The organism is Homoserinimonas sp. A447 (assembly GCF_054489325.1).
Window position 1 is genome coordinate 2,097,751 of record NZ_JBTMWW010000001.1, and the last position, 54,886, is coordinate 2,152,636.

The window sequence follows — 54,886 nt, forward strand, 5'->3', positions numbered from 1 at the left end:
CGGGTTCCTGATCACCAGCCTGCTGCTCAGCGAGCACGCGAAGAACGGCCGGATCGCTCTCGGCAACTTCTGGCGCCGCCGTGCGCGGCGGCTGCTTCCCGCTCTCGGCGTCCTGCTGCTGACCTGCTGTACAGCAGCGTGGATGATCGGCTCCGACCTGCTCGTCGGGCTCGGGCAACAAGTGCTGGGAGCGGCAACGTTCAGCGGCAACTGGCTCGCCATCGCTGCAGACCGCAGCTACTTCGACGCGACGACCCCGGAGCTCCTTCGCAACCTCTGGTCGCTCGCCGTCGAGGAGCAGTTCTACCTGCTCTGGCCCCTGGCCGTGCTGCTCCTGCTGCTCACCCGGCGCCGCTGGGTCCGGGTGACGATCGTGGCCGTGGCGGCCGTGGCATCCGCTGTGGGCATGACCATCCTCTTCGCGCCGGGGGCGGATGCGACGCGCGTCTACTACGGCACCGACACCCACAGCTTCGGCCTCACCCTTGGCGCGGTGCTCGCGCTGCTGGGAGCCGGCTGGTCGCGGCAGTCATCCGAGTGGCGTCGTGCGCCGAAGGTCGTGCTCCCGCTGGTCGGCCTGGCTGCGGTCGCGGCACTCATCGTCGCCTCCTTCCTGTTGGCAGCGGATGGTGCACTCGCCTATCAGGGCGGCCTGGCGGTCGTCGCACTGCTCAGCGCTCTGGCCATCCTGGGTTCCATCGTCCCCGGTTCGTATCTCGGCCGTGCCCTCGACATCCAGCCGCTTCGCTGGATCGGCGAGCGCTCCTACGGCCTGTACCTGTGGCATTGGCCGGTGTTCGTCCTCGTCGTCGGCGTGCTGCCGACGATGCCCAGAGTGGGCGGGGGCGGCTGGATACTCGGAGGCATCGCCGCCGTCATCACCGTGGTGGCTGCGGCCATCTCGTACCGGTTCGTGGAGCAGCCGATCCGGCGGAACGGCGTCCGGGCATCGTTCGCCGGCTTCGCCTCGCAATGGAACCGGTCGGGGATGCGCGCCGTCGGGGTGGCGATAGTCGGCATGCTGGTTCTCGCCGGCAGCGCGACCACCGTGGCCGGCATCGTGGCCGATCCGGGCAAGGGGGCGGCCCAGACCCAGATCGAGGCAGGGCAGCAGGCGGTCGAGCGGCAGACGCCGCCAACGGATGCCGCGGCCGAGGCTCCGGAGGAGAGCGCGCCCGCCGCCCTCCCCGGCGGAGACCAGATCACCGCGATCGGCGACTCCGTGATGCTCGCGTCGGCAACCGAACTGCAGAACGCGTTCCCGGGCATCCAGATCGACGCTACGGTGTCCCGGCAACTGTCCCAGGCACCGCAAATCGTTGAATCGATGCTCGCCGCTGGCACCCTTCGTCCAACCGTCGTCATCGGGCTGGGCACCAACGGCCCGATCGACGTGGCCGCACTCGCGCGTCTTCGGGAGTTGGCCGGCACCGATCACCAACTGGTGCTCGTGAACGTCTTCGCGCCACGGTGGTGGACCGAAGGGGTCAACGCGAACCTCTCCGACTTCGCGCAACAGTACCGGGCGGTCGAGTTGGCGAATTGGCGCGACTCCATCTCCGGCCAACTTCAACTGCTCGCGCGCGACCAGATCCACCCGGGGGATGCGGGAGGACGGGTCTACGTGGGTGCGGTACGCGATGCCCTTCAACGCCTCTCTGAGCTTCCCCCGCTGCTCGGCCCCCGCGACTTTGGGCTGGCACCGCTGCCCACGTGAGCAAGTGAGATAGTTGATGGATGCCGTCCCACGCCAAGCACCGCGTCATCACCATCGGCGAGACCATGGTGTTGGTGACGCCGGCGACCAACGAGTCGTTGGAGGCAGCGGATGCGTTCCGGCTCGACATCGGGGGCGCAGAGTCCAATGTCGCCACGCACCTGGCCGCACTCGGCCACGAAGCCTCCTGGGTGAGTCGCGTCGGTGATGACGCCCTCGGGCGCCGGCTCGTCGCGATGATTCGGGCGCGCGGAGTGGACACCAGCATGGTGGAGGTCAGCGGCGACGCCCCCACCGGCGTGTACTTCAAGAACCCGGGAGACGGCGTGCTCTATTACCGCCGTGGTTCCGCCGCATCCACTCTGGACCCCAGCATCCTCGAGCAGGTTCCCTTGCTGGACGCCAAGCTGGTGCACGTCTCCGGAATCACACCAGCGCTCTCCGCGAGCTGCAGCGCGCTCATCGACTCCGTGCTCGATCGTCTCGAGGAGACCAGCACACTGGTGAGCTTCGACGTCAACTACCGGCCGGCGCTGTGGAGCGTGGCCGAAGCTGCGCCGCGACTGCATCGGCTGGCCCAGCGGGCGGATGTGGTATTCGTGGGCCTGGACGAAGCGGAGACCCTCTGGGGTACGCAGACGCCCGATGAGGTGCGCGCCATTCTTCACGCCCCCAGCAGGCTCGTGATCAAGGACTCGGACGTTGGCGCGACCGAATACTCCGCCGAGGGCGAACTCTTTGTGCCCGCGCTGAAAGTCGACGTCATCGAAGCCGTCGGCGCCGGTGATGCCTTCGCCGCCGGGTACCTGGCCGCCGACCTCGACGGACGGGAAGCGTTCGACCGCCTGACCGCCGGCCACCAGCGGGCCGCATTGGTGCTGAGGTCGCTGAGTGACTACGTCGCCGACAACCACCTGGACGAGAGGGAAAACTGATGACCACGATCTCCAACGCACAACTGGCGGAACTGTTCGAGGGCCAGCGACTGATGGCGATCCTGCGCGGCTTCGGCGCCGAGAAGAGTGTTGCCCTGGCGCAACAGGCTTGGGAACTCGGAATCGATTGCGTCGAAGTACCGATCCAGTCCCACGAAGACGTCGATGCGCTACGCGCGGTCGTCGAAGCCGGGGAGGCGATCGGCAAGCCGGTCGGCGCCGGAACCGTCGTCAGCCTCGACCACGTGAGGCAGGCACGGATGGCAGGCGCCGCCTTCACGGTGAGTCCCGGCTACGACCTGACGGTCTCCCATGCGTCGTTCGAAGCCGGCATGCCGCCACTGCCTGGCGTCGCGACAGCCTCGGAAGTGCAGGCGGCCATGAAAGACGGGCTCACCTGGCTGAAGGCGTTTCCGGCAGCGCTACTCGGCCCCCGATGGTTCGGCATGATGGCCGGGCCGTTCCCGGGTGCGAAGTTCGTGGCCACCGGAGGGATGGATGCGTCCAACGCCGAGGATTTCCTCGCCGGCGGCGCGCACGTCGTGGCTGTCGGCTCAGCGCTCGGCGACCCCGAACAGCTTCCCCGCCTCGCCGCACTCGCTCGCCGCTAGCGCCTGCGTTAACGCAGTTCGGGCCCCGCTTCTCAGCGGAGCCCGAACCAGAGTCTTAGTGGACTACTTCTTGCCCTGCCCCTGGACGGGAGGGTTCGCGCCCTGCGCTTCCTGTGCAGCAGCATCCGCAGCCTCGACCGAAGCCTCGTCAACCGGCTCAGCCGTGTTCTCGATGGGAACCTCGGTGGCCTCCGGCTCCGTGGTCACGTCATCCGCGACCTCGGCAACAGTCTCCTCGACAGGAGCGGCCTTCGCCGGCTTCTCCGCCTTGGTGGTCGCCTTCGCCTTCGGCTTGGCGTTGACCGGCTCGAGAACGAGCTCCATCTGCACCATCGACGCGTTGTCGCCCTTGCGGAAGCCGAGCTTCGTGATGCGGGTGTAGCCGCCCTGGCGGTCAGCGACCAGCGGCGCGATCTCGGTGAAGAGTTCGTGCACGACAGTCTTGTCGCTGATCATACCGAGTACGCGGCGGCGCGAGTGCAGGTCTCCGCGCTTGGCGAAGGTGATCATTCGCTCGGCGACCGGGCGCAGGCGCTTGGCACGCATCTCGGTGGTCTTGATCGACTTGTGGGTGAACAGCGATGCGGCGAGGTTGCGCAGCATCAGGCGTTCGTGGGCCGGGCCTCCTCCGAGGCGGGCACCCTTTGTGGGCTTTGGCATTTTCTAAATCTCCAGAATCAAAGTGGTCTCAGCCAGTCGCGAGCGACGGACCTAGTTGCTCTCGTCGGCGTCGTCGTAGCTGTAGAAGTGCGCGCCATCGAACCCGGGAACGGTGTCCTTCAGCGACAGGCCCATCTCCACCAGCTTGTCCTTCACCTCATCCACCGACTTCTGACCGAAGTTGCGGATGTTCATGAGCTGCGTCTCCGAGAGGGCGACCAGTTCACTGACGTTGTTGATGCCCTCGCGCTTGAGGCAGTTGTAGCTGCGCACAGAGAGGTCGAGGTCTTCGATCGGCATGCTGAGCTCGGTGGAGAGAACAGCATCGACCGGAGCCGGGCCGATCTCGATACCTTCAGCTGCCGAGTTGAGCTCGCGCGCCAGGCCGAACAGCTCGACCAGGGTCTTGCCGGCGGATGCGATCGCGTCGCGAGGGGTGATCGCCGACTTGGTCTCGACATCCACCACCAGGCGGTCGAAGTCGGTGCGCTCACCGGCACGAGTCGCCTCGACGCGGTAGGTCACCTTCAGCACGGGCGAGTAGATCGAGTCGATCGGAACCTGGCCGGCCTCGCTGTACTCGTTGCGGTTCTGCGTCGCCGACACGTAGCCGCGGCCACGCTCGATGGTCAGCTCGAGCTCGAACTTCGCCTTGTCGTTCAGGGTGGCGATGAGCAGTTCCGGGTTGTGGATCTCAACACCCGCCGGAGCCGAGATGTCGGCTGCGGTGACCTGCCCTGCACCCTGCTTGCGCAGGTAGGCGGTGATCGGCTCGTCGTGCTCGCTTGAGACGACCAGGCCCTTGATGTTCAGGATGATCTCGGTGACGTCCTCTTTCACGCCTGCGATGGTGCTGAACTCGTGGAGCACGCCGTCGATGCGGATGCTGGTGACAGCGGCTCCGGGGATCGACGACAGGAGGGTGCGACGGAGGGAGTTTCCGAGGGTGTAACCGAATCCGGGTTCCAGCGGTTCGATGATGAACCGTGAACGGAACTCGGAGATGTTCTCTTCGGTCAGGGTGGGACGCTGTGCAATGAGCACGTGTATTCCTTTCGGCAAAGTGTCCGCTATTTGACACTTAGGCGTTTCAACGGGTGGCTGGCCCGCTGGTATTCATGTTGAGTTGTGGTCGAAATCTGTGGATTGAGTAGGGCCGCCAGGCCCGTATCGAAACCTCGGTACGACTTGCTCGAACCCGGTGTCTCGATACGCTCGCTGGCGCTCGCTACTCGACCCGCAGAGGGGTCTGCGCCTGACGGCGCCTTAGACCCTTCTGCGCTTCGGCGGGCGGCAACCGTTGTGCGCCTGCGGGGTGACGTCGTTGATCGAGCCGACCTCGAGGCCTGCTGCCTGAAGTGAACGGATCGCCGTCTCGCGACCTGAACCCGGTCCCTTGACGAAGACATCGACCTTCTTGACGCCGTGCTCCTGCGCCTGGCGTGCAGCGGACTCAGCCGACATCTGCGCGGCGTACGGGGTGGACTTGCGCGAGCCCTTGAAGCCGACGACGCCGGATGACGACCAGCTCAGGACCGCACCGGTCGGGTCGGTGATGGTGACGATCGTGTTGTTGAAGGTCGACTTGATGTGGGCCTGGCCCACGGCGACGTTCTTCTTTTCCTTGCGACGCGGCTTACGAGCGGCCGATTTTGGTGCTGCCAATGTTCTCTCCTAAGACTGTGTTTGGCGATGCGAGCCGAATGGCTGCTATCGGGCCTTCTTCTTGCCGGCGACGGTGCGCTTCGGACCCTTGCGGGTGCGAGCGTTGGTCTTGGTGCGCTGTCCGTGCACGGGCAGGCCGCGACGGTGACGGATGCCCTGGTAGCTTCCGATCTCGACCTTGCGGCGGATGTCGGCAGCGACCTCACGGCGAAGGTCACCCTCAACCTTGTAGTTGCCCTCGATGTAATCGCGAAGGGCAATCAGCTGTTCGTCGGTGAGATCCTTGACGCGGATCTCGCCGCTGATTCCGGTGTCCGCAAGCGCTTTGAGCGACTTCGTGCGGCCAACACCGTAGATGTAGGTAAGTGCGACTTCGACGCGCTTATCGCGCGGGATGTCTACTCCTGCTAGACGAGCCATGATGGCTTCTCCTCAAATGATGAGTGGAGGTCTGTCACAACACCGGTACACCGGCCTCCAACCGATGGTGTCCGTTCCGCTGGCGGAACTTCTGGTGTTGCTTTCTGTATTTTCTGTATTCAGTTGTCTTTCGCTGAACGAGCTTGTCGAGATCTCACTGACGAGCTACTCGTCGCCGAGGTCTCGACAAGCTCGACCAGCCGGCAGCTAACCCTGACGCTGCTTGTGGCGGGCGTTGGACTTGCAGATGACCATGACGACGCCGTTGCGACGAATCACCTTGCAGTGCTCGCAGATCGGCTTGACGCTGGGGTTGACCTTCATTGTGTTTCCTTGATTTTCGCTGTCTTCGTACCCGCAGTGTGCTGCGGGCCGTTACTTTCCAGCAGGCGCTTGTTACGGCACTACTTGTAGCGGTAGACGATCCGACCCCTGGTCAGGTCGTATGGGCTCAGTTCCACGATCACACGGTCTTCGGGCAGGATGCGGATGTAGTGCTGCCGCATCTTCCCCGAAATGTGAGCAAGAACTTTATGGCCGTTCGTCAACTCAACGCGAAACATCGCGTTGGGCAGAGCTTCAACTACTGCGCCCTCGATCTCGATGACACCGTCTTTTTTGGCCATAACCTTTTCATCGCTAAATGTATTGTTTGCTGGTCGTGCGTTGGATTGTGGTGTCGAGCCCGGTCACCCGGGAAGTGGCTCGCAGAAACGGCCATAAGACACCAAGGGACAATCCTAGGCTATTCTGCGGCGTTTCGCGAATTCGATCCGCACCCCTGTGGGTTGAGTAGGCCGCCCGCGGCCGTATCGAAACCTGCCTAGGGAATGGGAACCGGGATCACGCCGAGGGGCGCGAGCTCGGACGCGCCACCGTCGTGTGAGGTCAGCACCCAGATGCCGTCGGCGTGCACCGCAACCGAGTGCTCCCAGTGGGAGGCCGATGTTCCGTCGCTGGTCGCCACCGTCCAGTCGTCTTCCCGGGTGAACGTGTCGATGCCACCCAGGGTGACCATCGGCTCGATCGCGACGGCCAGTCCGGGCTTCACTGCCGGACCCCGCTCGCGCACGCGATAGTTGAACACCGGCGGTGCTTCGTGCATCGACCGGCCGATGCCGTGGCCGACGTAGTCCTCCAGGATGCCGAAGACCGTTCCGTCTGCACGGGACGGGTGCGACTCGATGTACTCCTCGATCGCGTCCCCGACTTCGTTCAGGTGACGCGCCTGTGCCAGGGCAGCGATCCCCCGCCACAGTGAACCCTCGGTCACTTCGGACAGAAGCTCCCGTTGCGCGACCAGTTCCGGGCGGTTGGCATCGGGAAGAACCACGGTGAATGCGGCGTCGCCGTTCCAGCCGTCCACCTGCGCACCGCAGTCGATGGACACGATGTCGCCGGGCTGGAGAACGCGGTCGCCAGGAATTCCGTGCACCACGTCCTCATTGACGGATGCACAGACCGTGTGCCGGTAACCGGGCACCAGCGCGAAGTTCGGCTCTCCCCCGCCATCACGAATGACCTTCTCGGCAATGGCATCCAGTTCACCCGTGGTGACACCGGGACGGATCGCTGCACGAACCGCGTCCAGCGCCTGAGCGGTGAGCAGGCCGGGGGCGACCATCAGCCGAAGCTGGGCCGGTGACTTGTAAATGCTCTTGCGCAGGCTCACAGGGATAGCTCGGCCTACTGGGCTTCCCGGGCGACCGGGTGAACTCCACGAGCGGCGAGGGCGACGGCGATGCGCTGGCTCACGTCGTCGATCTCCCCCAGGCCGTCGACCTCGATAAGCAGGTCGCGGTCGCGATAGACGGCGATCAGCGGCATGGTCTCGCGGGCGTAGACGTCCTGGCGGTGGCGGATCGCCTCTTCCGAGTCGTCGACCCGGCCCTGTTCGATCGCGCGGCGGCGCAGGCGGGCGACCACGGCATCCGTGTCTGCAACCAACTGGATCACCGCATCGAGGCTTTGTCCCTTGGCGGCCAGCAGTCGGTCGAGAAACCCCACCTGATCGAGGGTGCGCGGGTAGCCGTCGAGCAGGAACCCGTCACGGGCATCCTCTTCGTCCAGGCGGCTGCTGACCAGGGCGTTGGTCAGGCTGTCTGGAACGTAGTCGCCGGCGTCGACGATGGCCTTGACCTCGACACCGAGCGGCGTTTCGTTCTTGATGTTGTAGCGGAAGATGTCACCGGTGGCGATGGCCGGAATGCCGTAGTTCTCCGTGAGCCGTGCCGCCTGGGTTCCCTTACCTGCGCCGGGTGGCCCGACAATCAACAGCCGGCTCAACGAAGGAGTCCCTCGTAGTGGCGTTGCTGGAGCTGGGAGTCGATCTGTTTCACCGTCTCAAGTCCGACACCGACGATGATCAGGATGCTGGCTCCACCGAACGGGAAGTTCATGTTGGCGCCGACCATCGCAAGTGCGAACAGTGGGATCAGGGCGACGATACCGAGGTACAGCGAGCCTGGAAGGGTGATGCGGGTCAGCACATAGTCGAGGTACTCGGCGGTCGGACGACCCGCACGGATGCCCGGAATGAATCCGCCGTACTTCTTCATGTTGTCTGCCACTTCCTCCGGGTTGAAGGTGATGGCGACGTAGAAGTAGGTGAAGCCGACGTTGAGCAGGAAGTAGACGAGCATATACAGCGCGCTGTCGCCCGAGGTCAGGTTCTCGGTGACCCAGGTGACCCACGGCGCCGGAAGCTCACCGGTTGCCGGCTGGTTGAACTGGGCAACCAGTGCGGGCAGGTAGAGCAGCGACGAGGCGAAGATGACCGGGATGACGCCGGCCATGTTGACCTTGATCGGGATGTAGGTGTTGTTGCCACCGTAGGTACGTCGGCCGACCATCCGCTTCGCGTATTGCACCGGAATGCGGCGCTGCGACTGCTCGACGAAGACGACGGCGAACATGATCCCGATTCCCACGGCGAGCACCATGAGGAAGGTCTCGAAGTTGCGCGACTCCGCGATTCCCCAGAGGGCGGTCGGGAAGGTTGCGGCGATCGAGATGAAGATCAGCAGCGACATGCCGTTGCCGATGCCGCGCTCGGTGATGAGCTCGCCCATCCACATGATGAGGCCGGTTCCCGCGGTCATGGTGATGACCATGAGCAGGATGGCGTACCAGGCCTCGTTGGTGATGAGTGCGGAACACTCGGCTGCACCGGATGCCCCGAACAGCGTTCCGCTGCGGGCGACGGTGACCAGGGTGGTCGACTGGAGCACCGCGAGTGCGATGGTCAGGTAGCGCGTGTACTGGGTCAGGGTGGACTGGCCGGCCTGACCTTCCTTGTACAGGGCGTCGAAGTGTGGGATGACCACGCGCAGCAGTTGCACGATGATCGACGCGGTGATGTAGGGCATGATGCCCAGCGCGAAGACGGAGAGCTGCAGGAGCGCGCCGCCGCTGAAGAGGTTTACCAGCTCATAGAGGCCGGATGCGCCCTGTCCGCCAGCGAGGCACGACTGCACGTTGCCGTAGTCGATGAACGGCGTGGGGATGAAGGACCCCAGCCGGAACAACGCGATGATGCCGATCGTGAAGCCGATTTTGCGGCGAAGATCGGGCGTGCGAAAAATACGCGCGATTGCTCTGAACACGAGGCCTCCTGGTGTATTTCGGGTGAGCCAACCGGGTGGCCCTCTGCAGGGCCACCCGAACGACTACTTGACGGAGCCGCCCGCTGCGACGATCTTCGACTCAGCTGAGCCGGAGACCTTGTCTACTGCAACGTTCAGCTTAACCGCAATCTCACCCGAGCCAAGAACCTTGACCTTTTCGTTCTTGCGAACCGCACCCTTGGCGACCAGGTCGCTGACGGTGACGTCGCCACCGGAGGGGTAGAGCTCGCCGAGCTTCTCGAGATTGACGACCTGGTACTCGACGCGGAACGGGTTCTTGAACCCGCGCAGCTTCGGGGTACGCATGTGCAGCGGCATCTGGCCACCCTCGAACCCGATACGCACCTGGTAGCGGGCCTTGGTTCCCTTGGTTCCACGGCCGGCAGTCTTGCCCTTGGACGCTTCACCACGGCCAACACGCGTCTTAGCGGTCTTGGCACCAGGCGCCGGACGCAGGTGGTGCATCTTCAGCACCTGGGGGCGAGCTTCGACCTCGTCCTTGGGTGCCTTCTTAGCAGCAGCCTTGGGCGCAGCAGCCTTGGCGGGAGCCTTCGTCTCCGACTTGGACTCACTCGCCTTGGACTCGCTTGCCTTGGTCTCAGCCTTTGCGGCAGTCGACTTGGCAGCGGGTGCCTTGGTCTCCGACTTGGCAGCAGCAGCCTTCGCCGGTGCCTTCGTCTCGGACTTCGCGGCAGCAGCCTTCGCTGGAGCCTTCGTTTCAGACTTGGCGGCGGCAGCCTTTGCCGGAGCCTTCTTCGGGGCATCCGTCTTCGCTGCAGCGGCCTTGGCCGGAGCCTTGGACTTGGCGGCCGCAGCCTTCGCTGGAGCCTTCTTCGGGGCATCCGCCTTCTCGGCGGTCGCCTTCGTTGGCTTCTTTTCGTCAGCCATTAGTCAATCTCCTCGACCTTCACCAGGTGAGCGACCGTGTTGACGTACCCGCGGTTCTGCGAGTTGTCTTCCCTGACGACGGAATCGCCGATGCGCTTGAGTCCCAAGCTGCGCAGGGTGTCGCGCTGGTTTTGCTTTTCACTGATTTTGGACTTGATCTGGGTTACCTTCAGGCGAGCCATCAGATACCTGCCTTCGCTGTGGCGTCGGCCTTGGCCGTCGCGGCCTGGATGCGCAGGATCTGCTCCGGAACGACATCCTCGATCGGAAGACCACGGCGGGCAGCAACTGCGGACGGCTCTTCGAGCGCCTTCAATGCGGTGACCGTGGCGTGAACGATGTTGATCGTGTTGGAAGAACCAAGCGACTTGCTCAGCACGTCGTGGATTCCGGCGCACTCGAGTACGGCGCGAACCGGACCACCGGCGATAACACCGGTACCGGCAGCAGCCGGGCGAAGGAGGACGACGCCTGCAGCGGCCTCACCCTGCACCGGGTGCGGGATGGACTTGCCGACGCGGGGAACGCGGAAGAAGTTCTTCTTCGCCTCTTCGACGCCCTTCGAGATCGCGGTAGGCACTTCACGTGCCTTGCCGTAGCCAACGCCGACCATGCCGTTACCGTCACCGACGACCACGAGGGCGGTGAAGCTGAAGCGACGACCACCCTTCACGACCTTGGAGACGCGGTTGATGGTCACAACGCGTTCGAGGAACTGGCTCTTGTCAGAGTCGCGGCTCCCACGCTGCTGGTTCGGGTTGCGCTCGCGTCCACCACGACGGGCCTCACGAGGCTCGTTCTTGGCGGGCTCGGTCGCTGCGGCGGTTTCCACCGGCGCTACGACTTCAGCAACTTCAGCCACAGCCTTCTCCTTGTTAGTTGTTTCGTCGCTCACAGGTTCAATCCACCCTCTCGAGCTCCCTCGGCGATCGCCGCAACGCGTCCTGCGTAACGGCTACCACCACGGTCAAATACGACGTCGGCTACGCCGGCGGCCTTGGCGCGCTCGGCGACGAGCTCGCCCACCTTGCGTGCCTTTGCGGTCTTGTCGCCGTCGAGTCCGCGCAGGTCGGTCTCCATGGTCGACGCCGACGCGAGGGTGTGTCCCTTGCTGTCATCGACGACCTGCACGAAGACGTGACGAGCCGAGCGGGTGACGACCAGGCGCGGACGCGCCTCGGTGCCGACAACCTTCTTGCGAAGGCGTGCGTGCCTGCGAGCCTTGGCAGCAGACTTGCTCTTACCTCTAGTTCCGAGAGCCATGATTATTTACCACTCTTTCCGGCCTTGCGGCGGACTACCTCGCCTGCATAGCGAACGCCCTTGCCCTTGTAGGGCTCTGGCTTGCGCAGCTTGCGAATGTTTGCGGCGGCCTCTCCGACAGCCTGCTTGTCGATGCCGTGCATCGTCAGCTTGGTGTTGCCTTCAACGGCAAAGGAGATGCCTGCGGGGGGATCGACCGTGATCGAGTGGGAGAAGCCGAGGGCGAACTCGAGCGAGTTGCCCTTCGCCGCCACGCGATAACCGGTTCCGACGATCTCGAGGCCCTTGGAATAGCCCTCGGTGACACCGATGATCTGGTTGTGGATCAGGGTGCGGGTCAGACCGTGCAGCGAACGCGATTCGCGCTCATCGTCCGGGCGGGTGACCAGAACCTGGCTGTCCTCGACCTTCACCTCGATGGGGCTTGCGACGGTGAGCGACAGCTCACCCTTCGGGCCCTTGACGGTGACGGCTGAACCGTCAACCTTGATGTCGACACCAGCCGGGATGTCGATCGGAAGTCTTCCAATACGTGACATGACGGATTACCACACGTAGGCGAGGACTTCCCCACCCACGCCCTTCTTAGAGGCCTGGCGGTCCGTGAGGAGGCCAGACGAGGTCGAGAGGATAGCGACGCCGAGTCCACCGAGAACGCGGGGGATCTCCGTCGACTTTGCGTAGACGCGAAGGCCGGGCTTCGAAACGCGCTTGATGCCCGCAATGGAGCGCTCGCGGTTCGGGCCGTACTTCAGGTCGATGGTGAGCGTGGTGCCAACGCGGGCATCCTCAACCTTCCAGTCGCCGATGTAACCCTCAGACTTGAGGATCTGGGCGATGTGGGACTTGAGCTTGCTGTTCGGCATCGACACGGTCTCGTGGTACGCCGAATTCGCGTTGCGCAGTCTGGTCAGCAAGTCTGCGACCGGATCTGTCATTGTCATGTGGTTTGTTTCCTAATCTCGATTGGTTTCGACATCCGGTGCACGAATGCCGACCTGGTCGATCGGTGGAGCGTTGGTAATGCTAGGGAGTGTTCTCTGCGTTGCGGAACGGGAAGCCGAGCGCCTTGAGCAGCGCGCGTCCTTCCGCGTCGTTCTTCGCGGTGGTCACGATTGTGATGTCGAAGCCGCGCACGCGGTCGATCTTGTCCTGGTCGATCTCGTGGAACATCGACTGCTCGTTGAGGCCGAAGGTGTAGTTGCCGTGGCCATCGAACTGCTTGTCGCTCAAGCCCCGGAAGTCACGGATACGCGGAAGCGCGAGCGTGATCAGGCGGTCGAGGAACTCCCAGGCGCGGTCGCCGCGAAGCGTGACGTGTGCGCCGATCGGCTGGCCCTCACGCAGCTTGAACTGGGCGATCGACTTGCGAGCAGCAGTGACCTGCGGCTTCTGGCCGGTGATCGCGGTGAGGTCCTTGACGGCGCCATCGATGATCTTGCCGTCGCGGGCAGCCTCACCGACACCGGTGTTCACGACAACCTTGACGATGCCGGGCACCTGGTGCACGTTGGTGAACTCGAAGTCCTTCTTCAGTTGTGCCGCAATCTCGTTGCGGTACTTCAGCTTGAGGCGCGGCTGGATTTTGCCAGTCGTCACAGTTGCTGTGTCAGTCATTACAGGTCCTTACCTGACTTCTTGGCGTAGCGGACGCGGACGGTCTTGGAAACGCCGTCCTTCTCCACTACCTCGTTGCGGAAGCCGACGCGGGTCGGCTTCTTGGTCTCTGGGTCAACCAGGGCGACATTGGAGATGTGAACGGGAGCCTCGAACGTCTCGATGCCACCGGTCTTCGTGCCCCGCTGCGACTGGCCGACACGGCTGTGCTTGGTGACGTAGTTGATGCCCTCGACGATGACCTTGTTCTTGTCAACAAACACCTCGAGCACACGGCCCTGCTTGCCTCGGTCGCCACCGCGAGCCTGGCTGCGGCCGCTGATCAGCTGGACGACGTCGCCCTTCTTGATGTTCGCCATGACTAAATAACCTCCGGTGCCAGCGAGATGATCTTCATGAACTTCTTGTCACGGAGTTCACGACCGACCGGCCCGAAGATGCGGGTGCCACGGGGGTCACCGTCGCCCTTCAGGATGACCGCTGCATTCTCGTCAAACTTGATGTATGAGCCGTCGGGACGACGGGTCTCTTTCTTGGTCCGAACGATGACAGCCTTGACGATGTCACCCTTCTTCACGTTGCCGCCCGGGATGGCGTCCTTCACCGTGGCGACGATGACGTCACCCAAACCGGCATAGCGACGGCCGGAGCCGCCGAGAACGCGAATCGTGAGCAGCGTCTTGGCGCCGGTGTTGTCGGCGACCTTGACTCTGGATTCCTGCTGAAGCATCTCTTCTACCTTTCAGAGCAAGCCCGGGGGCTTACTTGGCCTTCTCGAGAATTTCGACGAGGCGCCAACGCTTTGATGCACTCAGCGGGCGGGTCTCACTGATGACAACCAGGTCGCCGATGCCGGCCGAGTTGGTCTCGTCGTGCACCTTGCGCTTCTCGGTGCGGCGGATGACCTTGCCGTACAGCGGGTGCTTCACGCGGTCCTCGACCTCGACGACGATGGTCTTGTCCATCTTGTCGCTGACGACGTAACCACGCTCGGTCTTGCGGTAGCCGCGGACGAGCTTGGCTTCGTCGGCGACTGGTGCTGCGGTCTTCGCAGTATCGGTCTTAGCCATTACTTGGCCTCCTCGGTCTTTGTCGCGGAATCGTTGCTCGCCGCGGTCTCGGCAGGCTCGACCTCCGACGCTGGAGCGTCGGACGCCTTGGCCTTGGTCTTCTTGGTGGCCTTCGGAGTGGCTTCAATCGGCGCGGGCGTCGCCCGGATGCCCAGCTCGCGCTCACGGATGACCGTGTAGATGCGGGCGATGTCGCGCTTGACAGCGCGCAGGCGTCCGTGGCTCTCCAGCTGGCCGGTGGCCGACTGGAAGCGCAGGTTGAAGAGTTCCTCTTTGGCCTTCTTCAGTTCGTCGACGAGTCGATCGTCTTCAAAAGTGTCGAGTTCGTCTGGTGCGAGCTCCTTGGATCCGATCGCCATTATGCGTCGCCCTCCTCGCGCTTGATGATGCGCGCCTTCAATGGAAGCTTGTGGATGGCACGGGTGAGTGCCTCGCGGGCGACCGTCTCGTCAACGCCGGCGAGCTCGAAGAGCACGCGACCCGGCTTGACGTTGGCGATCCACCACTCGGGCGAACCCTTACCGGAACCCATGCGGGTTTCGGCAGGCTTCTTGGTCAGCGGGCGGTCGGGGTAGATGTTGATCCACACCTTTCCACCACGCTTGATGTGACGTGTCATGGCGATACGAGCTGCCTCGATCTGCCGGTTCGTCACATAGGCGGGGGTGATGGCCTGGATGCCATACTCACCGAACGACACCTTCGTGCCACCGGTCGCGTGACCGGTACGGCTCGGGTGGTGCTGCTTGCGGTGCTTGACCTTACGTGGAATCAACATGACTAGCCCTCTGCTCCTACTGCTGCTACTGGAGCGGCTTCGGCCTTAGGCGCGGCACCTGCACCGGCACCCCGACGGGGACGGTCGTCGCCACCGCGACGCTCAGGGCGCGAAGACTTGGCGTTAGCCTGCTCGCGAGCAAGTTCCTTGTTGGTGATGTCGCCCTTGTAGATCCAGACCTTGACACCGATGCGTCCGAACGTCGTGCGGGCCTCGTAGAAGCCGTAGTCGATGTTGGCGCGCAGCGTGTGCAGCGGAACCCGACCCTCACGGTAGAACTCGGAACGGCTCATCTCCGCGCCGCCGAGGCGACCGGAGACCTGGATGCGAACGCCCTTGGCGCCGGCACGCTGGGCGCCCTGCAGACCCTTGCGCATTGCGCGGCGGAACGCCACACGAGCGGAAAGCTGCTCGGCGATCCCCTGCGCGACCAGCTGAGCCTCAGCCTCGGGGTTCTTCACCTCGAGGATGTTCAGCTGGATCTGCTTGGAGGTCAGCTTCTCGAGGTCGGTGCGGATGCGCTCAGCCTCGGCTCCACGACGACCGATCACGATGCCCGGACGGGCGGTGTGAATGTCGACACGGACGCGGTCGCGGGTGCGCTCGATCTCGATACGCGCCACGCCGGCGCGGTCAAGGGATGTCTTCAGCATCTCGCGGATACGGACATCCTCTGCCACGTAGTCGCTGTAACGCTGACCGACCTTGGTGCTGTCGGAGAACCAGCGCGACGCGTGGTCGGTGGTGATTCCCAGACGGAAACCGTAGGGATTTACTTTCTGGCCCATTACTTCTTTCCTGCCTTCGCAGTCGTCTTCTGGGGGGCGTCGGTCTCATCAGGCGTGGCCAGGACCACGGTGATGTGGCTGGTGCGCTTGAGGATCTGGAACGCACGGCCCTGAGCACGCGGCTGGAACCGCTTCAGGGTCGTACCCTCGTCGACGTATGCGGATGAGACGAACAGGTCCTGCTCATCCAGGAAGGTGTTAGCGGCATCCGCCTTGACTCGCGCATTGGCGATGGCTGATGCGACCAGCTTGTACACCGGCTCGCTCGCACCCTGCGGGGCGAACTTCAGGATGGCCAGGGCCTCCTGAGCCTGCTTGCCGCGGATCATGTTGACAACGCGACGAGCCTTCATGGGGGTCACGCGGATGTGTCGCACGCGTGCGATCGACTCCACCATTTCTCTACCTCCTTGCGCCACCGCGGTTAGCGGCGGCGACCCTTCTTGTCGTCCTTCACGTGTCCACGGAAGGTGCGGGTGGGAGCAAACTCTCCGAGCTTGTGCCCAACCATGGTTTCGGTGATGAACACCGGGATGTGCTTGCGACCGTCGTGCACCGCGATGGTGTGGCCCAGGAATGCCGGGACGATCATCGAGCGGCGCGACCAGGTCTTGATCACGTTTTTGTTGTTGGCTTCGTTCGCTTTGGCCACCTTGCGAAACAGGTGGTCATCAACGAAGGGGCCCTTCTTAAGACTGCGTGGCATCTTCTGACTCTCCTACTAGCGCTTCTTGCCGGCGTTGCGGCGGCGAACGATGAGCTGGTCGCTCTCTTTGTTCTGGTGACGGGTGCGGCCTTCTTTTTTGCCCCAGGGGGTGACCGGGTGACGTCCACCGGAGGTCTTGCCCTCACCACCACCGTGCGGGTGGTCGACCGGGTTCATGACGACACCACGCACTGTCGGGCGGACGCCCTTCCAGCGCATGCGGCCGGCCTTGCCCCAGTTGATGTTCGACTGCTCGGCATTGCCGACCTCGCCGATCGTCGCGCGGCAACGAGCATCCACGTTGCGGATCTCGCCGGACGGCATGCGCAGCTGCGCGTAGACGCCTTCCTTGGCGACCAGGCGAACGGATGACCCGGCAGAGCGCGCAATCTTCGCGCCCCCGCCCGGCTTCAGCTCGATCGCGTGGATGACGGTACCGACCGGGATGTTCTTCAGCGGAAGGTTGTTGCCCGGCTTGATGTCGGCCGATGCGCCCGACTCGACGACGTCGCCCTGCTTCAGCTTCTCCGGCGCGATGATGTACCGCTTGGTGCCGTCGACATAGTGGAGCAGTGCGATCCGAGCCGTGCGGTTCGGGTCGTACTCGATGTGAGCAACCTTGGCGTTGACGCCGTCCTTGTCGTTGCGACGGAAGTCGATGACGCGGTACTGGCGCTTGTGCCCACCACCGATGTGGCGGGTGGTGATGCGGCCGGCGTTGTTGCGGCCACCGGTTTTCGGCAGCGGGCGCAACAGCGACTTCTCCGGGGTCGAACGCGTGATCTCGGCAAAGTCTGCAACCGAAGAACCGCGACGACCTGGAGTCGTGGGCTTGTACTTACGAATAGCCATTAGTTTCCTCTGCTCCCTAGCCGACAGCCGTGAAGATGTCGATGGAACCGGACTTGAGCGTGACGATCGCACGCTTGGTGTCTTTGCGGCGGCCGATGCCGAACTTGGTGCGGCGGGTCTTGCCGACCTTGTTCAACGTGTTGATGGACGCGACCTTGACGTTGAAGATCTTCTCGATGGCGAGCTTGATCTCGGTCTTGTTCGCGCGGGGGTCCACCTCGAAGGTGTACTTGCCCTGGTCGATCAACCCGTAGCTCTTCTCAGAGACGACCGGCGACAGGATGACGTCGCGCGGGTCCTTGTAGCTGGTGGCGGCGGTCATGCGCTGACCTCTTCCTTCTTGTCGGCCTTGCGCGCGACAAACGCGTCGAAAGCACCCTTGGTGAAGACGATGTCATCGCTCACGAGCACGTCGTAGGCGTTGAGCTGGTCGTAGGGAAGCACGTGAACGGTCGGGATGTTCCGGACGCTCTTGTAGCTGAGTTCGTCGCTGCGCTCCAGGACGATCAGTACGTGCTTGCTCGTGGCGATGCCCTCGAGCAGCGACACGATGGCCTTGGTCGAGGGAACGTCTCCAACGGAGAGCGAGTCGACGACGTGGATGCGTCCGCCGCGTGCGCGGTCGGAGAGTGCACCGCGAAGTGCTGCGGCGATCATCTTCTTGGGGGTGCGCTGCGCGTAGTCACGCGGCGTCGGCCCGTGGACGATGCCACCACCGGTCATCTGGGGAGCGCGGATCGAGCCCTGACGAGCGCGACCGGTTCCCTTCTGCTTGAACGGCTTGCGACCAGCACCGGAGACTTCGCCCCGGCCCTTGGTGCTGTGCGTGCCCTGGCGAGCCGCCGCGCGCTGCGCGACAACTACCTGGTGAATGAGTGGGACGTTGGTCTGCACGTCGAAGGTCTCAGCGGGAAGCTCGACCGAGCCGACCTTCTTGCCCTTCGCGTCGAGGACGTCAATTGCGGTAGCCATGGAACTAGGCCCCCTTCACTGCGTTGCGGACGAAAACGATGCGGCCGCGAGCTCCGGGAACTGCGCCCTTGACGAGCAGCAGGCCCTTCTCGAGGTCGACCGAGTGAACCTGGAGGCCCTGCACGGTGACACGGTCGCCACCCATGCGGCCGGCCATCTTCATACCCCTGAAGACGCGGCTGGGGGTCGAGGATGCGCCGATGGAACCCGGCTTGCGGTGGTTGCGGTGGGCACCGTGGGATGCGCCGACTCCGTGGAAGTTGTGGCGCTTCATGACGCCGGCGAAGCCCTTGCCCTTACTGGTGCCGACGACGTCGACCTTCTTGCCTGCCTCGAACACGTCGACGGCGAGCTCCTGGCCGAGCGTGTACTCGCCGGCATCCGTGGTGCGAACCTCGGTGAGGTGGCGGCGCGGCGTGACGCCGGCCTTGTCGAAGTGTCCAGTAGCCGGCTTGTTCGCCTTGCGCGGGTCGATCTGGCCGTAGGCGATCTGGATCGCGCTGTAGCCGTCAACCTCGGGCGTGCGCACCTGGGTGACAACGTTCGGGGTGATCTGGATGACGGTAACCGGGATGAGCTTGTTGTTTGCATCCCAGACCTGGGTCATGCCGAGCTTGGTGCCCAGCAGACCTTTACTGGTCGTAGTTGTAGACATGGGATTCCTTACAGCTTGATCTCGATGTTGACGTCTGCCGGCAGGTCGAGACGCATCAGCGAGTCGACAGCCTTCGGCGTCGGGTCGATGATGTCGATCAGACGCTTATGGGTGCGCTTCTCGAAGTGCTCGCGGCTGTCCTTGTACTTGTGAGGAGAGCGGATCACGACGATCACGTTCTTCTCAGTCGGAAGGGGCACCGGACCAACCACGGTCGCGCCCGCACGGGTGACCGTGTCTACGATCTTGCGCGCCGAGCTGTCGATGACCTCGTGGTCATACGACTTAAGTCGGATGCGGATCTTTTGTCCCGCCATGTCTGACTCTCTCTCTTTAGTACCGAATGCATCCGTTGGAATGCACGCTGCGAAACACTTCTGCTGTCGCACCACTGTTTTGATGTCAATCGCCGGATGTTCATCCGACGCCGTACCCGCCACCGCGCGGGAGCCGGAGCCCTCGCTGGACGCACGCGTAACCGCGTGAATCTGAGGTGGTTGGTTAAGCTTTGTTCTGCTACCCGCGGCCTAGGCAATGCTTGTGAGCATCGAACCTATGCACTGCCTGGCAGTGATCCCGGCCGGGAGAATTTTCACCCGGTGGAAATGTTGAACTAGAAGAGTCTGTCACAGAGTTTGACGTGCTGCAACCCGGGCGTGTCGCGCTTCGGCGTGTCGCGCCCAGCGCACACACATCTCGCCCGCCGTCGGGCCTCTCAACGAGCGGATCCCCCTGAAAGTGCCCGTTCCGGAGAGATGCACCCGTTCCGCCGGGCACATCTCTCCGGAACGGACACTAATGCTGCGAACGGATGCTGACGCGACGCAATCCTGCAGACTCCAGTCGGTCGATGAACGGTTGAACGAGCTCGAGATCACGCCACACCCATCGCCGGAGTTGCACGTCGTGCTCGCCGAGTTCATTTTCACGCTGTTTCTCCGCCCAGAAAACTTCCGTTGCTGTTCGACCCTGCGTGTACTCGGGCTTCAGATACTTGTCTTTGCCATCGAACTCGCCGAGGAGACGGATGCCTTCCCACCAGAAATCTGCGAAATGCCGACCGCCAATACTGCGGGGAAACTCATGCTGGAGTTCGGGTGCAGGAAAACCGAGTTCGTGAATCAGTACCCGGCTGAAAGACTCCCCTGGAAGCTTCGCCAACGGAGACGCGAACTCGATGGCGCGAAAGGCACGACGCTGCCCCGAGACCAGATCTTGATGTGCCATCGCTGACAACAGATCATCCTTCGTGACCAATCCCTTGTGGAGAGCGTGATCAATCGCAGCCACCGCATCGCGAAATCGGGCCACCCTGGCCAAATCCGTCAGAGTGCGGACCAAGCTGGTCGTCAGTGCAGCATCGCCGATGACAATCTCACCCGAACTGAGTCCGCCGCGGTGCACAATGACACCGTCCTTGGATCGCCGACCCGATTGGGGCTCGACTGTGACATGAACTTCGTGGGGCCACCTGTTCACGATCGGCAGCTGCCAGAGCCGGGCAGCTGAATAGTGCGAGACCACAACCGGGCTGCGCCGTGTGCCGACCACCGCAGCGATTCTCAGGCTGTACCGCTCGTCACGAGTCGCGTCGCCTGTGAGGTCTGTGGGTACATACGCGCCCCTGCGGATCCTCGACAGCTCCTTATGCCGATACGCCACGCGGAGCGGTCGATCGTCCTCCCCTGCGCGAGCGAGATCGCCTACGAGGATGAGTCCATTGGGCTTCTGAAAGGCATTGTTCATGACACGAATGTGCCAAGCATCCATTCCGCCGGTTCATCGGTTGCCGTTTCGGCGGACTTTTCCGGGCGGGACGCACCTGTGAGGGAGGAAAGCGACTTCCCGAATGTGCCCGTTCCGGAGAGAAGTGCCCGGCGGAACGGGTGCATCTCTCCGGAACGGGCACAATCGTCGGCGGTGGCCCGGGCGGCGTGCGCGCGAGGGGGCGGGACGGGATGCGGCGGCGGGACGGGACGGCGGGGCGGGCGCGCCGTCGGCGGAGGGCGGTGGGGCGGGCTAGTTGTTGCCTACGCGCTTGTCGGCGTTGTCCCGGGCGTCATCCACCTGCTGTTCGAACTTGTCGCCGGTGACCTTGTTGACCGCATCCTTGGCGCCGTCGAGTAGCTTGTCGCTCACGTCTTCAGCCTGCTCGCTGTTCAGCGCATCTTTCACCCTGTCGTCGGCCAGGAACTCCTGCGCCTTCTTGGTCACGTCGTCGAATCCGGCCATGGTGAACTCCTTTGCTCGCGGACTGCGTTGCCGATCACGATACGTCGCCTACCGGTCGCCCACTGCAGATGTTCAGGTGAATAACAGGTTGCGCAGCTCCGACTCGACGGAAGCCGTGCGGGCCGGGTCGATCGTGGTACCCGCGTTGTAGAGGTCGACGATGCGTGGGTCGACGTAGCTCTTGCGGGCGATCGCCGGGGTGTTGCCGAGTACCTCTGCCGCATCCCGCATTGCCTCGGCGACAGCGCGCGTTCGCCCGGTCTTGGTGCGCTCCGGGCCGTGCCTGGCGAGGCCCACAGCGGCGGCCGCTGTGCCCGCGAGCGTGCGGAAGTCCTTCGACGTGAAATCGCCGCCGGTGCGCTCCCGCACGTAGTCGTTGATGTCGGCAGGGGTCAGCGGATGCCAGTTGCCACCGTCGTCACGGAACGCCAGCAGGCGGGCACGCCCGCCCCGACGTTTGAGCCCCCGAACCACTGACGCCAGGTCCGGGTCGCTGACGACGGACGACCACTCCTGCCCGCTCTTCGATGGGAACTCGAGCACCACGTCATCGCCGGAGACTGTCGCGTGTGAGCCTCGGAGCGTACACAGCCCGAAGCTTCCGTTGGCTTCGGCGTACTCCTCGGAGCCGACCCGCAGGTTGGCGGTGTCGAGCATCCGGAATGCCGCAGCCAGCGCGCGGGTCTTCGTCGGTTCCGGGCCCCGCAGGTCCATCGTCACCTGCCTCCGCGCGACCGGCAGGGACTCGGCAAGCGACAGGGAGCGGTCGAACTTCAGCCGGTCCTTCTGCTCCCGCCAAGTCGGGTGATAGAGGTACTGACGACGCCCAGCCGCGTCCACACCGGTGGCCTGGATGTGGCCGTTCGGGTACGGGCAGATCCAGACATCCGTCCAGGCCGGGGGGATCGCCAGGTGCGCGATCCGCTCGCGCAGCGCCTCATCCGTCACCGTGTTCCCGTTCTGGTCGCGATAGCTGAAGCCCCGCCCGGACCTGACCCGGCGCACTCCAGCAGTGGAGAGGTCGGTTCGGCGGAGCCTCGGCATCGGCGCGTTCAGGCTCGCGTGGGACTGGAGCGGAAGAAGCCCAGGTGGGTGACCAGCAGCGAGATGACGGCGGCAACGAAGAAGAACACTGTCGGCACCAGGGTGATGGCGAACAGGAACAACCCCCAGCCGCCCCCGACCAGTGAGAACACCAGCCAGCCCACCGCAGTGAGAACGCAGGCGACGATGGTGCTCACAACGCCGGTCAGGAACTTCATTCCGGATGCTCGGAGCCGGTTGCGCAGATTGCCGATCAGTACCAGCAGGGTCCAGAGCGCCAGCACCGGCCAGAGCACGCCGAACACGAGACGGGGAGACGTATCGAAGAAGGCGGTCGTGGCATCCGCACCGTCGACGAGGTCGAGGAGGGCGATTCCGACGATGGTGAGCACCAGGGCGACAAGGAGCGCCACAACGGTTTCGGCGATGGCTCGACCGGTCATCTTGCTCCTTTGTTGTTCTGCTGCACAGGATAGTCGGCGGGGCGCTCTGAGTGACGCCTTAACGACGAAGGGGCCGAGCCTTTCGGCCCGACCCCTTCGTGCAGAAGTTGTTACTTGAGAACCTTGACTACCTTGCCGGCGCCGACGGTGCGGCCACCTTCGCGGATTGCGAAGCCGAGGCCTTCTTCCATGGCGATGGGCTGGATCAGCTCAACGGTCATTTCGGTGGTGTCGCCGGGCATGACCATCTCGGTGCCCTCAGGCAACGTGATGACGCCGGTGACGTCCGTGGTGCGGAAGTAGAACTGCGGGCGGTAGTTCGCGTAGAACGGGTTGTGACGCCCACCCTCATCCTTGGACAGGATGTAGGCGGTGCCCTCAAAGTTGGTGTGAGGGGTAACCGAACCCGGCTTGACGACAACCTGGCCGCGCTCGACGTCTTCGCGCTTGGTGCCACGAAGGAGCAGACCACAGTTCTCGCCGGCCCACGCCTCGTCGAGCTGCTTGTGGAACATCTCAATACCCGTGACGATGGTCTTCTGCGTCGGGCGGATGCCGACGATCTCGACCTCGGAGTTGATCGGGAGGGTTCCACGCTCGGCGCGGCCGGTGACGACTGTTCCACGACCGGTGATCGTGAAGACGTCCTCGATCGGCATCAGGAACGGCTTGTCCTTGTCGCGAATCGGGTCAGGAACGTTGTTGTCAACGGCTTCCATGAGCTCCAGAACCGAGTTGACCCACTTCTCTTCGCCTTCAAGTGCCTTGAGGCCTGACACGCGAACAACGGGGGCGTTGTCGCCGTCGAACTCCTGGCTGGAGAGCAGTTCGCGAACCTCGAGCTCGACGAGCTCCAGGATCTCTTCGTCCTCAACCATGTCGGACTTGTTAAGTGCGACCAGCAGGTAGGGAACACCAACCTGGCGGGCCAGCAGCACGTGCTCGCGGGTCTGGGCCATCGGGCCGTCGGTTGCGGCAACCACGAGGATCGCGCCGTCCATCTGAGCAGCACCGGTGATCATGTTCTTGATGTAGTCGGCGTGACCAGGGGCGTCAACGTGAGCGTAGTGACGCTTCGGTGTCTCGTACTCGACGTGCGAGATGTTGATCGTGATGCCGCGCTGGCGCTCTTCCGGTGCCGAGTCGATCGTGGCGAAGTCGCGCTTGACGTTGGTCGCCGAGGGGTACTTGTCAGCAAGCACCTTCGAGATGGCGGCCGTCAGCGTGGTCTTTCCGTGGTCGACGTGACCGATGGTTCCGATGTTTACGTGCGGCTTCGACCGCTCGAACTTGGCCTTAGCCACAGTGGTCCTCCTCAGGACGATCGTTTAGTGCATCCGATGGTAACCGGATGCCCTTGGGTTGGAGTGTGTATTTATGTTACGGGATACAGCGGGGACGCTAGTACATGGGGATTACCCCGGTACTATTCGCCCTTGTTCTTCTGGATGATCTCGTCGGCGACAGCCTTCGGGACTTCGGAGTAGCTGTCGAACGACATCGAGTACACGGCACGGCCGGAGGTCTTCGACCTCAGGTCGCCCACGTAGCCGAACATCTCGGACAGCGGAACGTTGGCCCGGATGACCTTCACGCCGGTCGCGTCTTCCATGGACTGGATCTGACCACGACGGGAGTTCAGGTCGCCGATGACATCACCCATGTATTCCTCAGGGGTGCGGACCTCGACGGCCATGAGCGGCTCGAGCAGCACGGGGTTGGCCTTGCGGGCCGCTTCCTTGAACGCCATCGAACCGGCCAGCTTGAACGCCATCTCCGAGGAGTCGACGTCGTGGGCAGCGCCATCGAGAAGGATTCCCTTGACGCCGACCAGGGGGTAGCCGGCAAGGACGCCGACCGCCATGGCGGACTGGAAGCCCTGATCGACAGAACCGATGTACTCGCGCGGAACGCGGCCACCGGTGACCTTGTTCTCGAACTCGTAGATCTTGTCGCCTTCAACGTCCAGCGGCTCGAGCGAGATCTGCACCTTCGCGAACTGTCCGGATCCACCGGTCTGCTTCTTGTGGGTGTAGTCGTGCTTGTCCACGATGCGGCGAATCGTCTCGCGGTAGGCCACCTGGGGCTTGCCCACGTTGGCTTCGACGTTGAACTCGCGCTTCATCCGGTCGACCAGGATGTCGAGGTGAAGCTCACCCATTCCCTTGATAACCGTCTGGCCGGTGTCCTGGTTCTGCTCGGTGCGGAACGTCGGGTCTTCCTCGGCCAGCTTCTGGATGGCTGTTCCCAGCTTCTCCTGGTCGGCCTTGGTCTTCGGCTCGATGGCAACCTCGATGACCGGCTCGGGGAAGGTCATCGACTCGAGGACGACCTGGCTGTTGGGGTCGCACAGGGTGTCACCGGTCGTCGTGTCCTTGAGCCCGATGACGGCGTAGATGTGCCCAGCGGTGACGCTGTCAACAGGGTTCTCCTTGTTGGCGTACATCTGGAAGATCTTGCCGATGCGCTCCTTCTTGCCCTTGGTCGAGTTCACGACCTGGCCACCACTGTCGAGGTGTCCGGAGTAGACGCGGATGTAGGTGAGCCGGCCGAAGAACGGGTGGACGGCAACCTTGAACGCGAGAGCCGCGAACGGCTCCTTGGCGTCGGGGTGGCGCTCGATGACCTTGTCTTCGTCGCGCGGGTCGCGGGCGTCGATGGCACCGACGTCGAGCGGGTTCGGCAGGTAGTCGATGACAGCATCCAGCATCGGCTGGACGCCGCGGTTCTTGAACGCCGAACCGCACAGCACCGGGTAGATCTCGCTGTTGACGGTGAGCTTGCGGATGGCTGCCTTGATCTCGGCCACGGTGAGCTCTTCGCCACCGAAGTAGCGCTCCATCAGGGCGTCATCGGTTTCGGCGACAACCTCGAGCAGGGCGGTGCGGTACTCCGCAGCCTTCTCCTTGAGGTCTTCCGGGATCTCCTCGATGGCGTACTTGGCGCCCATCTCGACGTCACCCTTGGAGTCACCGCGCCAGGTGAGTGCACGCATCTCGACCAGGTCGACGACACCCTCGAAGCCGGACTCCTCGCCGATGGGCAGCTGAAGAACCAGCGGCTTCGCACCGAGGCGCTTGATGATGGTGTCGACGGTGAAGTAGAAGTCGGCACCCATCTTGTCCATCTTGTTGACGAAACAGATGCGGGGCACGTTGTACTTGTCGGCCTGGCGCCAGACGGTCTCGGACTGGGGCTCAACGCCCTCCTTGCCGTCGAACACCGCAACCGCGCCGTCGAGCACGCGGAGCGAACGCTCCACCTCGACGGTGAAGTCGACGTGGCCCGGGGTGTCGATGATGTTGATCTGGTTCTTGTTCCAGAAACAGGTCACGGCAGCGGACGTGATGGTGATGCCACGCTCCTGCTCCTGCTCCATCCAGTCCGTCGTCGAGGCGCCGTCGTGGGTCTCACCGATCTTGTGGTTGACGCCCGTGTAGAACAGGATGCGCTCAGTGGTCGTCGTCTTGCCGGCATCGATGTGAGCCATGATGCCGATGTTGCGGACCTTGTTCAGGTCGGTGAGCACTTCCTGTGCCACGTGGTTCCTCCGAAGTTTTTGGTGAGTGAATGATTGTGAACCCCGCTGATCGAGCTTGTCGAGATCCGGCCCTGCGACAAGCGGATGCTCGGGGAGCGTGCCTGCGTAGGACGGTCTCGACAAGCTCGACCAGCTAGAACGGGTTACCAGCGGTAGTGCGCGAAGGCCTTGTTGGCGTCAGCCATCTTGTGGGTGTCTTCGCGGCGCTTGACTGCGGCGCCCAGGCCGTTAGACGCGTCGAGGATCTCGTTGGTGAGACGCTCGGTCATCGTCTTCTCGCGGCGACCCTTGGCGTAGGTGGTGAGCCAGCGCAGCGCGAGGGTGTTCGCGCGGTGCGGCTTGACCTCGACCGGCACCTGGTAGGTCGATCCACCGACACGGCGGGAGCGGACCTCGAGGGTGGGGCGGACGTTGTCGAGTGCCTTCTTCAAGGTGACGACGGCATCCTGACCATTCTTGGCCGCAACGGCCTCGAGTGCGTCGTAGACGATGCGCTCAGCGAGCGCCTTCTTGCCGTCGAGCAGGATCTTGTTGACGAGCTGGCTGACGATGGGGGCGCCGTATACAGGGTCGCTGACCACGGGGCGCTTGGGTGCTGGTCCCTTGCGAGGCATTACTTCTTCTCCATCTTCGCGCCGTAACGGCTGCGAGCCTGCTTGCGGTTCTTGACAGCCTGGGTGTCGAGAGCGCCGCGGACGATCTTGTAGCGGACACCGGGGAGGTCTTTCACACGACCGCCGCGAACCAGCACCATCGAGTGCTCCTGCAGGTTGTGGCCTTCACCGGGGATGTAGGCGGTGACCTCGGTGCCGTTGGAGAGCTTGACACGGGCGACCTTGCGGAGAGCCGAGTTCGGCTTCTTCGGGGTGGTCGTGTAGACGCGGGTGCAAACACCGCGCTGCTGGGGGTTGGCCTTAAGGGCTGGCGCCTTGGTGTTGACCACCTTGGGAGTGCGACCCTTGCGGACCAACTGCTGAATAGTTGGCACTACTTGTAACTCCTTGAATTGACTGCACGGTGACAGTTACTGCTGCATTTGACTCTCGATCCGGATGTCCGGACCGAGTGCCTGTGGACCCACCAACAGCACAGAAGGACTCTGATTTTGGTGAGGTGGGTATGCCGTGGGGGCCCCCGCGAATCGTCAGATATCGCAGTTCGAATACTCAGCCCTTCGGCCAGGAGTTCAGACCCAATTCCGGTTGGTGCCGATTACAGGCGATCCTCCGTGTTTTGGGCACGGCGTGATCGCACAACAAAGCGCACACCGGAAAATACTATCCGCTGGGGTGGCGGCGGTCAAATGGCGTCTCGGCAAGCTCGACCCCGCTTAAGGGCTCGACCAGCCTGGAGGCTAGGAGAAACCGAGGGGCTGGTTGTCGAGTTCACGCTCGTATGCGGCACGGGCTTCGAGGTTGCGCTCCTTGACCTTGCGGCCGCGGGAGGCGATGGGGGCACCAAACCAGATGGTGACTTCACGGGCCAGGATGGCGGCGACGATGAGGGGCGCGCTCAGGGCCAGCTGGCTGAAGGCCTGGTTGGCTTCTGTGGGCGTCATGCCGAAGAGTCCTTCGAGCAGGAGAATAATCCCGATCGATAGGAAGTAGACGGCCACAGCGAGAAGGAAGCTCGAGAGTACCCAGGCCACCCAGCTGCCGCGATTCACCACTAGCGCGAACAGCGCGAACATCACGAAGAACACCGCGACCGGAACCCAGAAGGCACTGCTGCTGATAAACCCGAGAATGGACCCGCCGAAGGCGTTCTGCGGCCGGACGAGCAGCATGACCAGCGCGATCACCGCCGCCAACAGGACCGCGAACACTAATGTCCCCAGGAACGCGAAGAGCAGACCGAACCCGCGGTTACCCTTGGCCTTCGGGGCAACCGGCGCAGCCACGTAGATCGTCTGGGGTCGCGACGCCGCGACTACCGGCTGAGCCTCGACAGTGCGCGGCTCGTCGATGTGCTCGTCATATCCCGCGGCCTCCGTGGTCTCGAGCGGCGCCTCCTGCTCGGGGGCGGCCGTCTCGCGCACAACGGGGGTCGGCTGCGGAGTGGCCGGCTCGACCAGGGGAACCGGCTTCTCGTCGACCTCAGGCGTTGCACCAACGGCGGGCTCGGCGGCCGGGGCAGGCTCGACCAGGTCTGGCGCGGCATCCTGAACTTCCGGATGCTCGGTGGCGACACTATCGAAAACCGGGGTTTCCTCTTCACCGGATGCCGATGCCTCGCGTTCGGCAGTTGCTTCTTCAGCTGCGGGGCTCGCGGTACCGTTTGCCACCTCGTCGTTGTCTCTAGGTCGGGTTGGGTCGCTCACAGAAAACTCCTCACGGGCCGAAACGGCCATCGGTGCAGTGGGACCACTGTAGCAATGCCACCCGAACGAGGGACATTTCGTCAGCTATTCGGCTGCTGCGGGTGCTGCCGTTTCGGTCGCGGGTGCCGCGGGAATCTGGTCGGGCTCCAGCAAGACGAACACCTGACCTGTTGTGTTGAGAATGACTGGCGAGTCAGCGGACATGATGCCTTCGGTAAGGCTCAGGTCGTGGACCAGGAATATGCGTTCACCTGCCTGAACGTCGGCAACGAAATTCATGGCCTGCGCATACGTGCCCGTGACCGTCATGTTCACAGAGATCCCGAGAAAGTTGTCACTGGTGACGCTGCTCGCCGCGGCGGCGAGTTCCGGATCAGCCGGCGCCTCCGCCGCAGGAACGTAGGCGACGGGATCGGTGACGGTGATCGAGGTAATGACCACGCCATGCGCGATGGCCTTCGCGTTGAGCTGGCTGATGAGGTCGGGCAACTCTGCAGCGTTGGGCACTGCCACTTGGAGCGCAGCCAACTGCTCCTCGAGCTGGTCCATGTCGGCGAACTGCTCCTCGAGCGCGGTGAGGGTGGCCTCATGCACCGCGTTCTGCACTTCGACTGCCTCCCTGTCGGTGTTCGCCGCGCTCGCCTCGGTGAGCTTCGGCGAGATGCCGAGCAGCCAGGATCCGACCAGCAAAGCAGCAATGAGCGCTATTGCCCCCAAGCTCCACAATCTGCTTGTTGACATGGTCACTCCTCCTCTTCTGTGGCGGGTTCGCCATCAGCACTGGGGGCAGCGTCATCTTCGCCCTCTGCTGGGGTGGTCTCTTCCGGCACTTCTTCGAAGAACCGCCTCTCGAACGCATCCGCGTTGACGTTGAGCACGACGTTGGCCGTGTAGACGCCTTCCTGCAATGTGATCGAGGTGACCGTGGAGTCGGCGTACCCGCGCAGCCCGCGAAGAGCCACCATCCACTGGTCGATCTCGGCGAGGCCGGGGCTGGCAGCGCTGATCGACAGGCTGGCCACTCGCTCCGTCTGCAGTGGAACGGTGAGCTCTGGCAGCACCTCGAAGGCCGACACTGAGTCGACGGTGAAGGTGGTGATGGAGACGCCGGCGGGCACCGTGCCCTGGATAGCCGCCAGGTATTCGCGCCAGAGCACTTCGGCTGCAGACCCGACCAGGCGTGCATCCTCGGCAGCCGCGAGCTGGTTCGCTGCTGCCCGTGCGTCCGAATATTTCTGTTGCTCCTGCAGCAGTTCCTGGGTTCTCGTCTGCTCTGCGGCGAGGCGTTCCTGGCTCTGAACGGCAAGGGTCGTCGCGAAGACGAATCCCGCGGCACAGAGCACCATGACGAGCGCCACCATGGCGCCCAGCACCCGCCGTGACTTGCGAGCCTCCTTCGCGGCCTTGATCTCTGGCGGCAGAAAGTCGATGCGCGGCTCGCCGCCAACGATGATCCCTGCGCTGTTGCTCCGAGTGCTCATGCTTTGCTCCCCAAGGCGAGGCCGAGCGCAATGGTCATCGCACCGCGACTGACCGATTCGTTCTTCTCTGAGGAGCGCATCACCTTGACCCCGCCAAAGGCGTCATCCGAGGCCACCGGCACCCTGGTCAGTTCACCCAGGGCCGTCTCGAATCCGGGCAATTTCGAGCCGCCTCCGGTCAGGATGATTCGCCCGATGGTCTCGTCCTGGCGAGCGTTGACATAGTAATTGAGTGTGTTGCGCAGCCCGTTGAGAAGCTGGCCGGTGACCTCATGGATGACCTCGACAGCCGGCCGGTGCTCCGGCGCAACCCCCGTCGTGATGATGCCGAGCGCTCGTTTGGCTTTTTCGGCAATCGCATTCGTCATGTCCAGTCGTGACATCAGCGCCTTGGTGATCTCGTCGCCGCCGGCCGGAATGATGCGCACGAACTGGGGCACACCGTTGGCGGCGATGATGACGTTTGTCGTGGTCGCACCAACATCGATCAACGCCACGGTGCCTGTGGTGACCTGCCCTCGCATGTGGGCCCGAGTGAGGGCGAAGGGAATGAGGTCGACCTCGACCGGGTTCAACCCCGCCAGCTGGGCTGCTGTCACGTTAGCCAGTACTGCCTCTTTCACGGCGGCGACGAGCAGACCGTGCACAACCGGACCACCGTCGCTGGTTCCCTCGGCGATCGGGTAGAAGTCGAGAATCGCTTCAGCCACAGGCACCGGCAGCATGTCCTGCACCTGGAACGGCAGGGACTCCCGCAACTGCTTCATCGGAACCTTCGGCACAGTCAGGTCTCGGGCGAGCACCCGCTGGTTGCCCATGCCGAGCACGACATCCTTACTCTTGAACCCGCCATCGAGCCACAACCGCTTGAGTGCCGCGGCCACAGTATTCACTTCGATGACGTCGCCGCTTCGGGCCGCGCCCTCCGGGAGCGGAACTTCATGAAAGCGCGCCACTGTCGGACGGCTGCTTGCCGCATCCATCACCTCGACCGCGCGAATCGAATCGTTTCCGATATCGACGCCGACTATCCCCTTGGCCACGATTCTTCCCTCTTCCCCCGTGCTGTCAGCATCCGCTGATCACCCCAGACCAAACAATGCCAGATATTCGGAGGAAATTATGTCCCCCCAGAAAATTCCCACCCATGCGCCGGCGAGCATCCACGGCCCGAACGGGATGCTGGACTTGCGATCGGCGCGGCGAAGCACCAGCAGGATGATCGAGAATAACCCCCCAAGCACGAAGGCGGCGAACGCCCCGACCGCCAGCGAACCCCAGCCCAGCCAGGCGAGGAACAGGCCGAGCACACCAGCGAGCTTGACGTCGCCGAACCCCATCCCGTTCGGGTAGGCCAGCGCCATCAGCAGGTAGGCGAGGAACATTGCCGCGCAGCCGATTGCCGCACGCAGCATGCTGTCATAGTCCGCTACGAACAGGCTCGCCGCGGCGAGCAGCGTCGCGCCGACCACGTAGGCAGGCAGCACGATCTTGTTGGGCAGCTTGTGCACATCGAGGTCGATCAGCGTCAGCGCGACCGAGATCGCGGCCAGGTACAGGAATGCGACCAGGGAGATCATCGTCGCGGCATCAAGCCCGCTCGCCGAGGCCGAGATGGCTCCCCCGCTCATCACCCACCAGGCGACGGCGGCGAAGAACCCTGCAACGCCGAGCTCGACCAGGGGATACCGCGCCGAGATGGCTTGCGAGCAGTCGCGGCACTTGCCACCCAGCACAAGCCAGGAGACGACGGGAATGTTGTCCCGCCATCGAATCTCATGGCCGCACTTCGGGCAGGCGCTCGGTGGCCGGCTCAGCGACTCTCCCCGCGGTAGCCGCCAGACCACCACGTTGAGGAACGAGCCAATGAGCAGGCCCATCCATCCGGCTGCGCCCGCAAACACCCCGACGACCATTAGGGGTTCTCGCGGAAGGTGAGGCGATCGCCCAGCTTCATGCCGGTCTTGACCGCCTCCGTCAGTCCGCCGGTGAGGTCGATGCCGGGGATTCCCACCTGCTTGAAGATGAGCTTCGCCTGCTGCTTGAACTCGACCTCTCCGCCGTACATCTGGCCCTGGAACCCGTCTCGCTCGCTGGTGACCTTGCACGGCGTGTAGATCATCGCCGCAACGTTCGGCGAGAAGTCGGTCTCGTTGGTCAGCGTGATATTCCCGGTGAGCCCGGTCGGTGGCGTGCAGGTGGGCGCCAGGTCGGCAACATCGTCGGGCACGATCACGGCGACCTTCCGCTCAACCGAGGATGCGAAACCCAACTTGTCGAAACGGAACTCGTGCCCCAGGAAAACCAGGTCAGCGTTGAGCGGGATCGTGTCGAAGTTGTTGAGGGTGACGACCGGGGACGTCGCGCACTTGGTCATGAAGTTGATAACGGTGTTGTGGGTGTAGCTCGACAGGTTGGTCCACTGCGTCGTGGTCTTGTCGATGGTGCACGGGCCGGTCCAGTTCACGACGTTGTAGCCCTGCGCGCTCCAGTGGGCTGCGGCGCTGGGGACGTCAGACCATTCGGGAATCTGGGGTGGTGCCACGGTTGCCCCGGACTGTACGATCGCCCCGGGCTTCGTCAGGGTGTTGCCGATGGACGTCGCGACGCCACCGGCGCGCATGTCGCCACCCAGCACGCTGTTCCTCACGGTTGCGTTGCCGGTGACGTTGATGTCCCTGGCTATGTCGCTCGAGTTCTCGGCCAGCAGGTTGCCGTTGATGTGGACCTTGCCGGTGACCTTGCACTTCTGCAGGTCCGCGTTGCCGTTCCCCATGATGAGGTCGCCACCGATGACCGCGTTGTTGCTGCAGGTGACATCACCGTTCTTGATCGTCACCGAGGTCGCGACACTGTTGTCCTCCGAGGTCAGGTTGAATGACTTCAGGATGCCGGTCATGGTGTGCGCGTACACAGCGGATCCGACGATCGGCACGTTGGTGTAAACCGGTTCATAGGCGAACACGGATTGCACGACTTCTTCATCGCCGGCCGATACCCCTGCCGCACCTTTCGCCTGGGCGTAGCCGGTGGAGGTGACCCGCACCTGGGTCGCGGTGGTGGTCGGACAGCCGGCGTTCCACCCGGCAGCCGTCTTGTACTCGACCGTGGCCGTGTAGCGAGGGGTCGTGCCGGCCGGTGACGTGAACACCCCGGCAACGGCGGCACAGGCGCCCGGGGTACGGAGGCCAACCGTTCCCACGTCCATGCCTGCTTCTGCTGAGGCGAGGCCCTGCACGGATGCCCGAGCGGAGCTCGAGACTCCGAGTGATTGTGTCGCGCTCACGGTGACGGTGACGGCGACGAGGGCGAGCACCGCCATGACCCCGATGACAGCGATCAGAGTGCTTCCGTCTTCGTTCCCAGGGTGCCGTGGCCGCAATTTGTCTAGAAACATCTCTCTGTCACTCCCGTCGGGACTTTCTGGCGGCTGACCGCCGTGGTTTCCACCAGCACGGTACTACCCCGACCGACGGACATTTGAAGGGCCACCTCCACCTGCGTGGTTCCGGTGGCCACGAACACGGGTACCGGCGTACCACTGGCGTCTGCCGTGAGGGTGGCATCTGTACCGAGCAGAATCCAGTCGGAGAAGGCACCCGCCTTGCCGGCGATCCACGCCGGGACCATGGAATCGGTGGCGGGAGCCACCGCGCTGCTCGCGGCGTAGCGGGTGGTTCTGACCTCACCATCGCCGAAGTACCAGGCCTCACAGTGGGTGGTGGGTGGTGTGGCGAGGGCGTCGTCGAGCCGGTGCACCAGGAGGATGCTCGGATCCCCCTGAGCCACCCGCAGGTTGATGGAGTTGCGCACGCCGGTGGCCACCGAATCTGCGACGAGCACGCCGCTGTTGGTCGAGGCGGATGAATCGGTCACCGCGCCCTGCGCATTCAGCGAGCTGATCAGCAGACCGCCGACGATGCTGAGCACCAGCAGTGAGAGCATCGAGTAGACGAGGAGCTCGATGAGCGTCATGCCCCGGTCGCTCGAGTCGAGCAGGCGCTTCACGGGGATTCCACCATGACGTTGGTGACCGCCGAGGCGAGCGCAGCGCCGCTGGCCGCGTTGGTCACCTTCGCAGTGACCCGCACCACTCCGGGGAAGGCTGCCGGGCAGGCTTCGACGGTGATGCTCGGGCGGTAGGTGACACCGGCGGGACCGGCGACGTCTGCCCCGGTTCCGCCGAGCGCCTGCACCTGTGCGCAGGTGGGGAGCACCAGGGCGCGAACCCGGTCGATGTCCTGGCTGACGAGTTGGCTGGCCGTGGTGACACTGGTGGTCACCTGGGACGACTTCATCGCGGTAATGAGCAACGGAAGCGCCGAGATCGACAGCAGCCCGAGAAGGAAGATGGAGACGATGATTTCGATCAGGCCGAAACCGGCATCCGAGCGCGGGGTATCGCCGATCGTGTGGAATCGCTGGTTGTCCATACGACCGAGACCCCCTCTCAGATCGTCGTACTTCGGGTGAGTAGAGCAGTGTGGGGCGCCGCGCCGCGACGCCCCACAGCCCTACTTCACAGTGGCTACGGCGTCGCCGCTACGAATGCGCCAGCGGCGCTACATGTTCCCGCCTCGACCTTGCTGGTGTCGCTGCTAACGGCGAAGCTCTTCGAAGTGTCAGAAACGACGCTCAGGCAGAACACGCCGGTGCTATCCAACGTAGCGGGCAGGATTGTCATCGCCGCAGTAGTGCTCTGAACGAAACCGAAGTTGTCGAGTGCACCAGCAGCGTTTGCACCCGCGTAGTTGCCATTGTTATCCGTCGCATAAGAGATTAGTGCCACCTTGGCGTTGGCGAGATCGGACTTCGCCGCAGCATCCTTGGCCTGGTCCTGCTGGCCGAGGAAGACCGGGATGGCGATCGCAGCGAGGATTCCGATGATGAGGATGACGACGAGGAGCTCGATCAGGGTGAAACCCTGTTCATCGTTCTCGATGTCCTCACGCTTCTTCGCCATAGCGGCATGGATGGATGTGATCATGATTGTTTTCTTCCTGTCGTATAAGGAGATTCGGACAGGTGGCCCCCAATGAAACTGACCCCCTGCGGCAATTATGCCTCGCATGTTGCTCCATTTGCAGCCCCCAAGGGGGGTTCCCCGCGCGCAACACACCCCCAGTTGTGGGGGCGAGGGAATCGGCCCTACTGCACTTGCTCGAAGATGCTGAAGATCGGCAGGTAGAGCGCGACGATCATCCCGCCGATGATGAGGCCGATGAAGCCGATCATCAGGGGTTCGATGAGCGCGGTGAGCTGTTCAGCGGTCGACTCGACCTCCTGGTCGTAAAAATCGGCGATCTTGCCCAGCATGGTCTCCAACGCACCGGAGTCTTCGCCCACCGCGATCATCTGCGTCACCATCGAAGGGAAAACCGGCTCGAGCGCGAGCGGACCCGCAATCGACTTGCCAGACCGAACCGAGTCGGCAACCTTTTTCAGCGCCTGTTCAATGACGTAGTTGCCCGAGGTCTCACCCACGATGCTCAGCGACTGCAGAATCGGCACACCGGCACCCATCATGGTCGCGAAGTTGCGGGTGAAGCGCGCGATGGCAACCTTGGTGAACAGCGCTCCGAACACCGGGATCTTCAGTCGCAGCGGGTCCACGACCTTACGCACCTTCTCCTCGTTCTTGTTGGCGCGCCACCAGACGTTGAACGCGATGCTGCCGACCAGCAGCAACGGTCCCAGCCAGATCATGTTCTTCGACAGGACCACGAGCATCTGGGTGGGAAGCGGAAGCTCACCGCCCAGGTCGGCGAACATCTTCTCGAAGATGGGGACGATGAAGATCAGCATGCCGATCACCGCGACGACAGCCATGATCAGAACGGCGATGGGGTAGGTCAAGGCGGACTTGATCGTCGCCTTGAGCTTGACCTCGTTCTCGTAGTTCTCGGCAATCGAGACCAGCGTGCTCTCGAGGAACCCCCCGGTCTCCCCTGCGCGAACCAGGTTCACCATCAGCGGCGGGAAGATCTTCTGCTGCCGGCCCATGGCCGCAGACAGCGACAAACCCGCTTCGACCTCGGAGCGCACGGTGTCGAGGGTCTTTCCGAGAATCTTGTTCTCGGTCTGATCGGCGAGGATGGTCAAAGTGCGAATCAGCGACAGGCCTGACGAGGTCATTGTCGCCATCTGGCGGGACATGATGGCGAGGTCCTTGAGCGACACCTGCTTTTGCATCCCGGGTATCGAGAGCTCTTTTCGAAGTCCGGTGCCTGTGCCTGCCTCAGCCACTGAGATCGGGGCGACTCCCATCGTGCGCAACTTGTTCAGGACCGCACTCTCACTGGCAGCCTCAAGACGGCCCTTGACGACCTTGCCTGCCGAATCGCGCGCACGGTAGTCGAACTCTTTAACGGCAGCCATCAGAACTGCGCATCCGAGTAGCGGTCACCGTAGTTGACACCGTCAGACATGGCACCGCCGAGGGAAGGCGCGTCCGTGCGGGTCACCAGGCGCTTCAGCACCTCCAGGTCGTGCGCCTTCTCCACGGCAGCGTCATAGGTGATCTGCCCGGAGTTGACCAGGTCGGCCAAGTGCTGGTCCATGGTGTGCATTCCCAGGTCGCGGCCGGCCTGCATGGCTGAATGCACCTGGTAGGTCTTTCCTTCGCGGATCAGGTTCGCGACGGCGTGCGTGCCGACCAGCACCTCAGTGGCCACAACGCGGCCCTGACCGCTCGCGCGCTTCACCAGCGTCTGACACACGACACCCTGCAAGGTGGCGGCGAGTTGCGCGCGCACCTGGCCCTGCTGGTGCGGCGGGTACACGTCGATGATGCGGTCGATGGTCTGCGGGGCATCCTGGGTGTGCAGGGTCGCGAACACCAGGTGGCCGGTCTCAGCAGCCGTCAACGCAACCGAAATGGTTTCCAGGTCGCGCAGCTCGCCGACCAGGATCACGTCAGGGTCCTGACGTAGCACGTGCTTCAGCGCGGCGGCGAAACTGTGCGTGTCATGGCCGACCTCGCGCTGGTTGACGAGCGCCTTGTGGTTGCTGTGGAGGAACTCGATCGGATCTTCCACGGTCATGATGTGGTCGGCTCGGTTTCGATTGACGACGTCGATGAGCCCGGCAAGCGTGGTCGACTTGCCGGACCCGGTCGGACCGGTGACCAACACGAGGCCCCGGGCGAGCTTGGCGAAGTTGCCGATCACCTCAGGAACTCCGAGGTCCCGGAGACTCTTGATCTCGGTCGGGATCAGGCGGAATGCCGCCCCCATGTTGTTGCGCTGCCAGTAGAAGTTCACCCGGAAGCGCGCGTTGGCCGACAGCGTGTAGGCGAAGTCGAACTCGAGTGCTTCGTCGAAGCGCTCCTTCTGGGAGGGCGTCAGGATGCTGAGCAGGGCTGAAGTGACCTTCTCCGCACTCCAGGTGCTGGCGCCGACGATCGGCTTCAAAGCGCCATCCACGCGGATCATCGGTGGGGCATCGGCGGTGATGTGGAGGTCGGAGCCGCTCGTCATCAACACCTTCTGCAGGGCATCATCGAGGTCGGGATCGGGGTTCAGGGTCGCATCACGCCGGGACTCGAATGGCGTCGGGGTGTTACTGGGAGGCGCCGGCTGCGGCGGCGGAAACTCTGCTGGCTGGATACCTTCTGGTGATGACATCGACGGTGCCTCCGTTTTCGGCTGAACTACAGGTTCGGCGTACGAAACCGCGGGTGCTTCCTCGGGGGTAGGCGTGGCATTGTAGGTTGCGTGCTCGGGGGCTGGCGCATCGGCGACGGGTGGCTGCGGGTTCACCGGATCCGCCACCGGCTGGTAGGAATCGAACGACCGAGCAACCGGGCCAGAGGTGACCGGCGACCCGGTGGGCGGGGCCATGGTGGCCATTGAGGCAACCGGCTGCGCAACTGGAGGCTCGGGCGGTGGTGCCTGCTGAAGCGAAGCCGCGTCCACAGCCGGCGCTGGTGCAGGGGTGGCGCTTTGTGGTGCCACGTTTTCCGGCGCCGCCTGTGGGGGTGGCGCGTTCCATAGGGCCTGGCTGACAGCATCCGAAACCGGAGGCGGCGAAGGCACCTCGACCGTCTGCGGCTGCACAGCGGTCGGGAGGAATTCGGCAACAGGCGGCGGCGAGGGCGGAGCCGGAGGGGCCGGCGGCAGCGGCGCTTCCTTCTCGGCGAGCGGCACCGTCGGCTGGTTCGGCACGCTGGACGGGAGGTAGGCGGTTGGCTCGTAGCTCGGCTCGGTCGGGGTGGCCCCGCCATCGCCGTCGACGGACAGGTCGAACACGTTCTTACTCATCTGCTAAACCACAACCCTCAGGATCTCTTCGACAGCCGTATGGCCGAGCAAAGCCTTAGTCCAGCCGTCCTGACGCAACGTTGCCATGCCCTGCTGGACCGCCACTTTCGAAATTTCGATACTGGATGCGCGTGCAACCGCCAGGCGCTCGATGTCCTCCGTCACGGCCATGACCTCGTGGAGTGCGATACGGCCGCGGTATCCGGTGTTGGAGCAATGGGTGCACCCAACCGGCTGGAACAGGGTCGGGGCAGGCTGAGTCGGGTCGATGAAGAAGCCGAGCTGGGCGAGACCCTCGACGGTGCTCTGGTACGGGTCCTTGCAACGGTCGCAGAGGCGGCGCGCCAGGCGCTGGGCGACCACCGCGTCGAGCGCTGAACCGACCAGGAACGGCTCGATGTCCATCTCGATCAGGCGGGTGATCGCTGCTGGCGCGTTGTTGGTGTGAAGCGTGGAGAGCACGAGGTGCCCGGTCAGGGAAGCCTCGATCGCGATCTGCGCCGTCTCCTGGTCGCGGATCTCACCGATCAGCACGACATCCGGGTCAGAACGCAGGATGGAGCGGAGGGCGCTGGCGAAGGTGAGGCCGGCCTTCGGGTTGACCTGCACCTGGTTGATGCCGGCCATCCGGTACTCCACCGGGTCCTCAACGGTGATGACGTTGACCTCAGGCTTGGCCACGGCGTGAAGCGTCGTGTAGAGCGTCGTCGACTTGCCGGAACCGGTCGGCCCAGTCACCAGGATCATGCCGTTCGGCTTCGTGAACGACTTGCGGTAGATCGCCAGGTTGTTGTCGAGCATGTTCAGGTCGGTCAGGCTCAGCGTCGTATTCGAGTTGTCGAGAATACGCATGACCACCTTCTCGCCCCAGACGGTGGGGAGGGTGGCGACGCGGAGGTCGATCTGGCGACCGCCGTGGTTGACCGAGAGACGGCCATCCTGCGGCTTACGACGTTCGGCGATGTCGATGTCGCTCATGATCTTCAGTCGCGAGATCACGCCGTTCTGGATGGCCTTCGGCGCCCGCTGCATCTCGTGCAGCACACCGTCGATGCGGTACCGCACGCCCATGTCGTGCTGGCCCGGCTCGATGTGGATGTCCGACGCCTTGTCCTGGATGCCCTGGCTGATCAGCAGGTTCACGAACCGCACGATCGGGGCGTCGTCGACGCCCGGCTCGTTCTCGGCGAGCGTCACCTCCTGACCGGTGCTGGTGCTCTCCTCCTCGATCGCCGTAGTCAGCGAGCTCAGCTCGCCGTCAGCACGGTGGTAGCGGTCGATGGCGGCCAGCAGGTCCTTGCGCTCGGCGACAACCATGGTGACCTGCATCCGCACGGCAGCGCGAACGTCATCTACGGCGAAGACGTTGCCCGGGTCGACAACGGCAAGAGTCAGAGTGTTGCCAATGGATGCGATCGGCAGCACCTCATGGCGACGGCAGATGGCCGCAGGCACCAGCGAGACCGCAACCCGGTCGACCGGGTATTCGGTCAGCTCGACGAACGGGAGGCCCTGCTGGGCAGCCTTCGCAGACGCGAAGTCGATGGCAGAAATGGTGCCATTCTCGACGAGCTGCCGGACCGACGCCTCGTCGCCCTTCCAACCGTCGACAATGTTGTCCATCGCGGTGATCGGCATGGCGCCACGGATGATAAGAATCTCGGTTAGAGATGACAATGCAGCCCCCTGCTATTAAAGCCCCCAGTAAACCTCAGGCAACAGCGGCATCGGGTTTGACTATTCCCTGAGAGTGTCAAGTTACCCTAGCCGCGCCCGCATTGCCATACCCAGTATCGGGGGTCGTTGGCGTGCGACACACCGCAGCATGGCTGGTGATTTGCACGGCGGATGCGACGACGCGGTGTTTCCGGTGCTTCGCGCCCACATTATTGTGCGCGAACCACCGAAAAGGGCGCGTGGCGGGCTGGAGTCGGCCCGTGCGGCGAGAACTCACTTAACGCGACAAGGCCCCCGCCGGAGCGGGGGCCTTGCGCGGCAGATTTCGATACGGCCCTGGCGGGCCTACTCAATCCACAGAGTTCGCCCTGGCAGGTCTCGACAAGCTCGACCCGCCTAACCGGCCTAGTTGTAGGTGCCGGGCTGGAAGTCGTCCGAGCTGAAGCTGTCGAAGTCGACGAAGCTCAGGTCGGCCTCGCTGAATCCGCCCTCATCCGTGAAGATGCGGTTCGGGTAGCGCTCAGCCTTCGCCTCCTCGGTGGCCTCAACCGACACGTTGCGGTACTTGGCGAGGCCAGTACCAGCCGGGATCAGCTTTCCGATGATGACGTTCTCCTTCAGGCCCATCAGCGGGTCGGACTTGCCCTCCATGGCCGCCTGGGTCAGAACCCGGGTGGTCTCCTGGAAGGACGCAGCCGACAGCCACGACTCGGTCGCGAGGGACGCCTTGGTGATACCCATGACCTCCTGGCGGGCCGAAGCGGTCTTGCGACCCTCGGTCAGCGCACCGCGGTTGAGTTCGTTGTACCGCTGGCGGTCCACCAGCTCACCCGGCAGCAGGCCGGTGTCGCCGTGGTCGACGACGGTGACCTTGCGCAGCATCTGGCGAACGATGACCTCGATGTGCTTGTCGTGGATCGGCACGCCCTGCGAGCGGTAGACGCCCTGAACACCCTCGACCAGGTGCTGCTGCACGGCACGGACACCGCGGACACGAAGAACTTCCTTCGGGTCGATGGCGCCGACGTGCAGCTGCTGGCCGAGCTCGACGTGCTCGCCATCCTCGATGAGGAGGGTGGCGCGCTTGAGCACCGGGTACGCGATCGGCTCGTCGCCGTTGTCCGGCGTGAGGATCAGCTTGCGGCTGCGATCCGTGTCCTCGATGGTGATCTTTCCTGCGGCCTCGGCGATCGGGGACGCGCCCTTGGGGGTGCGAGCCTCGAACAGCTCGGTGACGCGGGGCAGACCCTGGGTGATGTCATCAGCGGATGCCACACCACCGGTGTGGAAGGTACGCATCGTCAGCTGCGTTCCAGGCTCACCGATCGACTGGGCAGCGATGATACCGACGGCCTCACCAATGTCGACGAGCTTGCCGGTGGCCAGTGAACGGCCGTAGCAGGTCGCGCACACGCCGACCGCGGACTCACAGGTGAGTACCGAACGGACCTTCGCGTGAGTGATGCCACCAGCGATCAACTGCTGGATGAGCACGTCACCGACATCGGAACCGGCAGGCGCGATGACCTTGCCCTTCGAGTCGACCGCGTCCTCTGCGAGGCTGCGGGCGTAGAGCGAGTTCTCGACATTGGCATCCGGGATCAGCACACCGTTGGCATCCGGGGACGCAACCAGGAGGTCGAGCCCACGCGAGGTGCCACAGTCGTCCTCGCGGATGATGACATCCTGCGAGACGTCGACCAGGCGACGCGTCAGGTATCCGGAGTCGGCCGTACGAAGCGCCGTGTCGGCCAGACCCTTGCGAGCACCGTGGGTTGCGATGAAGTACTCGGCAACCGAGAGGCCTTCGCGGTAGCTCGAGATGATCGGCCGGGGGATGATCTCACCCTTGGGGTCAGACACGAGCCCACGCATACCGGCGATCTGGCGAACCTGCATCCAGTTACCGCGGGCACCAGAGGTGACCATCCGGTTGATGTTGTTGTTCTCCGGCATGTTGTCTTCCATCGCCTTGGCGACTTCGGCCGTTGCCTTGTTCCAGATCTCGATGAGCTCCTGGCGACGCTCGGCGTCGGTGGTGAGGCCCTTCTCGTACTGGGACTGGACCTTGGACGCCTGCTTCTCGTAACCCTCGATGATCTGGCGCTTGTTAGGCGGTGTCAGGACATCGGAGAGGGCAACGGTGACACCGGAGCGGGTTGCCCAGTGGAAACCGGAATCCTTGACGCGGTCAAGCGTCGCGGCGACCTCGACCTTGGGGTAACGCTCGGCGAGGTCGTTGACGATCGCCGAGAGCTGGCCCTTGTCGGCCACCGCCTCGATGTACGGGTAGTCGGCCGGCAGCGTCTCGTTGAACAGCGCACGGCCCAGGGTCGTCTCGAGGAGGTAGGGAACACCCTCCACGAAGTTCTCCGGGGTGGCACCCTCGGCGAAGGTCAGCCCGCTCAGGCGGATGCGAACCTTTGCGTTCAGGTCGAGCGACTTCTGGTCGAACGCGAGGATCGCCTCGGCGACCGACGAGAACGCACGGCCTTCACCCTCCACACCCTCCTTGAGGGTGGTCAGGTGGTGCAGGCCGATGATCATGTCCTGCGTTGGCAGGGTGACCGGGCGGCCGTCGGACGGCTTCAGGATGTTGTTCGACGCGAGCATCAGGATGCGCGCCTCAGCCTGCGCCTCGACGGACAGCGGCAGGTGCACTGCCATCTGGTCACCGTCGAAGTCGGCGTTGAACGCGGCACACACCAGCGGGTGAAGCTGGATGGCCTTACCCTCGACGAGCTGAGGCTCGAAGGCCTGGATGCCCAGGCGGTGAAGGGTGGGTGCGCGGTTCAGCAGCACCGGACGCTCGCGGATGATCTCCTCCAGCACATCCCAGACCTGGGGACGGCTGCGCTCGACCATGCGCTTGGCGCTCTTGATGTTCTGGGCGTGGCTCAGGTCGATCAGGCGCTTGATCACGAACGGCTTGAACAGCTCCAGCGCCATCTGCTTGGGCAGACCACACTGGTGCAGCTTCAGCTGCGGACCGACGATGATGACCGAGCGGCCGGAGTAGTCGACGCGCTTTCCGAGCAGGTTCTGGCGGAACCGGCCCTGCTTGCCCTTGAGCATGTCGCTCAGGGACTTCAGCGCACGGTTACCCGTACCGGTGACCGGACGACCACGGCGACCGTTGTCGAATAGTGCGTCGACGGCCTCCTGCAGCATCCGCTTCTCGTTGTTGACGATGATCTCGGGGGCCCCGAGGTCAAGCAGGCGACGGAGGCGGTTGTTGCGGTTGATCACACGACGGTACAGGTCGTTGAGGTCGGAGGTCGCGAAACGGCCACCGTCCAACTGGACCATCGGGCGAAGCTCCGGCGGGATCACCGGAACGACCTCGAGAACCATGGCGGCCGGCGAGTTGCCGGTCTGCAGGAACGAGTTCACCACGCGCAGGCGCTTGATGGCACGGATCTTCTTCTGGCCCTTGCCGTTGGCGATCTGGTCGTGCAGGTCTTCGCTCTCAGCGGCCAGGTCGAAGTTCTGCAGGCGCTTCTGGATCGCCTCGGCGCCCATGAAGGCTTCGAAGTAGATGCCGAAACGGTCCTGCAGCTCGTGGAAGACGGAGTCTTCCGGCTTCAGGTCGCCCACCTTGAGGGTGCGGAAGTCTTCCCACACACGCTCGAGCTGGGAGATCTGCTCGTCGAAGGACTTGCGGGTCTGGCCCATCTCCTTCTCGGCGCCGTCCTTGGTGCGACGCTTCTGGTCGGCCTTGGCACCCTCTTCTTCCAGGGCGGCCAGGTCGGTCTCGAGCTTCTGCATGCGGTCGGCGACGCGGGAGTCGCGCTGCTTCTCCAGCTCGGCGATCTCCAGGCGGATCTCGTTCTCGAGGCCAGGCAGGTCAGCGTGACGGCCTTCCTCATCCACCGAGATGACCATGTAGGCAGCGAAGTAGATGACCTTTTCCAGGTCCTTCGGCGCCATGTCGAGCAGGTAACCGAGGCGGGACGGCACACCCTTGAAGTACCAGATGTGCGTGACCGGTGCGGCCAACTCGATGTGGCCCATGCGCTCGCGGCGGACAGAGGACTTGGTGACCTCTACGCCACAGCGCTCACAGACGATGCCCTTGAAGCGAACGCGCTTGTACTTTCCACAAGAGCATTCCCAGTCGCGGGACGGCCCGAAGATCTGTTCGCCGAACAGGCCATCCTTCTCGGGCTTCAGGGTGCGGTAGTTGATGGTTTCGGGCTTCTTGACCTCACCGTGGGACCAGCGACGGATGTCATCGGCGGTGGCCAGGCCAATACGAATCTCATCGAACGTAGTTACGTCGAGCAATTTTTCTCCTTGAGACAGAACGTGGAAAACGCGCAGTTAATGTGCGCAGGGGCCTGGGTCTAGATCTCGTCGATGGACGAGTTCTCGAACCGGGTGGAAATGTTGATGCCCAGTTCCTCAGCGGCGCGGAAGACTTCGTCATCCGTGTCCTTGAGGCTGACAGCCTGGCCGTCAGCGGACAGCACCTCGACGTTCAAGCAGAGGGACTGCATTTCCTTGATCAGAACCTTGAAGGACTCGGGGATGCCCGGCTCCTGGATGTTCTCTCCCTTGACGATCGCCTCATACACCTTGACGCGACCGAGGATGTCGTCGGACTTGATGGTCAGGAGTTCCTGCAGTGCGTATGCCGCACCGTAGGCCTCCAGCGCCCACACTTCCATCTCACCGAAGCGCTGCCCACCGAACTGTGCCTTACCACCCAGCGGCTGCTGCGTGATCATGGAGTACGGTCCCGTCGAGCGAGCGTGGATCTTGTCATCGACGAGGTGGTGGAGCTTCAGGATGTACATGTAGCCGACCGAGACGGGCTCGGGGAACGGCTCGCCAGAGCGACCGTCGTACAGGTTCGCCTTGCCGCTGGCGCCGATCATCCGGTCGCCGTCGCGGGTCTTGGTGGTCGAGTCGAGGAGTCCCTCGATCTCGGTCTCCAGCGCACCGTCGAACACCGGGGTCGCAACCTTGGTTCCAGGGGCAGCCTTGCGGGCTTCCTCCGGCAGTCCGGCGGCCCACTTGGGCTTGCCCTCGACCTCCCAGCCCTGCTTGGCGATCCACCCGAGGTGGGTCTCCAGCACCTGGCCGAAGTTCATGCGGCCGGGGATACCGAGCGGGTTCAGGATGATGTCGACCGGCGTTCCGTCGGCGAGGAACGGCATGTCCTCCACCGGCAGGATCTTCGAGATGACGCCCTTGTTTCCGTGGCGTCCGGCGAGCTTGTCGCCCTCGGTGATCTTGCGCTTCTGGGCGATGAACACGACCACGCGCTGGTTGACGCCCGAGCCGAGCTCGTCGTCGCCGTCCTGTGCGTCGAACACCTTGACGCCGATGACCGTTCCGGCCTCGCCGTGGGGAACCTTCAGCGAGGTGTCGCGAACTTCGCGGCTCTTCTCGTTGAAGATAGCGCGCAGCAGGCGCTCCTCAGCCGACAGCTCGGTCTCGCCCTTCGGCGTGACCTTGCCGACCAGGATGTCGCCGGGGCGAACCTCGGCACCGATGCGGATGATGCCACGCTCGTCGAGGTCAGCCATCAGGTCCGGGCTGACGTTCGGCAGGTCGCGGGTGATCTCTTCCTTACCCAGCTTGGTGTCGCGGGCGTCGACTTCGTACTCTTCGATGTGAATCGAGGAGAGGACGTCGTCCTTCACCAGGTTCTGGCTCAGGATGATGGCGTCCTCGAAGTTGTGACCCTCCCACGGCATGAATGCCACCAGGAGGTTCTTGCCCAGCGCCAACTCACCGTTCTCGGTGGCCGGGCCATCCGCTACGACCTCGCCGGCCTCAACGCGGTCGCCCGCGCTGACAATGACCCGGTGGTTGTAGCTGGTGCCCTGGTTGGAGCGGTCGAACTTGCGCAGGTAGTACTCCTGCGTTCCACCCTCATCGAGCTGGATGCTGACGTAGTCGGCAGAAACCTCGGCGACCACACCGGCCTTATCGGCGGTGATGACGTCGCCGGCGTCGATGGCCGCGAAGCCCTCCATGCCGGTTCCGACCAGCGGGCTCTCGCTGCGCAGCAGCGGGACAGCCTGGCGCTGCATGTTCGCACCCATCAGGGCGCGGTTCGCGTCATCGTGCTCGAGGAACGGGATGAGCGAGGTCGCGACCGACACCATCTGGCGCGGCGAGACATCCATGTAGCCGATGTCCTCGATCGGGAACAGGTCGACCTCTCCACCCTTCGAACGCGCGAGCACGCGGTTCTCGGCGAAGTGCGAGTCGTCGGTCAGCGGCGCGTTGGCCTGGGCGACGACGAACTCGTCTTCCTCACTGGCGGTGAGGTAGTCGATGGTCGTGGTGACCTTGCCCTTGACGACGCGGCGGTACGGGGTCTCGATGAACCCGAACGAGTTGATGCGAGCGAACGATGCGAGCGAACCGATCAGGCCGATGTTCGGGCCTTCCGGGGTCTCGATCGGGCACATGCGGCCGTAGTGCGAGGGGTGAACGTCGCGAACCTCGACGCCGGCACGCTCACGGGACAGACCACCCGGGCCCAGCGCCGACAGGCGGCGCTTGTGGGTGAGACCCGCGAGCGGGTTGTTCTGATCCATGAACTGCGACAGCTGCGACGTTCCGAAGAACTCCTTGATCGCGGCGACAACGGGGCGCACGTTGATCAGGGTCTGCGGGGTGATCGCCTCGATGTCCTGCGTGGTCATCCGCTCGCGAACGACGCGCTCCATGCGGGAGAGGCCGGTGCGAACCTGGTTCTGGATGAGCTCACCGACGGCACGGATGCGGCGGTTGCCGAAGTGGTCGATGTCGTCGATGTCGAGGCGGATGTCGACGGCCTTGCCGCCGCGGACGCCCTTGATCGTCTTCTGCTCGTCGTGCAGCGCAACCAGGTACTTGATCGTCGCGATGATGTCTTCCTGGCTGAGCACCGAGCTCGACAGGGGAGCTTCGATACCGAGCTTGCGGTTGATCTTGTAACGACCGACCTTGGCCAGGTCGTAGCGCTTCGGGTTGAAGTAGAAGTTGTCGAGAAGCGCACGTGCGGCTTCAGCGGCAACCTGCTCGCCCGGACGCAGCTTGCGGTAGATGTCCTTGAGGGCTTCTTCCTTGGTGAGGATGTTGTCCTTCTCCAGCGTGGCCTCAATGGACGCGAAGCCCTTGAACTCTTCGAGGATCTCCTCGCTGGTCATGCCGAGGGCCTTCATGAAGACCGTGACCGACTGCTTGCGCTTGCGGTCGATGCGGACGCCGACCTGGTCGCGCTTGTCGATCTCGAACTCGAGCCAGGCGCCGCGGCTCGGGATGATGCGGGCGGAGTAGATGTCCTTGTCGGAGGTCTTCTCCTGGGCGCGGTCGAAGTAGACACCGGGGGAACGAACAAGCTGCGACACGACGACACGCTCGGTGCCGTTGATGACGAAGGTGCCCTTCGGGGTCATCAGTGGGAAGTCGCCCATGAAGACGGTCTGGGTCTTGATCTCACCGGTGAGGTGGTTCATGAACTCGGCTTCGACGTAGAGCGGGGCAGAGAAGGTCTTGCCCTTCTCCTTGCACTCGTCGATCGAGTACTTCTTCTCTTCGAGGAACGGGTTGGTGAACGAGAGCTGCATCGTCTCGCCGAGGTCCTCGATCGGGGAGATCTCTTCGAAGATCTCCTCAAGGCCGGTCAACGACGGGAGGTCCTGGCGGCCGTCGGCTTTAGCCTGGGCGGCGCGCTCCTTCCAGATGTCGTTGCCAACCAGCCAGTCGAAACTCTCGGTCTGCAGGGCGAGCAGATCGGGAACAGTCAGGTTGTCGGTAATCTTCGCGAACGACAGGCGCGAGTGACCGCGGCCGTTCTTGAGAGTCCCTTTTTTGGATGAGCTGGTGGATGCGTTGCGCGCAGCAGCCAAGGAAATAACCTCCGGTGACCCCATGGGTCAATACATTCGTGCGATGCCAGTTTGCGGTGTGTGTTTTGCGAGACTCGCCAGAACCTGCATTGGGTGGATCACAGGGCAACACCCACTGACTGTTAACTACAGGAGCCAGTTGGGTACAGCATCCGGATGCACGGCCTACCGCAATATGAAGGCATAGAAATTCTGGGAGCGCAAAGATCAACTATAGGGCGAACATTCCGACTTGTCTACCCGGGTTGTTGACCTCTTTGCCGAATTCGGCTATAAGACCGGGATAGTCACGTTCACAGTTCGCAAACTCACAGAAACCGCACAGCGAATCTGACAATACTCGCCGCACAGGCTCGGCGTGACGCGCAGGGCGATGGGTTGTGGACAGGCGGGAGACCCGATCGTGAGAATGCCGGAAGCCAGGGGCGCTGCCAGTGAAGCGGTGTTCGACCTGCTGCTCGGCGGCACGGAGACGTCGACGTTGGCAGCCGGCGATGCGGTGACGGATGCCTTGGCCGGAACCCGGGACATCCTCCGCGATGATGACCTGCAGCTTGCCCTCTTCGTGCTCTACGAACTGCATTACCGGGGAGTCGACGGGGTCGATGAAGGCTGGGAGTGGCACCCCGGCCTGCTCGGCGTTCGCCGGTTCATCGAGCACGCGTTCGAGACGAGGCTGCGGGAGGTCGTGCCGGTGCCCGAGACCCCTGAGCCGACGAGGCGGGCGGTCGCCGACGCACTGTTCACGCTCACCGAGACGGATGCCGGACCGAGCCTCTCCCGCTACGTCGCCAGGTCGGCAACCGACGAGCAATTGCACGAGTTCCTGATCCAGCGGTCCATCTACCAGCTGAAAGAAGCCGATCCGCACAGCTGGGCGATCCCCCGGCTGGAGGGCGTCGCCAAGGCAGCCCTGGTCGAGATCCAGTCGGACGAATACGGCGGCGGCCGCCCGGAGCGGGTGCACCAGACCATCTACCGCGGCACGATGGAGGCGCTCGGGCTCGACCCGGAGTACGGCGCCTACGCCAACCGGGTGTCGGCGATCACGTTCGCGTCGACCAACCTCATGTCACTCTTCGGACTGCACCGCAGACTGCGCGGAGCCATCGTCGGGCACCTCGCCGCGTACGAGATGACCTCCTCGATACCGTGCAAACTGGTCAGCGCCGGGTTCCAGCGAAACGGCTACGACGAGCGGGCGACCCACTACTTCGACGAACACGTCGAAGCGGATGCCGTGCACGAACAGATCGCCGGGCGGGACCTCGCCGGCGGGCTGGTCGAGGCAGACCCTCGACTACTCGGGGACGTGATGTTCGGGGCATCCGCCTGCCTCACCGTCGACGGCTGGATGGCAGGGCACATGCTCGAATCCTGGGAGCGCGGCGAGACCTCGCTGCGCCGGAGTGCGACGGCGGCTGCGGCATGACCAGCAGTTCTGTTCCGGTCAGTATTGAGGCGTGTCCGAATGGGCCGCTGCTCTTGCGTGGCGATTTCGAGCTGGTTGACGCCGACGGCGAAGCGATCGAACCGGGAAGGCGAACCATTGCGCTCTGCCGGTGCGGGATGTCATCGATCAAGCCGTTCTGCGACGGCACCCACAAGGCGACCGGGTTCCGTACGGACGACTAGATACGGTGGCGATGCCGCCTCGACAGGCTCGGCCGGTTTCGATACGCGCTGGCGCGCTACTCAACCCACAGAGTCGCGGTGCTTGTTCTTGTAGGCGAGGGCGCCGAGAGCCTCCCAGATCAGGCCGTGCGCATTGTTGACCGTGACATCCGCATGGTCATAGGCCGGCGCAACCTCCATCACGTCCATGGCGACCACATTGGTGTCGAGCACGATCTGGCGCACCACCCGAAGCAGGTCGATCGGGGCGAAACCGCCCGGTGCCGGCGTGCCGGTGGCAGGGGCGAACGCGGGGTCGAGAACGTCGATGTCTATAGAGAGGTAGATGACATCCGTTCCGTCGAGAGCCTCGGCGACGACATCCGCCATCACGTCCTTGACGCCACGCTCCCAGATCTCCTGCATCGGGTGGTGGCGGAGGCCGTTGTCGCGCATCCACTTCTGATCCTCTTCGCCCGGCCAGTAACCGCGCAGCCCGACCTGGATGAAGTTGTGGCCGGGAATCGCACCCGACTCGATCAGCCGGCGCATCGGGCTGCCGTGGCTCGCCAGGTTGCCGCGCAGGTTCTCCGCCGTGTCGGCATGCGCGTCGAAGTGGATCATGCCGACATTGCCGAAACCGTGGTGCTCGGCGACGGCCGTAGCGGCAGGCCAGGTGACCGAGTGGTCGCCGCCGAGGATGATCGGGATGATGCCGCGGCTGGCCACCTCGGCGACCCGCTGGTGCATCGCCGCGCGCGACAGCTCCCACATGCCGTGGGTGACGATCGCGTCGCCGTAGTCGATCACCTCGAGATTCTCGAAGATCTCGATGCCGAGGTCGAGGTGGTAGGTACCCGGGTCGTAGGCGTTCGCGCGGAGGGCGCGGGGGCCGAAGCGAGCGCCCGGGCGGTTGGTGGTGCTGTCGTCCCACGGGCATCCGACGATCGCAACATCGGGCCGCCAGTCATCGAGCTGCTCGGGTTCGGTCAGGAGGGGGCGCATCCCGAACGTTGCCGGCCCCATATAAGAGGAGGCGTCGAGTTGGGCCTGCATGCCGGGTGCTACGTCCCGCTTCGGTGGGTTCGTCATCCGTTTAGTGTGGCAGGGTCGTAGGCATGAGCGAGAACCCGTCGATTGTGCTGAAGAACAGCGGGTACCGCGCCGTCATCGAACCGGATCGGTGGAGCCGAGGCAGCTACACGCTCATCGTCGACGGCACGCCGCAATCACACGTCAACGTCGACGACCCTTCGCAACTGTTCTTCGAATACGTGCAGCGCATCGGACACGTGATCGACCAGCTGCCGGATGGCCCGATCACCGCGGTGCACCTGGGTGCCGGCGCGCTCACCCTCCCCCGCTACGTCGAAGCGACCAGGCCCGGCTCGCGGCAGCAGGTCGTCGAACTGGAGAGTGACCTGGTCGACTTCGTTCGCGAGCACCTGCCCTGGTCGCGGACTGCACCCATCCGGGTCAGGCACGGAGACGCGCGTGCGGTGCTCGAGAAATTTCCGGCCGGGCTGCGGGGTGCCGTCGACCTGCTGGTCGTCGATGTGTTCGGCGGCGCGCGAATCCCCGCGCACGTGACCAGCCTCGAGTTCTACACGGCAGCCGCGGCCATGCTCGCGCCGGGCGGCGTGGTCTGCGTCAACATCGCCGACGGGCCGGGCCTGGAATTCGCCCGAAGTCAGGCGGCAACCCTGCTGGCGGCGACCGGGCATGCTGCGGCTCTCGCCGAGACGCAGATCCTCAAGGGTCGGCGCTTCGGCAACGTGGTGCTCGTCGGCTCTGCGACTGCGCTCCCCCTCGAATGGATGCCGCGTCTGCTGGCCGGCGGACCGCATCCGGCCAAGCTGGTGTCCGGTGCCGAGCTGGTCTCCTGGATCGCCGGCGCACCGGTGGCGACAGATGCCACGGCCATCCCGTCGCCGCCTCCGTCGAAGAGCATCTTCCAGGTGAACCGCCGCGACTGATCCCCCTAGTGCCCGTTCCGGAGAATAGTGCCCCGCGGAACGGACGCAATACTCCGGAACGGGCACTTTCGCGGGCGCATCCGGAATGATGGATGCATGCGCGGGAGGAGTGTGCGGGTCGGGGTAGTGGTGGCGGCGATGCTCGCGGTGGCCGGATGCGGCACGACGCCGAGTGCACCGACCGCGCCGTTGCCGGGCCCGACCTCGCCGCCCCCGACCAACACCGCGCAGGTGCAGCCGGACGGCACCCCCACGGTCATTGCCTCGGGGTTGGATGCACCGTGGTCGGTGGTGCGGCTGGCGAACGGGTCCGCGCTGATCAGTGAGCGCGACACTGCGCTCATCAAGGAGCTGACCCCGGATGGTGAGGTGCGCGACGTCGGCACGATCGCCGGTGTGCAACCGCGCGGAGAAGGCGGCCTGCTCGGCATCGACGTACTCGAAAGCGGCGAAGGCCTGTGGCTTTACGCCTACTTCACGTCCGACTCCGACAACCGCATTGTGCGGATGCCGGTGGAGGGCGAGGCCGGATCGCTCAGCCTGGGGGAGGCATCCGTCGTTCTCAGCGGAATCGCGAAGGCAGGGAACCACAACGGCGGGCGCATCAAGTTCGGACCGGACGGCATGCTCTACGCGACCTCCGGCGATGCGGGGGACGCGTCCAGCTCGCAGGACCCGGAGTCGCTGAACGGCAAGATCCTGCGAATGACACCGGAGGGGGCCGCGCCGGCAGACAACCCGACGCCGGGCTCGCTCGTCTACTCGCTCGGGCATCGCAACCCGCAGGGGATCGCCTGGGATGATACCGGCCGGCTGTGGGCGGCCGAGTTCGGGCAGAACACCTGGGACGAGCTCAATGTGATCCAGCCCAGCCATAACTACGGCTGGCCGGAGGTCGAGGGGGCTGCGGGCGTCACCGGGTTCGATGACCCGGTCTACCAGTGGTCGACCGCTGAGGCGAGCCCGAGCGGCCTCGCCTACGTCGACAACACCTTCTTCCTCGCGGCCCTGCGCGGGCAGGCGCTCTGGGCGATCTACCCGGTCGACACGAGGGTGGATGCCGTGGCCTGGTTCACTGCGGAGTACGGCAGGCTGCGCGACGCCATCCCCGGCCCGGACGGCACCCTCTGGGTGCTGACCAACAACACCGATGGCCGAGGGAACCCGGTACCGGATGACGACAAGCTGCTCGAGATACGGCTGGTGGAGCAGGTCACGGGTTAACCTGAGACAGTAACGGATCGGGGCAGTACGTGAGCATCATCGTGGGCTATGACCCAATCACCCTTCGGGAGAAGGTCGACCTGCGGGCTGCAGGCGAGCGCCTCGACGAGATCGGTGTGCAACGCAACACCGAGGCCCTCAACGAGAAGGTGACCCTGCTTCGCCTGGTCGGCCGGCTGGACGAGGCCTGGGACATGGCGAATGATGCGCTGCGTCAGGCCCGGTTCTCGGGGGATCGGCAGGAACTCTGCCTGGCGCGCATCCGCCGCGCCCAGGTGCAGCACTATTTGGGCAAGCTCGATCCGGCGCTGATCGAGCTGACGTCCTGCGTCGATGAGGCGCGCGGCCATGACTGGGCGGGGGCCGAGGCTGCAGCCCTCCACGCCCGGGGTCTCGTCTATTTCGACCAGGAGGAGCTGAAGTCGGCGCTGCTCGACTTTCGTACCGCCGTGACCATCCGCGTGCGCATCGGCGCCGCGGCGGACCAGGTCGACGCCTCGATGGTCGCCATCGCGATCGCGGAGTCGTTCCTGGTCGCGTGACCACTCCTCCCCCGCCTGGTCCTGTGAGAGTTCGTGTCGTCCTGCGCCGTCTCAGGCTGAGCGTCGGCGCCGCCGGTTAGGGTCGTTTCGTGGCTGAGTTGATGCGAGTGAGGCGGTGGGCGGATGCCCTGATCGCGCTCCACCTGGACCCCACCGAGTGGTCATTCGGTTTCGACAACGCGAAAACCCGTGCGGGCCTCTGCAACTACACCCGCAAGCGCATCACGGTGTCCCGCTACCTGGCGGACCGCTTCGAGGATGACGAGATCCACCAGGTCCTGCTGCATGAGGTAGCGCACGCCCTGGCCGGTGCCAGGGCCGGGCACGGTCCGCAGTGGAAGGCGATCGCCCGGGAGATCGGCTACGTCGGCAAGCGAACCCATGACGGGCAAGTGGCCACCGAGTTTGCGCCCTGGGTCGGCACCTGCCCGGCCGGTCACGTGCACTACCGCTATCGCAGGCCAGCGCGGGCGTTGTCGTGCGGGAAGTGCTCCCGGCGTTTCGACACGGCCAACGCCATCCGCTGGGAGAACCGGCGGGCTGCGTAAGCGTTGAGATGCTTCCTGGCGCTAGTAGCCTTCGACCGCCCTGGCCAGTTCGTCGACAACGTTCTTCCAGTGGCCGAGCATCATGTGACGCTCCCCCCGATCGGCCAGCTGCTCGTGATGGAAGGCAATCGTGGTTCCAGTGGCCGCCTCCTTCACCGTGACCTGCAGCAGTGTGTCGTGCGGCCAGTCATCCGGATGCCAGGTCAACCGCAGCTTGCGTCCCGGGGTGACGGTGCGAACCTCGCCACGCACGCCGTCATCCGTCTGATAATGGAAGCCCTTCTCAAGGTCGAGCTTCGTGTTGCCCAACCACAGCGCAAGACCGTCGCTGACCAGGTAGTCCCAGACGACCGCAAGTGGCACTGCCACCGTCTTTCGCACCCCGACCTCCCAGCCGGCGTCTTTGGTCAAACCAACCCGGTCACCCTTCGCATCCATGAGACCAACTGTATTCGCTGCGCTCAGCACCCAAGTGCAACCATTCGAGGTAAAGCTCGGCCGTATGGGGCTGTTGGGGCGGCATCCGTAACCAGCTACCTTGGTTACATGGATTCTGCTGACCGCTCCCACCGATCGACCGGCCAGTGGCTGAACTCGGACAGCGGCACCCGCTGGTGGTTCGACTCGGGTTCCGTCAGCCTCGACTTCGGCTACGCCTCATTCATCAACCCGGCCGACCTGGCAGAGTGGCTCGGCCAGCGGTTCTCCCGGGTCGACGATTCGGCGACCGACCGAGAGCTGAAAGACGCCGAGGCGCTTGGGGACGCCATCGCGCGGGTGGCGATCGCGCGCACCCGAGAAATGTCGGCGACGCCGGAAGACGTGGACGTGATCAACCTCTACGCCGCCACGCCGGACATTCCGCCCGCCCTCACCGGCGGACGCCGACAGGCGGGCGCCGGGAAGG

At 64.0% G+C, this 54,886-nt stretch carries 63 protein-coding genes (2 of these 63 running past the window's edge); 10 read left to right on the forward strand and 53 right to left on the reverse strand.

The window, feature by feature from the left end:
* The 3 genes in view from ACX3O0_RS10245 to ACX3O0_RS10255 are tightly spaced (at most 20 nt apart) and all read left to right on the forward strand, a layout consistent with a single transcriptional unit that may run on beyond the window.
* Positions 1–1,717 carry the 3' portion of an acyltransferase family protein gene (locus ACX3O0_RS10245; protein WP_459107646.1) on the forward strand. It extends 203 nt beyond the left edge of the window, so 1,717 of the gene's 1,920 nt are visible here — the last part of the coding sequence; the start codon falls outside the window, past its left edge; the stop codon is at positions 1,715–1,717.
* Between the two features lie 20 nt (positions 1,718–1,737).
* Positions 1,738–2,652, forward strand: coding sequence for a sugar kinase (locus tag ACX3O0_RS10250; protein ID WP_459107647.1), 915 nt, complete (start codon positions 1,738–1,740; stop codon positions 2,650–2,652).
* Positions 2,652–3,263 carry a bifunctional 4-hydroxy-2-oxoglutarate aldolase/2-dehydro-3-deoxy-phosphogluconate aldolase gene (locus ACX3O0_RS10255; protein WP_459088530.1) on the forward strand — a complete coding sequence of 204 codons (612 nt, stop codon included), beginning with the start codon at positions 2,652–2,654 and terminating at the stop codon, positions 3,261–3,263. Before ACX3O0_RS10250 ends, ACX3O0_RS10255 begins: the two co-directional genes overlap by 1 nt.
* Positions 3,264–3,326: 63 nt before the next feature.
* Here the strand turns inward: ACX3O0_RS10255 and rplQ are convergent, their stop codons facing one another.
* The 51 genes from rplQ to rpoB form a co-directional block, all read right to left on the reverse strand.
* Positions 3,327–3,923 carry a 50S ribosomal protein L17 gene (rplQ, locus tag ACX3O0_RS10260; RefSeq protein ID WP_459107648.1) on the reverse strand — a complete coding sequence of 199 codons (597 nt, stop codon included), beginning with the start codon at positions 3,921–3,923 and terminating at the stop codon, positions 3,327–3,329.
* A 51-nt stretch (positions 3,924–3,974) separates the two neighbouring features.
* Positions 3,975–4,967: a DNA-directed RNA polymerase subunit alpha gene (locus tag ACX3O0_RS10265; protein WP_459088534.1), complete on the reverse strand. Its 993-nt coding sequence runs from the start codon at positions 4,965–4,967 to the stop codon at positions 3,975–3,977.
* Positions 4,968–5,189: 222 nt separating this feature from the next.
* Positions 5,190–5,588: a 30S ribosomal protein S11 gene (gene rpsK / locus ACX3O0_RS10270; RefSeq protein WP_141880968.1), complete on the reverse strand. Its 399-nt coding sequence runs from the start codon at positions 5,586–5,588 to the stop codon at positions 5,190–5,192.
* A 45-nt stretch (positions 5,589–5,633) separates the two neighbouring features.
* Entirely contained in the window at positions 5,634–6,008 is a 375-nt protein-coding gene (gene rpsM, locus ACX3O0_RS10275; RefSeq protein ID WP_459088537.1) for a 30S ribosomal protein S13, read from the reverse strand.
* A 207-nt stretch (positions 6,009–6,215) separates the two neighbouring features.
* On the reverse strand, positions 6,216–6,332 hold the full coding sequence (rpmJ, locus tag ACX3O0_RS10280; RefSeq protein ID WP_459088539.1) for a 50S ribosomal protein L36: 117 nt from the start codon (positions 6,330–6,332) through the stop codon (positions 6,216–6,218).
* Positions 6,333–6,412: 80 nt separating this feature from the next.
* Positions 6,413–6,634 (reverse strand): translation initiation factor IF-1, encoded by a 222-nt coding sequence (gene infA, locus ACX3O0_RS10285; RefSeq protein ID WP_022883252.1) that lies wholly within the window; start codon positions 6,632–6,634, stop codon positions 6,413–6,415.
* 197 nt (positions 6,635–6,831) lie between these two features.
* Complete coding sequence (gene map, locus ACX3O0_RS10290) at positions 6,832–7,680, reverse strand: type I methionyl aminopeptidase (RefSeq protein ID WP_459107649.1); 849 nt, start codon at positions 7,678–7,680, stop codon at positions 6,832–6,834.
* 14 nt (positions 7,681–7,694) lie between these two features.
* Positions 7,695–8,294, reverse strand: coding sequence for an adenylate kinase (locus ACX3O0_RS10295; RefSeq protein WP_459088549.1), 600 nt, complete (start codon positions 8,292–8,294; stop codon positions 7,695–7,697).
* Entirely contained in the window at positions 8,291–9,613 is a 1,323-nt protein-coding gene (gene secY, locus ACX3O0_RS10300; protein ID WP_459088551.1) for a preprotein translocase subunit SecY, read from the reverse strand. The genes ACX3O0_RS10295 and secY overlap by 4 nt, the downstream gene beginning before the upstream one ends.
* A 63-nt stretch (positions 9,614–9,676) precedes the next feature.
* A complete protein-coding gene (rplO, locus tag ACX3O0_RS10305) occupies positions 9,677–10,522 on the reverse strand; it encodes a 50S ribosomal protein L15 (protein WP_459107650.1) in 846 nt (281 codons plus the stop codon).
* On the reverse strand, positions 10,522–10,704 hold the full coding sequence (rpmD, locus tag ACX3O0_RS10310) for a 50S ribosomal protein L30 (RefSeq protein ID WP_459088555.1): 183 nt from the start codon (positions 10,702–10,704) through the stop codon (positions 10,522–10,524). Before rpmD ends, rplO begins: the two co-directional genes overlap by 1 nt.
* On the reverse strand, positions 10,704–11,417 hold the full coding sequence (rpsE, locus tag ACX3O0_RS10315) for a 30S ribosomal protein S5 (RefSeq protein ID WP_459088557.1): 714 nt from the start codon (positions 11,415–11,417) through the stop codon (positions 10,704–10,706). Before rpsE ends, rpmD begins: the two co-directional genes overlap by 1 nt.
* Positions 11,414–11,785 (reverse strand): 50S ribosomal protein L18, encoded by a 372-nt coding sequence (rplR, locus tag ACX3O0_RS10320; protein WP_459088559.1) that lies wholly within the window; start codon positions 11,783–11,785, stop codon positions 11,414–11,416. Before rplR ends, rpsE begins: the two co-directional genes overlap by 4 nt.
* 2 nt (positions 11,786–11,787) lie before the next feature.
* Positions 11,788–12,324: a 50S ribosomal protein L6 gene (rplF, locus tag ACX3O0_RS10325; protein WP_459107651.1), complete on the reverse strand. Its 537-nt coding sequence runs from the start codon at positions 12,322–12,324 to the stop codon at positions 11,788–11,790.
* 6 nt (positions 12,325–12,330) lie between these two features.
* On the reverse strand, positions 12,331–12,729 hold the full coding sequence (gene rpsH, locus ACX3O0_RS10330; protein WP_459088563.1) for a 30S ribosomal protein S8: 399 nt from the start codon (positions 12,727–12,729) through the stop codon (positions 12,331–12,333).
* A gap of 82 nt (positions 12,730–12,811) precedes the next feature.
* Positions 12,812–13,402 (reverse strand): 50S ribosomal protein L5, encoded by a 591-nt coding sequence (rplE, locus tag ACX3O0_RS10335; RefSeq protein ID WP_459088565.1) that lies wholly within the window; start codon positions 13,400–13,402, stop codon positions 12,812–12,814.
* On the reverse strand, positions 13,402–13,761 hold the full coding sequence (gene rplX / locus ACX3O0_RS10340) for a 50S ribosomal protein L24 (protein ID WP_459088567.1): 360 nt from the start codon (positions 13,759–13,761) through the stop codon (positions 13,402–13,404). Before rplX ends, rplE begins: the two co-directional genes overlap by 1 nt.
* Positions 13,762–13,763: 2 nt before the next feature.
* Positions 13,764–14,132, reverse strand: coding sequence for a 50S ribosomal protein L14 (gene rplN / locus ACX3O0_RS10345; protein ID WP_459088569.1), 369 nt, complete (start codon positions 14,130–14,132; stop codon positions 13,764–13,766).
* Positions 14,133–14,163: 31 nt separating this feature from the next.
* A complete protein-coding gene (rpsQ, locus tag ACX3O0_RS10350) occupies positions 14,164–14,472 on the reverse strand; it encodes a 30S ribosomal protein S17 (RefSeq protein WP_459088571.1) in 309 nt (102 codons plus the stop codon).
* The gene (gene rpmC, locus ACX3O0_RS10355) at positions 14,472–14,831 is read right to left on the reverse strand and encodes a 50S ribosomal protein L29 (protein ID WP_459088573.1); all 360 of its coding nucleotides are present in this window, start codon (positions 14,829–14,831) and stop codon (positions 14,472–14,474) included. The genes rpsQ and rpmC overlap by 1 nt, the downstream gene beginning before the upstream one ends.
* Complete coding sequence (gene rplP / locus ACX3O0_RS10360) at positions 14,831–15,250, reverse strand: 50S ribosomal protein L16 (RefSeq protein ID WP_459088575.1); 420 nt, start codon at positions 15,248–15,250, stop codon at positions 14,831–14,833. Before rplP ends, rpmC begins: the two co-directional genes overlap by 1 nt.
* Before the next feature lie 2 nt (positions 15,251–15,252).
* Positions 15,253–16,038, reverse strand: coding sequence for a 30S ribosomal protein S3 (gene rpsC, locus ACX3O0_RS10365; RefSeq protein ID WP_459088577.1), 786 nt, complete (start codon positions 16,036–16,038; stop codon positions 15,253–15,255).
* Complete coding sequence (rplV, locus tag ACX3O0_RS10370; RefSeq protein WP_459088579.1) at positions 16,038–16,436, reverse strand: 50S ribosomal protein L22; 399 nt, start codon at positions 16,434–16,436, stop codon at positions 16,038–16,040. The genes rpsC and rplV overlap by 1 nt, the downstream gene beginning before the upstream one ends.
* 26 nt (positions 16,437–16,462) lie before the next feature.
* On the reverse strand, positions 16,463–16,744 hold the full coding sequence (rpsS, locus tag ACX3O0_RS10375; protein ID WP_459088581.1) for a 30S ribosomal protein S19: 282 nt from the start codon (positions 16,742–16,744) through the stop codon (positions 16,463–16,465).
* A gap of 15 nt (positions 16,745–16,759) precedes the next feature.
* A complete protein-coding gene (rplB, locus tag ACX3O0_RS10380) occupies positions 16,760–17,596 on the reverse strand; it encodes a 50S ribosomal protein L2 (protein WP_459088583.1) in 837 nt (278 codons plus the stop codon).
* A 16-nt stretch (positions 17,597–17,612) separates the two neighbouring features.
* The gene (gene rplW, locus ACX3O0_RS10385) at positions 17,613–17,918 is read right to left on the reverse strand and encodes a 50S ribosomal protein L23 (RefSeq protein ID WP_459088585.1); all 306 of its coding nucleotides are present in this window, start codon (positions 17,916–17,918) and stop codon (positions 17,613–17,615) included.
* On the reverse strand, positions 17,915–18,568 hold the full coding sequence (gene rplD / locus ACX3O0_RS10390; RefSeq protein ID WP_459107652.1) for a 50S ribosomal protein L4: 654 nt from the start codon (positions 18,566–18,568) through the stop codon (positions 17,915–17,917). Before rplD ends, rplW begins: the two co-directional genes overlap by 4 nt.
* A 4-nt stretch (positions 18,569–18,572) precedes the next feature.
* Entirely contained in the window at positions 18,573–19,223 is a 651-nt protein-coding gene (gene rplC / locus ACX3O0_RS10395) for a 50S ribosomal protein L3 (RefSeq protein ID WP_459088589.1), read from the reverse strand.
* Positions 19,224–19,231: 8 nt separating this feature from the next.
* Positions 19,232–19,540, reverse strand: coding sequence for a 30S ribosomal protein S10 (rpsJ, locus tag ACX3O0_RS10400; RefSeq protein ID WP_147783478.1), 309 nt, complete (start codon positions 19,538–19,540; stop codon positions 19,232–19,234).
* A gap of 478 nt (positions 19,541–20,018) precedes the next feature.
* Positions 20,019–20,969 carry a hypothetical protein gene (locus tag ACX3O0_RS10405; RefSeq protein WP_459107653.1) on the reverse strand — a complete coding sequence of 317 codons (951 nt, stop codon included), beginning with the start codon at positions 20,967–20,969 and terminating at the stop codon, positions 20,019–20,021.
* A 273-nt stretch (positions 20,970–21,242) separates the two neighbouring features.
* On the reverse strand, positions 21,243–21,455 hold the full coding sequence (locus ACX3O0_RS10410; protein WP_459088594.1) for an antitoxin: 213 nt from the start codon (positions 21,453–21,455) through the stop codon (positions 21,243–21,245).
* A 72-nt stretch (positions 21,456–21,527) separates the two neighbouring features.
* A complete protein-coding gene (locus ACX3O0_RS10415) occupies positions 21,528–22,499 on the reverse strand; it encodes a DNA topoisomerase IB (RefSeq protein ID WP_459107654.1) in 972 nt (323 codons plus the stop codon).
* 8 nt (positions 22,500–22,507) lie between these two features.
* The gene (locus tag ACX3O0_RS10420) at positions 22,508–22,942 is read right to left on the reverse strand and encodes a hypothetical protein (RefSeq protein WP_459107655.1); all 435 of its coding nucleotides are present in this window, start codon (positions 22,940–22,942) and stop codon (positions 22,508–22,510) included.
* 110 nt (positions 22,943–23,052) lie between these two features.
* Positions 23,053–24,246 carry an elongation factor Tu gene (tuf, locus tag ACX3O0_RS10425; protein WP_459088600.1) on the reverse strand — a complete coding sequence of 398 codons (1,194 nt, stop codon included), beginning with the start codon at positions 24,244–24,246 and terminating at the stop codon, positions 23,053–23,055.
* A 122-nt stretch (positions 24,247–24,368) separates the two neighbouring features.
* Complete coding sequence (gene fusA / locus ACX3O0_RS10430; RefSeq protein WP_459088602.1) at positions 24,369–26,483, reverse strand: elongation factor G; 2,115 nt, start codon at positions 26,481–26,483, stop codon at positions 24,369–24,371.
* A 143-nt stretch (positions 26,484–26,626) separates the two neighbouring features.
* A complete protein-coding gene (gene rpsG / locus ACX3O0_RS10435) occupies positions 26,627–27,097 on the reverse strand; it encodes a 30S ribosomal protein S7 (protein WP_459088604.1) in 471 nt (156 codons plus the stop codon).
* Positions 27,097–27,471 carry a 30S ribosomal protein S12 gene (rpsL, locus tag ACX3O0_RS10440; protein WP_459088606.1) on the reverse strand — a complete coding sequence of 125 codons (375 nt, stop codon included), beginning with the start codon at positions 27,469–27,471 and terminating at the stop codon, positions 27,097–27,099. Before rpsL ends, rpsG begins: the two co-directional genes overlap by 1 nt.
* A 366-nt stretch (positions 27,472–27,837) precedes the next feature.
* On the reverse strand, positions 27,838–28,803 hold the full coding sequence (locus ACX3O0_RS10445) for a hypothetical protein (protein WP_459107656.1): 966 nt from the start codon (positions 28,801–28,803) through the stop codon (positions 27,838–27,840).
* An 84-nt stretch (positions 28,804–28,887) separates the two neighbouring features.
* A complete protein-coding gene (locus ACX3O0_RS10450) occupies positions 28,888–29,544 on the reverse strand; it encodes a type IV pilus inner membrane component PilO (RefSeq protein WP_459107657.1) in 657 nt (218 codons plus the stop codon).
* 2 nt (positions 29,545–29,546) lie between these two features.
* Positions 29,547–30,284 (reverse strand): hypothetical protein, encoded by a 738-nt coding sequence (locus ACX3O0_RS10455; RefSeq protein WP_459107658.1) that lies wholly within the window; start codon positions 30,282–30,284, stop codon positions 29,547–29,549.
* Positions 30,281–31,327: a type IV pilus assembly protein PilM gene (gene pilM / locus ACX3O0_RS10460; RefSeq protein WP_459107659.1), complete on the reverse strand. Its 1,047-nt coding sequence runs from the start codon at positions 31,325–31,327 to the stop codon at positions 30,281–30,283. Before pilM ends, ACX3O0_RS10455 begins: the two co-directional genes overlap by 4 nt.
* Before the next feature lie 39 nt (positions 31,328–31,366).
* Complete coding sequence (locus ACX3O0_RS10465) at positions 31,367–32,200, reverse strand: prepilin peptidase (RefSeq protein WP_459107660.1); 834 nt, start codon at positions 32,198–32,200, stop codon at positions 31,367–31,369.
* On the reverse strand, positions 32,200–33,681 hold the full coding sequence (locus ACX3O0_RS10470; RefSeq protein WP_459107661.1) for a hypothetical protein: 1,482 nt from the start codon (positions 33,679–33,681) through the stop codon (positions 32,200–32,202). The genes ACX3O0_RS10465 and ACX3O0_RS10470 overlap by 1 nt, the downstream gene beginning before the upstream one ends.
* Positions 33,672–34,292 (reverse strand): PilW family protein, encoded by a 621-nt coding sequence (locus ACX3O0_RS10475; RefSeq protein WP_459107662.1) that lies wholly within the window; start codon positions 34,290–34,292, stop codon positions 33,672–33,674. The genes ACX3O0_RS10470 and ACX3O0_RS10475 overlap by 10 nt, the downstream gene beginning before the upstream one ends.
* On the reverse strand, positions 34,289–34,717 hold the full coding sequence (locus tag ACX3O0_RS10480) for a type IV pilus modification PilV family protein (RefSeq protein WP_459107663.1): 429 nt from the start codon (positions 34,715–34,717) through the stop codon (positions 34,289–34,291). The genes ACX3O0_RS10475 and ACX3O0_RS10480 overlap by 4 nt, the downstream gene beginning before the upstream one ends.
* A 95-nt stretch (positions 34,718–34,812) precedes the next feature.
* Positions 34,813–35,271 (reverse strand): type II secretion system protein, encoded by a 459-nt coding sequence (locus ACX3O0_RS10485; protein WP_459107664.1) that lies wholly within the window; start codon positions 35,269–35,271, stop codon positions 34,813–34,815.
* Positions 35,272–35,432: 161 nt separating this feature from the next.
* Positions 35,433–36,662 carry a type II secretion system F family protein gene (locus tag ACX3O0_RS10490; protein WP_459107665.1) on the reverse strand — a complete coding sequence of 410 codons (1,230 nt, stop codon included), beginning with the start codon at positions 36,660–36,662 and terminating at the stop codon, positions 35,433–35,435.
* Positions 36,662–38,545 carry a type IV pilus twitching motility protein PilT gene (locus ACX3O0_RS10495; RefSeq protein ID WP_459107666.1) on the reverse strand — a complete coding sequence of 628 codons (1,884 nt, stop codon included), beginning with the start codon at positions 38,543–38,545 and terminating at the stop codon, positions 36,662–36,664. The genes ACX3O0_RS10490 and ACX3O0_RS10495 overlap by 1 nt, the downstream gene beginning before the upstream one ends.
* A gap of 3 nt (positions 38,546–38,548) precedes the next feature.
* Positions 38,549–40,222: a GspE/PulE family protein gene (locus ACX3O0_RS10500; RefSeq protein ID WP_459107667.1), complete on the reverse strand. Its 1,674-nt coding sequence runs from the start codon at positions 40,220–40,222 to the stop codon at positions 38,549–38,551.
* 405 nt (positions 40,223–40,627) lie between these two features.
* Entirely contained in the window at positions 40,628–44,509 is a 3,882-nt protein-coding gene (locus ACX3O0_RS10505) for a DNA-directed RNA polymerase subunit beta' (protein ID WP_459107668.1), read from the reverse strand.
* Positions 44,510–44,568: 59 nt separating this feature from the next.
* Positions 44,569–48,075 carry a DNA-directed RNA polymerase subunit beta gene (rpoB, locus tag ACX3O0_RS10510; RefSeq protein ID WP_459088636.1) on the reverse strand — a complete coding sequence of 1,169 codons (3,507 nt, stop codon included), beginning with the start codon at positions 48,073–48,075 and terminating at the stop codon, positions 44,569–44,571.
* A gap of 403 nt (positions 48,076–48,478) precedes the next feature.
* On the opposite strand from rpoB, the gene ACX3O0_RS10515 reads away from it, so the two are divergent.
* Positions 48,479–49,507 carry an iron-containing redox enzyme family protein gene (locus tag ACX3O0_RS10515; protein ID WP_459107669.1) on the forward strand — a complete coding sequence of 343 codons (1,029 nt, stop codon included), beginning with the start codon at positions 48,479–48,481 and terminating at the stop codon, positions 49,505–49,507.
* Positions 49,504–49,710 (forward strand): CDGSH iron-sulfur domain-containing protein, encoded by a 207-nt coding sequence (locus tag ACX3O0_RS10520; RefSeq protein ID WP_459107670.1) that lies wholly within the window; start codon positions 49,504–49,506, stop codon positions 49,708–49,710. The genes ACX3O0_RS10515 and ACX3O0_RS10520 overlap by 4 nt, the downstream gene beginning before the upstream one ends.
* Before the next feature lie 60 nt (positions 49,711–49,770).
* Here the strand turns inward: ACX3O0_RS10520 and speB are convergent, their stop codons facing one another.
* Positions 49,771–50,781 (reverse strand): agmatinase, encoded by a 1,011-nt coding sequence (speB, locus tag ACX3O0_RS10525; protein WP_459107671.1) that lies wholly within the window; start codon positions 50,779–50,781, stop codon positions 49,771–49,773.
* Between the two features lie 26 nt (positions 50,782–50,807).
* On the opposite strand from speB, the gene ACX3O0_RS10530 reads away from it, so the two are divergent.
* From ACX3O0_RS10530 to ACX3O0_RS10545, 4 genes are all read left to right on the forward strand, one after another.
* A complete protein-coding gene (locus ACX3O0_RS10530) occupies positions 50,808–51,665 on the forward strand; it encodes a spermidine synthase (RefSeq protein WP_459088644.1) in 858 nt (285 codons plus the stop codon).
* A 96-nt stretch (positions 51,666–51,761) separates the two neighbouring features.
* Positions 51,762–52,889 carry a PQQ-dependent sugar dehydrogenase gene (locus ACX3O0_RS10535; RefSeq protein ID WP_459107672.1) on the forward strand — a complete coding sequence of 376 codons (1,128 nt, stop codon included), beginning with the start codon at positions 51,762–51,764 and terminating at the stop codon, positions 52,887–52,889.
* 29 nt (positions 52,890–52,918) lie between these two features.
* A complete protein-coding gene (locus ACX3O0_RS10540; protein ID WP_459088648.1) occupies positions 52,919–53,431 on the forward strand; it encodes a hypothetical protein in 513 nt (170 codons plus the stop codon).
* Between the two features lie 89 nt (positions 53,432–53,520).
* Positions 53,521–53,979, forward strand: coding sequence for a SprT family zinc-dependent metalloprotease (locus ACX3O0_RS10545; RefSeq protein ID WP_459107673.1), 459 nt, complete (start codon positions 53,521–53,523; stop codon positions 53,977–53,979).
* 21 nt (positions 53,980–54,000) lie between these two features.
* Here ACX3O0_RS10545 and ACX3O0_RS10550 read toward each other — a convergent pair whose 3' ends face one another.
* The gene (locus ACX3O0_RS10550; protein WP_459088652.1) at positions 54,001–54,417 is read right to left on the reverse strand and encodes an SRPBCC family protein; all 417 of its coding nucleotides are present in this window, start codon (positions 54,415–54,417) and stop codon (positions 54,001–54,003) included.
* 108 nt (positions 54,418–54,525) lie between these two features.
* Here ACX3O0_RS10550 and ACX3O0_RS10555 point away from each other — a divergent pair, with 108 nt between their 5' ends.
* A protein-coding gene (locus ACX3O0_RS10555) for a CGNR zinc finger domain-containing protein (protein WP_459088654.1) crosses the window boundary here: on the forward strand, positions 54,526–54,886 show its 5' portion. It continues 212 nt past the right edge of the window; only the first 361 of its 573 coding nucleotides appear in the window; its start codon is at positions 54,526–54,528; its stop codon lies off the right edge, out of view.

What these genes read in the sequence shown, in the direction of transcription:
- ACX3O0_RS10250 (WP_459107647.1), top strand. Translation starts at nt 1,738, where the DNA reads ATGCCGTCCCACGCCAAGCACCGCGTCATCACCATCGGCGAGACCATG.
- ACX3O0_RS10255 (WP_459088530.1), top strand. Translation starts at nt 2,652, where the DNA reads ATGACCACGATCTCCAACGCACAACTGGCGGAACTGTTCGAGGGCCAG.
- rplQ (WP_459107648.1), bottom strand. Translation starts at nt 3,923, where the DNA reads ATGCCAAAGCCCACAAAGGGTGCCCGCCTCGGAGGAGGCCCGGCCCAC.
- rpsM (WP_459088537.1), bottom strand. Translation starts at nt 6,008, where the DNA reads ATGGCTCGTCTAGCAGGAGTAGACATCCCGCGCGATAAGCGCGTCGAA.
- rpmJ (WP_459088539.1), bottom strand. Translation starts at nt 6,332, where the DNA reads ATGAAGGTCAACCCCAGCGTCAAGCCGATCTGCGAGCACTGCAAGGTG.
- infA (WP_022883252.1), bottom strand. Translation starts at nt 6,634, where the DNA reads ATGGCCAAAAAAGACGGTGTCATCGAGATCGAGGGCGCAGTAGTTGAA.
- rplO (WP_459107650.1), bottom strand. Translation starts at nt 10,522, where the DNA reads ATGGCTGACGAAAAGAAGCCAACGAAGGCGACCGCCGAGAAGGCGGAT.
- rpmD (WP_459088555.1), bottom strand. Translation starts at nt 10,704, where the DNA reads ATGGCTCGCCTGAAGGTAACCCAGATCAAGTCCAAAATCAGTGAAAAG.
- rplR (WP_459088559.1), bottom strand. Translation starts at nt 11,785, where the DNA reads ATGGCTCTCGGAACTAGAGGTAAGAGCAAGTCTGCTGCCAAGGCTCGC.
- rplF (WP_459107651.1), bottom strand. Translation starts at nt 12,324, where the DNA reads ATGTCACGTATTGGAAGACTTCCGATCGACATCCCGGCTGGTGTCGAC.
- rpsH (WP_459088563.1), bottom strand. Translation starts at nt 12,729, where the DNA reads ATGACAATGACAGATCCGGTCGCAGACTTGCTGACCAGACTGCGCAAC.
- rplE (WP_459088565.1), bottom strand. Translation starts at nt 13,402, where the DNA reads ATGACTGACACAGCAACTGTGACGACTGGCAAAATCCAGCCGCGCCTC.
- rplX (WP_459088567.1), bottom strand. Translation starts at nt 13,761, where the DNA reads ATGGCGAACATCAAGAAGGGCGACGTCGTCCAGCTGATCAGCGGCCGC.
- rplN (WP_459088569.1), bottom strand. Translation starts at nt 14,132, where the DNA reads ATGCTTCAGCAGGAATCCAGAGTCAAGGTCGCCGACAACACCGGCGCC.
- rpsQ (WP_459088571.1), bottom strand. Translation starts at nt 14,472, where the DNA reads ATGGCTAAGACCGATACTGCGAAGACCGCAGCACCAGTCGCCGACGAA.
- rpmC (WP_459088573.1), bottom strand. Translation starts at nt 14,831, where the DNA reads ATGGCGATCGGATCCAAGGAGCTCGCACCAGACGAACTCGACACTTTT.
- rplP (WP_459088575.1), bottom strand. Translation starts at nt 15,250, where the DNA reads ATGTTGATTCCACGTAAGGTCAAGCACCGCAAGCAGCACCACCCGAGC.
- rpsC (WP_459088577.1), bottom strand. Translation starts at nt 16,038, where the DNA reads ATGGGCCAGAAAGTAAATCCCTACGGTTTCCGTCTGGGAATCACCACC.
- rplV (WP_459088579.1), bottom strand. Translation starts at nt 16,436, where the DNA reads ATGGTGGAGTCGATCGCACGCGTGCGACACATCCGCGTGACCCCCATG.
- rpsS (WP_459088581.1), bottom strand. Translation starts at nt 16,744, where the DNA reads ATGCCACGCAGTCTTAAGAAGGGCCCCTTCGTTGATGACCACCTGTTT.
- rplB (WP_459088583.1), bottom strand. Translation starts at nt 17,596, where the DNA reads ATGGCTATTCGTAAGTACAAGCCCACGACTCCAGGTCGTCGCGGTTCT.
- rplW (WP_459088585.1), bottom strand. Translation starts at nt 17,918, where the DNA reads ATGACCGCCGCCACCAGCTACAAGGACCCGCGCGACGTCATCCTGTCG.
- rplD (WP_459107652.1), bottom strand. Translation starts at nt 18,568, where the DNA reads ATGGCTACCGCAATTGACGTCCTCGACGCGAAGGGCAAGAAGGTCGGC.
- rplC (WP_459088589.1), bottom strand. Translation starts at nt 19,223, where the DNA reads ATGTCTACAACTACGACCAGTAAAGGTCTGCTGGGCACCAAGCTCGGC.
- rpsJ (WP_147783478.1), bottom strand. Translation starts at nt 19,540, where the DNA reads ATGGCGGGACAAAAGATCCGCATCCGACTTAAGTCGTATGACCACGAG.
- ACX3O0_RS10405 (WP_459107653.1), bottom strand. Translation starts at nt 20,969, where the DNA reads ATGAACAATGCCTTTCAGAAGCCCAATGGACTCATCCTCGTAGGCGAT.
- ACX3O0_RS10410 (WP_459088594.1), bottom strand. Translation starts at nt 21,455, where the DNA reads ATGGCCGGATTCGACGACGTGACCAAGAAGGCGCAGGAGTTCCTGGCC.
- ACX3O0_RS10415 (WP_459107654.1), bottom strand. Translation starts at nt 22,499, where the DNA reads ATGCCGAGGCTCCGCCGAACCGACCTCTCCACTGCTGGAGTGCGCCGG.
- ACX3O0_RS10420 (WP_459107655.1), bottom strand. Translation starts at nt 22,942, where the DNA reads ATGACCGGTCGAGCCATCGCCGAAACCGTTGTGGCGCTCCTTGTCGCC.
- rpsG (WP_459088604.1), bottom strand. Translation starts at nt 27,097, where the DNA reads ATGCCTCGCAAGGGACCAGCACCCAAGCGCCCCGTGGTCAGCGACCCT.
- ACX3O0_RS10450 (WP_459107657.1), bottom strand. Translation starts at nt 29,544, where the DNA reads ATGTCAACAAGCAGATTGTGGAGCTTGGGGGCAATAGCGCTCATTGCT.
- ACX3O0_RS10455 (WP_459107658.1), bottom strand. Translation starts at nt 30,284, where the DNA reads ATGAGCACTCGGAGCAACAGCGCAGGGATCATCGTTGGCGGCGAGCCG.
- ACX3O0_RS10465 (WP_459107660.1), bottom strand. Translation starts at nt 32,200, where the DNA reads ATGGTCGTCGGGGTGTTTGCGGGCGCAGCCGGATGGATGGGCCTGCTC.
- ACX3O0_RS10470 (WP_459107661.1), bottom strand. Translation starts at nt 33,681, where the DNA reads ATGTTTCTAGACAAATTGCGGCCACGGCACCCTGGGAACGAAGACGGA.
- ACX3O0_RS10480 (WP_459107663.1), bottom strand. Translation starts at nt 34,717, where the DNA reads ATGGACAACCAGCGATTCCACACGATCGGCGATACCCCGCGCTCGGAT.
- ACX3O0_RS10485 (WP_459107664.1), bottom strand. Translation starts at nt 35,271, where the DNA reads ATGATCACATCCATCCATGCCGCTATGGCGAAGAAGCGTGAGGACATC.
- ACX3O0_RS10490 (WP_459107665.1), bottom strand. Translation starts at nt 36,662, where the DNA reads ATGGCTGCCGTTAAAGAGTTCGACTACCGTGCGCGCGATTCGGCAGGC.
- ACX3O0_RS10495 (WP_459107666.1), bottom strand. Translation starts at nt 38,545, where the DNA reads ATGAGTAAGAACGTGTTCGACCTGTCCGTCGACGGCGATGGCGGGGCC.
- ACX3O0_RS10520 (WP_459107670.1), top strand. Translation starts at nt 49,504, where the DNA reads ATGACCAGCAGTTCTGTTCCGGTCAGTATTGAGGCGTGTCCGAATGGG.
- speB (WP_459107671.1), bottom strand. Translation starts at nt 50,781, where the DNA reads ATGACGAACCCACCGAAGCGGGACGTAGCACCCGGCATGCAGGCCCAA.
- ACX3O0_RS10530 (WP_459088644.1), top strand. Translation starts at nt 50,808, where the DNA reads ATGAGCGAGAACCCGTCGATTGTGCTGAAGAACAGCGGGTACCGCGCC.
- ACX3O0_RS10535 (WP_459107672.1), top strand. Translation starts at nt 51,762, where the DNA reads ATGCGCGGGAGGAGTGTGCGGGTCGGGGTAGTGGTGGCGGCGATGCTC.
- ACX3O0_RS10550 (WP_459088652.1), bottom strand. Translation starts at nt 54,417, where the DNA reads ATGGATGCGAAGGGTGACCGGGTTGGTTTGACCAAAGACGCCGGCTGG.